The following is a 57,671-nucleotide window of genomic DNA, read 5'->3' as shown; positions in this document are numbered from 1 at the left end:
CGGCAGCTTGTTGGACTTGTTGGTGACGTTCGCCGCGAGGTAGGGGAACTTCGCGCCGGCGAAGCCGTCGCCGTCCTGGCAGCCGTCGACGGGGTGGCAGCCGCCGAACTGGATGCGCTTGAGCTCGTCGATGCCCTCGTCGAACTCGTGGTTGCCGACGGAGGAGATGTCGACGCCCATCGCGTTGAGGACCTCGATCGCCGGCTCGTCGTGGAACGCGGCGCTGACCAGCGGCGTGGCGCCGATGCTGTCACCGGCCACGACCGTGTCGCTGTTGCGCACGCCGTCGGTCTTCGCCGCGGCGCGCAGCTTCGTCAGCCAGGTGCCCAGGTACTCCGCACCGCCGGCGGGAGTGCCGTTGATGAGCCCGCCGCTGCCGGTCGGCGGGTCGATGTTGCCGTGGAAGTCGTTGAACCCGAGCAGCTGCGCGGAGGTCGTCGGACCCGTCTTCTGGGCGAACGACACGTTGGCCGGCGTGAGCGGCGTCCACTGGTCGGACTGCTCGGGCGCGCCGGACTTGGCTAAGGGCAGCAGGGCGACAACCGCGACGGCGAGCGCCGGCACCGCGAGGTGCTGGGCGATCCGCCGCGCGCGGGCGCGGGGCTGGGCCATGATCTCTCCTTTTGGAAGACATGCGTCGACGGACATCCTTCCGCAGGCGTCGATCCGGCACGAGCGTCGGCGGGATACGGCTGGATTGCATGCGGGTGAATGCGAGGGTCCGTATCCGATCGGGCCGCCAAGTGCACACGATCGTCGACGCTCCGCAGTGCTGTGCGGACGCAAGGTATCCGGTAGGTTTTTCGAAAGGAGGCAGACACATGTTGAGGCGAGCCGCGACCGTCATGGTCGTCGTCACGTCCGCGATCTGGGTGGCTCCCGCGCCGGTCCTCGCCGTCGACCAGGCCGACTGGCAGCCGGTCTTCTCCGACTCCTTCGACGATCCGGGCACGCTGCCGTCCGGCTGCGCCGCCTACGACGGCTCGTCGGAGGGCGCCCAGCCGACCTACTTCCGCCCCGAGGCGGTCACCGTCTCCGGCGGCCGCCTGCACCTCGCCCTGCACCGGCGCACCTACGGGGGCAAGCCGTTCGTCACCGGCGAGCTGCGCTGCCTCGGCGCCGCCCAGCAGTACGGGCGCTACGAGTTCCGGGCGCGCGTGCCCGTCGGCGCGGGCATCTCCTCGATCGCGATGCTGCGCCCCGTCGACCAGCAGGCGCCCCAGGACGAGTCACAGCTGGAGATCACCGCCCGGCCCGGCGCCGAGACCGCCCTGGTGCGCAACGGGTCGGGCACCGGCACCTCGGTGCGCACGCTGCCCGGGCCCTTCAGCGACTGGCACTCCTACGCGATCGAGTGGTCCCCGGCCGGCTTCAAGGTCTTCGTCGACGGCAAGGAGCGCTCCACCGACCCCGGTGCGTCGCCGGCGCAGCGCTGGTTCGGCTTCGCGGTGACGACCAGCGAATCGGGCGCCCCGGGCACATCGACGACATTGCCCGCGGAGTTCCAGGTCGATTATCTGCGGGTGTACGCGTTCGCTCCGGTCTCCTCGCTGCCGGCGGTGGCGGTGCAGCCGTCGACCGCGCAGAACGGGATGTCCGGCTCGCCGGGCGGCCACCGGTGGTCGCTGTGGCTGGCGGTCGCGGCCACGGTGATGGCGGCGGTGGCTCTCTTCACTCTGGTGGTGCACAAGACGCGCCCGCACCGGCCGCCCCCGTCGCACCGCGCGTAGCGCGCCGCGACGGCTCCCGTTCGCGTCCGGCTTCTGCCCGGCACCCGCGCGCCGCACCCGCGCGCCGGGGCCCGCGCTTCGCCCCGTGCTCACGACTGGGCTCACAGGCGGCTCACGACCGGACTCATGGCCGGGGCTTGCGGTTGCGGCTCACGCTCGTGGCGAACAGGCCTGCCGGATCGGCCCGTGGCGGCGAAGGATCGCCGGATGAGAATCCTCGTACTCGGCGGCACCGTGTTCCTCGGCCGGGCGGTCGCCCGGCAGGCCCTCGCCGCGGGCCACGACGTCACCTGCGCCGCCCGCGGCACGTCCGGCGACCCGGTGGACGGCGCGACGTTCGTCACCGTCGACCGGGAGGAGGCCGGCGGCCTGGGCGCGGTCGAGGGCACGTTCGACGCGGTCGTGGACGTCGCCCGCAAGCCCAGCCACGTCCGGCACATGGTCGCCGAGCTGGCCGGCCGGGCCGGTCACGTGACGTTCGTGTCCAGTTGCTCCGCGTACGCCGACGCCGCGACGCCCGACCAGACGTCCGACACCGCTCCGCTGCTGCCGCCCGCCGACCCCGCGAACGAGGACCCCGCCGCCGGCGCCGAGGAGTACGGCCGGTGCAAGGTCACCTGCGAGGAGTTGATCCGCGAGGGCTTCGGCGAGGTCCTCGTCAACCGGGCCGGACTGATCGTCGGGCCCGAGGACCCCACCGGCCGCTTCGACTACTGGGTGGCCCGGCACGCCCGCGGCGGCGAGATCCTCGCCCCGGGCGACCCCGGCGAGCGGGTGCAGTACGTGGACGTCCGGGACCTGGCCGACTGGATCCTGCGCTGCGCCGAGGAGGGCCGCACCGGCACCTACGACGGGATGGGCGCCCCGATGACCCGCCGCGAGTTCCACGCCGGGTTGCAGGCCGGGACCGGGGGCACCGGGACCCTCACCTGGGTGCCGCAGGACTTCCTGACCGGCCACGCGGTCGCGCCCTGGTCAGGCGCGCGGTCCCTGCCGCTGTGGCTGCCGCTGCCCGAATACGGCGGGTTCCTCACCCGGGACGTCACCCGGTCGCTCGCCGCCGGTCTGCGGACGCGCCCTCTTCCCGAAACGGCGGCCGCCACACTCGCAGCATTTAGTGACACTCGCCACATTACTGGTCTCACCGAAGAGGAAGAAGTCGAGCTGTTGCGGGAATGGCACGCTCGGTAGGGGGTGGTGTGACGAGCCAGTCAGCATTTCGACAGACCGCTGCCCGCGTCGATTCCTGCGGATACATGTGCATTTGCCTGTCATGCGGGCGACTCTTGCCGATGAACAGCGGTGACCCCGGTCCCATCGAACGTCGTTCCCAGGGAACTCACAGCGAGTTTAGGCGTCTGACGGGCAGGAATACCACGTATCACTTGTTGCAACCGAAGCGAACCGGAGCTGCTCCCGAGTCGTCTAGGTAAGTGGTGCAACTCTCACGGGTCGTCACCGGAATCGCCCGCGAGGGTGGAATTCCGCAGGCCACGTGACCGTTGTGTAGGGGGCATACCCGGGGGGCACCCGTTTTAGCAGGGTGAAACGGGGAAGGCGAAGGATGGACGGGGAGGGGCCCGAAGGTGGAGAACGTGAAAGTGGAGATGCGACCCGATACAGGTGCAGAAGAGCGTGACCTGGTTGGTGTGTACCTGCATGAGATCTCCCGCACGCCGCTGCTCGACGCCGCTTCTGAGGTCGAGCTTTCCAAGGCGGTCGAGGCTGGTCTCTATGCGGAGCACCTGCTGGACGAGGGCCGGCTGCCCGACGGTGTGAGCGCCGCCGAGCTGCAGCGCCTCGTCGACGAGGGCGAGCGGGCCAAGGACCGGTTCATCCGGGCCAACCTGCGGCTCGTCGTGTCGATCGCGCGGCGCTATGTGCGCTCCGGCATGCCGATGCTCGACCTCATCCAGGAGGGCAACACCGGCCTGGTCCGCGCCGTCGAGAAGTTCGACTACGTGCGCGGCTACAAGTTCTCGACATACGCGACATGGTGGATCCGCCAGGCGATCAGCCGGGCGATCGCGCAGCAGGAGCGCACGGTCCGGCTGCCCGTCCACCTCGTCGAAGACGTCAACCGGATGCGCAATGTCGCGCGTCAGCTGACCCGCGAGCTCGGCAACGACCCCGAGCCCGAGCAGCTCGCCACCGCCCTCGGCGTCCCCGTCGAGCGCGTCCACGAGCTGAAGCGCTGGTCCCAGGACACCGTCTCGCTCGACACGCCGGTCGGCGACGACGGTGACACCAGCCTCGGCGACCTGGTCTCCGACTCCGACGCGCCGTCGCCGGAGGACGTGGTCCTCGCCGCCCTGGAGCGCCAGCGCATCGAGGGTCTGCTCAATCACCTCGATGACCGGTCCGCGGGCATCATGCGCGCCCGCTACGGTCTGGAGGACGGCCGCGAGCACTCGCTGACCGAGGTCGCGAGCCGGTTCTCCCTCTCCCGTGAGCGCATCCGCCAGCTGGAGATCCAGGCCCTCGGCCGCCTCCGTGAGCTGGCCCGTGCCGAAGGCCTCCAGGCCGCCTAGCCCGCAGACGACCCGCAGCCCCTGACCGCCCCGGTCGGGGGCTGCTTCCACATACTGGGACACTTAGGTCTCGTTTAGGTCACCAACCATCGATCAACGCCCACGTCCCGTAGCGGTGCCGGCTCACCCTCAACATTCCGGCACGGACGCCCCAGGACCGGCCGCCGTAGCCCCGGCCCGTAACGCAGCGTCAGGAACGGGCGTGAGGAGGGTCGCAGGCGCGGATCGGGAGCTCGGCCCGGCGGTGCCCGGTTGGCGGCGCGGCACCGGGAATCGCCCGCCGGGCCCCTTCGATGACACGTCGCCCGGCTCGCCCGCCGACGTGCCCGCCAGCGGCCGTCCTCCGGGCCGACCGGCGACGCCCCGGCCCAGGCGACAGAGGCGTCCCGTCGGTGCCGTGTCCTGACCGTGCCGCGGTCCGGGTGGGCGGGGTGTTCCGGCTGGTCGGCGTGTCCGGGCCAGCCGGGCGGTGCTCCTGCCCTGCCCCGCCCTGCCCCTGGCCTGCCGTGTCCTGGCCGTGCCGTGTCTTGGCCGTGCCGTGTTCTGGCCCGTCGGTGCCGTGGCCTGGCTGTGCCGTGGTCCGGGTGGGCGGGTGTTCCGGCTGGTCGGCGGTGTCCGGGCCGGCTGGGTGGTGCTCCTGCCCTGCCCCGCCCTTGCCCCTAGCCGTGCCGTGTTCTGGCCCGTCGGTGCCGTGGCCTGGCTGTGCCGTGGTCCGGGCGGGCGAGTGTTCCGGATGGTCGGCGGTGTCCGGGCCGGCTGGGTGGTGCTCCTGCCCTGCCCCCGCCGTGCCGCGTCCTGCCCCCGCCGTGCCGTGTTCTGGCCTGCCGTGCCGTGTTCTGGCGGTGGCTGCCGCGGTCCGGGTGGCGGACGGGCTGGTTGCGGTGCCAGGGCCCGGGGTGTGGGTCGGTGGGTGGGGTCAGGGGCGCTGGGCCACGACGAAGAGGCGCGGGAAGGGCAGGATCGTGCCGAACGGCTCGCGGGGGTAGCGCTCGCGCAGCGCGGCGGCCACCCTGGCCCGGAAGTCGTCGAGCTCCGCGCCGGACAGGGCGTCGAAGTAGGGGCGCAGGCCGGTCCCGCTGAACCACTCCAGCACCGGGTCCTCGCCGGGCAGGACGTGGAAGTACGTCGTCTCCCACGCGTCCACGGTCAGGCCGAGCCCGGCGAGGGTGCGCACGTACCAGGCCGGCTCCCGCACCGGCGTCGCGCCGCGCGGTCCCAGGACGGTCGGGTCCAGGATGTCCGCGTCGAGGATCGGCCCGCCCGTCGGGACCTGGAACGCGAGCGTGCCGCCGTCGTCGAGCGCCGCGGCGAGCGTCGGCATCAGCGTGGCATGGTCGTCGACCCACTGCAGGGAGGCGTTGGCGACGATGACGTCCACGGAGCCGCGCTGCGGCCGCCACCCGGCGATGTCGCCGAGCTGGAACGACAGCTGCGGGGTGCCGAGCGCTGCCGCCTTCGCGAGCATCTCGGGGGAGGAGTCGATGCCGAGCACCGCCGCGTCCGGGTAGCGCGTCGCGAGGGTCGCGGTCAGCGTGCCCGGGCCGCACCCGAGGTCCACGACCGCGACCGGCGCGGTGGTCTGGATGCGCGCCACCAGCTCGTGGAAGGGCCGCGCCCGCTCCTCGGCGAAGCGGCCGTACTGCTCAGGATCCCAAGAGGCCATGCCCCAATCTTGCCGGGCATGGCCTCTTGGACGTGCTGTCAGGGCTTACTTGTGCGGTCTGCCGTAGCCGTACGTGTCGCTGCGGCCGTCGATCGACTGGACCTCGACATTTCGCCCCGTCGTCGGGGCGTGGATCATCTTGCCGTTGCCGATGTAGATGCCCACGTGCCCCAGGCCACGGAAGAACGCCAGGTCGCCGGGGGAGAGCGCGGACCGTGAGATGTGCGTGGTCTTGCTCCACTGCTGCGCCGCGTTGTGCGGCAGGATGACGCCGGCCGCCTTCCAGGCGCCCATGGTCAGGCCGGAGCAGTCCCAGCTGCTGGGTCCGGCGGCGCCCCACTTGTAGGGCTCGCCGAGCTGGGCGCAGGCGAAGGCCACCGCCGCGTTCGCCGGTGACGTGCACTCGGCACCGAGCGCGACCTTGACACCCGTGGAGCCGGTGCCGCCGGTGGTGGAGCGGCGGCGGAGCGCCTCGAGCTTCTTGACGTCGCCCTCGATCTTCTTCTTCTTGGTCTCGAGCTCGGTCTTCTGCGCGGTCTCCGCGGCGAGCGTCTCGTCGATCTTCTTCTTCTCTTCGTCCAGCTTCGACTTGGCCGACGTGAAGTCGGCGATCTCGTGCTGCTGGTGCTTGCCGATCTGCTGCAGCGTGGTCAGCTGGTCCATGAGCGTGTCGGACGACCGCGCGTTGAGCACGATGCTGAGGTTCTGCAGGCTGCCCGCGCCCTTGAACGCCGCGACGGCGATGACGTCCACGTTGGCGTTGGCGTTGGCCATGTTGTCGACGTAGGGCTGGAGCTTCTTCTGCAGCTCGGCGGCGGCCGCCTGGGTGGCGGCCAGATCGCCATTGATCTTGTTGTAGGCCTCGACCAGGTCTTCGAGCTCGTCGCCCGCCTTCTGGATCTGGGCGTCGATCTCGGCTGCTGTCGGATCTGCCTTGGCGACACTCGCGGGCGCCACGATCGCCAGCGACACCACGCCGGCGATGAGCGCGCGCAGCAAGGACCGTCCTGGGGACAAGGGATGACCCTTCTTCACCGACCGCCTACCGGGTTAGCTGACGGGTTCGGGCGGGAAGAGTGCGCCCTACCGCGCTGTGCGGATTCACCCCAAGGACCCTGGGTCCCCGGCTCGACAGCGCCAGAGCGGCGCTCGACTCGGCGGCGCTTGCCCGGCGCCGCCCGGGGTGGGCGACGGACTGCCGTGCAGGCCAGGACATAACTTAACGTGATCACCAACGAAGCGAAACCCGTGAGCGTTGTTGAATATCGATTACCCCAAAAGTCCGAATCACGGCGGGTTGTCGCTCCACATCGGACAGTGACGCACCACAGAAGATGGTGTTGACGGACACACAATTGGGGCTTGATTCTGCTCTGAGACCCGGTTAAATACACGTAACTTTATTCACCGTCGATGCACATAGTTCGCCCACTCCGAACACCCCCGGAGGAGCGTCACCGGATGTTGCGTGTCCAGAACCTCGAGGTCGTCTACGACGACGTGATGCTGGTGCTGCGAGGCGTCAGCCTGCAGGTCCCGCCAGGACGCATCGTCGCGCTGCTCGGCGCGAACGGTGCCGGCAAGACCACGCTGCTGCGGGCCCTGTCGGGCCTGCTCGGCGTCCACGACGGCGCCATCACCAAGGGCGCCGTCACACTCGACGAGAAGCCCATCCACCGGCTCAAGCCGGCCGCCGTGGTCCGCCGCGGCGTCTCGCAGGTGATGGAGGGGCGCAGGACCTTCGCCGAACTGACCGTCGAGGAGAACCTGCGGCTCGGCGCCCACACCCGCCCCAAGGGCCGGGCGGAGGCGATGGACCGCATGTACACCCTGTTCCCCGTACTTGCGCAGCGCCGCGGCAGCATCGCCGGCTACCTCTCCGGCGGCGAGCAGCAGATGCTGGCGATGGGGCGGGCGCTCATGTCGGACCCGGCGTACCTGCTGCTCGACGAGCCCAGCCTCGGACTCGCGCCGCGCCTGGTCGAGCAGGTCCGCGACCTGATCGTGCAGATCAACCAGGCCGGCACCGGCGTGCTGCTGGTCGAGCAGAACGCGACCATGGCGCTGTCGATCGCCGAGCACGGATACGTGCTGGAGACGGGCAAGGTCGTGCTCGACAAGCCCGCCGCCGAACTGCTCGCCGACGACGACATCCGCGAGTTCTACCTGGGACGGGCCGAGCGGTCCTTCCGCGACGTGAAGCACTACAAGCGTCGCAAGCGCTGGCTGTCATAGAAAAATCAGGAGTCGCCGTGCTGCGTTTCGAAGACGTCCGGCTCAGCTTCGCCGGCGTCAAAGCCATCGACGGGGTTTCGTTCACCGTCGCCAAGGACGAGCTCTTCGCCGTCATCGGGCCCAACGGGGCCGGGAAGACGTCGATCTTCAATGTGATCTCCGGGGTGTACCGGCCGCAGCAGGGCAAGGTGTCCCTCGACGGCGCCGACCTCACCGGACTGCGCCCGGACAAGGTCGCCAAGCTGGGCGTGGCGCGCACCTTCCAGAACGTCGAGCTGTTCCAGCACCTGACCGTGCTGGAGAACCTCATGCTCGGCCGGCACCACCACATCCGCTACGGCACGCTCGCCGCGATCGCGTGGCTCGGCCGGGCCCGGCGCGAGGAGATCGCCAACCGCGCCGTGGTCGAGGACATCGTCGACTTCCTCGAACTGGCGCAGTGGCGCCGGCTGCCGGTGGGGTTGCTGCCGTACGGCGTGCAGAAGCGCGTCGAGCTCGGCCGGGCCCTCGCGATGGAGCCGAAGCTGCTGCTGCTGGACGAGCCGGTCGCCGGGATGAACCTGGAGGAGACCGAGGACATGGCCCGCTTCATCCTCGAAGTCCGCGAGGAGCTCGGCGTCCCGATGATCCTCGTCGAGCACGACATGGGGCTCGTCATGGACCTCGCCGACCGGGTGATGGTCGTCGACTTCGGCGTGCCGGTGGCGACCGGGACCCCGGCCGAGGTGCAGAACAACCCCGACGTCCTGCGCGCCTACCTGGGGGAGGTGGAGCGAGCATGACGATCGCCGAACTGGTCAAGCAGCACGCGGAGCGCACGCCCGGCGCCGTCGCCATGCGGGAGAAGCACCGCGGCATCTGGCGCGAGATCACCTGGCGTGACTACTGGAAGACCGCGGAGACCGTCGCCCGGGCGCTCAGGTCACTCGGCGTCCAGCCCGGCGACCGGGTCGCGATCCAGTCGGAGAACCGCTCCGAGTGGCTCTTCGTCGACGTGGCGACCGTCGCGGTGCGGGCGGCGACCGTCGGGCTGTACCCGACGAACCCGCCGGACGAGGTGCGCCACATGCTCGCCGACTCCGGCGCCCGGATCCTCTTCGCCGAGGACCAGGAGCAGGTGGACAAGGCCCTGGAGGTCCTGGACGACTGCCCCGGGCTGGAGTGGATCGTCTACCTGGAGCCCAGGGGCATCCGCGGCCGGTACAAGCACCCGAAGCTCATCGCGTGGAGCGACCTCCTGGCGTCGCACGCGGACGCGGAGCCGATCGAGCTGGCCTCGGACCCCGGCGACGTGGCCACGCTGATCTACACGTCCGGCACGACCGGGCGGCCCAAGGGCGCGATGCTCACCGTCGCCAACGTGGACTTCGCGATCCGGGTCCTGGTCGAGGGCGGCGGGTTCACCGACCCGCCACCGGGGCCGCACGACCTGACCCTGTCCTACCTGCCGCTGTGCCACGTCGCGGAGCGGGTCTTCACGGTCTGGTTCAACGCCGCCGCCGGTGTCACCGTCCACTTCGGCGAGTCGATCGCGACCGTGCAGGCCGACCTGCGCGAGGTGCAGCCGACGATCCTGTTCGGGGTGCCCCGCATCTGGGAGAAGATGATGGCCGGCATCACCGTCCGGCTCGGCGGGGCGTCGCCGCTCAAGCGGGCCAACGCGCGGCTGTGGCTGCGGGTCGCGGACCGCATCGGCGCCACCCTGGAGGCCAACGGCGGGCGGCACACCGCCGGCAGCCGGCTGCGGTACGCGATCGGCTGGCTGCTGTGCTACCGGGCGCTGAAGGACCGCATCGGCGTCCGCCGGGTCCGCTACGCCGCCAGCGGCGCCGCCCCGATCGCCCCCGACGTGCTGCGGTTCTTCATGGGCATCGGGGTGCCGATGTACGAGGTGTACGGCATGACCGAGAACACCGCGATCGGCACCGCCAATCGCCCGGGCCGGATCAGGCTCGGCACGGTCGGCGAGGCGCACAGCGGCGTCGAGATCCGCATCGCCGACGACGGGGAGATCCAGACCCGGCATCCCGGCACGTTCGCCGGCTACTTCCGCAACCAGGCGGCGACCGACGAGGCGATGACGGCGGACGGCTGGCTGCGCACCGGCGACGTCGGCGAGCTGCTCGACGGTACACACCTGAAGATCACCGACCGGTCGAAGGACATCATCATCACGGCCGGTGGCAAGAACGTGGCGCCGAGCGAGATCGAGAACGCGCTGAAGGCGTCGCCCTTCGTCAAGGAGGCCGTCGTCATCGGCGACCGGCGCGCGTTCCTCACCGCCCTCATCGGCATCGAGCTCGACACCGTGGGGGAGTGGGCGCAGCGCCGCGGCATCGGCTACACCACCTACCGCGACCTGGCCGGCAAGCCCGAGGTCATCGCGCTGATCCAGGGCGTGGTCGACGCGGTCAACGCCGGCCACAACCCGGTCGAGCAGGTCAAGACGTTCCGGATGCTGCCCAAGGAGCTCGACCACGAGGACGGCGAGCTCACCGCGACGCAGAAGGTCCGCCGCGGCGCCGTCGCCACGACCTTCGCCGCGCTGGTCGATGACATGTACGGGAGCAAGGTGTGAAGGACTTCCTCGAGAGCGTCCTGCGCGGCATCGGCACGGGCAGCGTCTACGCGCTGCTCGGCCTCGGCTTCGTGATCATCTACAAGGCGACCCGGGTCATCTCCTTCGCCCAGCCCGCGTTCATGCTGGCCGGCGCGGTCCTGGTGACCTACCTCGCCGGTCCGCTCGGCTTCTTCCTCGCCCTGGCCGCGTCCGCCGTGCTCACCGGTGGCATCGCGCTCGGCGTCGAGCGGCTCGCGGTCCGCCCGATGATCGGACGGCCGGTGTTCACCGTCGCGATCATCACGCTCGGCATCGACATCGCCGTCCGGGTCGTCGTCAACGGCGCCATCGGCCTGGATGTGCGGCAGGTCGGCGACCCGTGGGGCCTGAAGGTGTGGAAGCTGCCCGGCGGCGTCCAGGTCGAGCAGCGGCACGTCGCGATGGTCCTCACCACCGCCGTGCTCATCGCCCTGCTGTTCGTGTTCTTCCGGTACACCCGGACCGGCCTGGCGATGCGGGCCGCCTCCTACGACCAGGAGGCGGCGCTCGCCCAGGGCGTCAGCGTCGGGTCGGTGTTCGCGCTGTCCTGGGCGCTCGCCGGTGCGCTCGCCGCGGTCGCCGGCACGTACGCCGCCGTCGGCGGCAGCGTCAGCGAGTCGCTGTGGCTGATCGCGCTGACGGCGCTGCCGGTGATCATCCTCGGCGGCCTCGACTCGCTGCCCGGCGCCGTCATCGGCGGTCTCGTCGTCGGCACCGTGCAGGAGCTCACCGCCACCTATCAGGGCTCGGTGCCGTGGCTCGGCGGCAACATCTCGGTCGTCACGCCCTACGTGGTGATGTTCCTGGTCCTGCTCGTACGCCCCTACGGCCTGTTCGGCACCCGGGAGGTCGAAAGGGTATGAGAAACCGTCCGCTGCTGCGCACCTCGTACAACCAGGAGCTGGCGCTGCTGGACACCACCTCGAAGAAGGTGGCGGTCGGCATCCTCCTCGCGGTCGGGGCGGCGCTGCCCTGGCTGGTCGAGGACCAGCTGCTCCAGCTGATCGGGCTCGCCTGCGTGACCGCGATCGGCGCGATCGGGCTCAACATCGTCACCGGCTACGCCGGGCAGGTGTCGCTCGGGCACGCGTTCTTCCTCGCCATCGGCGCCTACACCGCGGCCGCCATCGCCGGCGACCCGGACGCGCGGACCATCGGGTTCGGGGTCCAGGAGATCCTGATCTGGCTGCCCGCCGCCGGTCTCGTCGCCGCGGTCGCCGGTGTACTGGTGGCGCCGCTCGCCACCCGGCTGCGCGGCCTGTACCTGGCGATCGTGACGCTCGGTCTGGTCTTCATCGGCGGCCACGTCATCAACGAGTGGTCGGAGCTGACCGGCGGGCCCGGCATCGGCCGGCAGCCCCCGGCGCCGAAGCTGTTCGGCTACGACCTGAACGCCTCCGACGCGTTCCTCACGAGAGATCAGAAGCTGTACCTGCTGATGCTCGTGCTGCTCGTCCTCGCGGCTCTCGCGGCGCGCAACCTGGCGCGCTCGCGGGTGGGCCGGGCGTTCACGGCCATCCGGGACCGCGACATCGCGGCCGGCGTGATGGGCGTGAACCTGGCCAGGTACAAGACGATCGCCTTCGGGGTGTCGTCGTTCTACGCCGGCTGTGCCGGTGCGCTGCTCTACGTGGGGGTCGGCTACTTCGACCCGACGACCTTCAACCTGCTGCTGTCGGTGCAGTACATCGCCATGGTCCTCATCGGCGGTGCCGGCACGGTCAGCGGCGCGATCCTGGGCGCCTTCCTCATCACGCTGCTGCCGCGGCTGATCCGTGAGGTGCCGTCATTCCTGCCGTTCATCAGCAACTCGCCCGCGGAGTCCCCCAACGCCTACCAGCTCGAAACCGTCCTGTACGGCGTGTTGATCATCGTGTTCCTGATCTTCGAGCCGCGCGGGCTGTTCGGCATCTGGATCCGGCTCCGCACCTACTGGAAAGCCTGGCCCTTCTCGTACTGACCTCGCCGTCCCTCGCAGTAAGGAGCTCCTCAATGAAGAGGTTGGGCATGATTGCCCTCGCCGCGGTGCTGACCGTCGGCTCACTCGCCGGATGCCGCGGCGGGGACAACACGGACAACAGCAAAGGCTCGTCGGGCCCGAAGTCGGACGTCGGGATCACCAAGGAGCCCTGCCCCAAGTCGGAGCACAAGGACCGGGGCTGCATCTACCTCGGCATCATCTCCGACCTGACGGTCGGGCCGTTCCACGTCCTCGCCGTGCCGATCACCGACGCGCAGAAGGCGTTCTGGAAGCGGGTCAACGCGCAGGGCGGCATCGGCGGCTACGACATCGACGCCGAGACCTACGTGCGGGACAACAAGTACAACCCGCAGACGCACAACGAGGCGTACCAGGAGATGAAGGGCAAGGTCCTCGCCCTCGCGCAGAGCCTCGGCTCGCCGACCACCGCGGCGATCCTGCCCGACATGAAGCAGAACAACGTCATCGCCGCCCCCGCGGCGTGGACGTCGGCGTACGCGTTCGAGGACAACATCCTCGAGTCCGGCGCCAACTACTGCATCGAGTCGATGAACGCCGTCGACTACGCCAACGAGACGTTCAAGCCCAAGACGGTCATGGCGGTGCACCTCGCCGGCGACTACGGCGACGACGCCGCGGCCGGGGCGAAGATCGCCGCGGAGAAGCTCGGCATGACGTTCATCAACGTGAAGACCGACTCCGGCACCGACAAGCAGGCCGGCGCGGTCACCGCGATCGTCACGCAGAAGCCCGACCTGGTCATCCTCACCACCGGGCCGGCGGACGCGGCCGCGATCGTCGGCGGCGCCGCCCAGCGCGGCTTCAAGGGCCGGTTCATCGGCACCAGCCCGTCGTGGAACCAGGGCCTGCTGGCGACCGCCGCGGCGCCCGCGCTGAAGGCGCTCTACCTGCAGTCCTCGCCGTGGAAGTCCTGGGCCTCCGACACCCCGGGGCACAAGGCGATGCGCGAGGCGCTGCCGGGCGTCACGCCGAACGACGGCTACACGTCGGGCTGGGTCTGGTCGTACCCGCTGCTCGCCGCGCTCAAGAAGGCCCAGGCCGACGGTGACCTGACGCGGGCCGGCCTGCTCAAGGCCGCCAAGTCGCTCACCAAGGTCGATTACGAGGGCATGCTGCCCGACGGTGCCGGCAACTACGCCGGCGGCGCGGACGGCATCTTCCGCCAGTCGCTCATCTACAACCCGACCGTCGGCGCGGGCGGTCCCAACGAGATCAAGCTGGAGAAGGACTACTTCACCGGCTCGGTCGCGAAGGACTACAAGCTCGACAAGCCCTGCTACGAGAAGCTGTAGACACCCCTGCGATGACGACGACCCGTTCGGCCGGTTGGCCGAACGGGTCGTTTTTCCCGGGCCGGTGTCCGGAGTGGTCGGATTCGAGGCGAAGTCGCACGCCGCGGGTCGGCAACGCGACATTTCCTCGCCATGTAGCGATCGGTAGGCTGGCGCAATTTCCGGACTCCCGTCTCTCTGCAACCCCCATCGAGAGGACGGTTCATGTCGATGCGTCGACGTACCGTGCGCGCCTTGCTCGCCGCCCTGCTCACCGCCGGCACGCTCGTGCCGGTCGCCGGCTCGCCGCCGGCCGCCGCGTCGACGCTCCCGACCGGCTTCCAGGAGCAGGTCGTCTTCAGCGGCCTGACCAACCCGACCAACATCGAGTTCTCGCCTGATGGGCGCGTGTTCGTCGCGGAGAAGCGAGGTCTGATCAAGGTCTACGACAGCCTGTCGGACCCGACCCCCGACGTCTTCGCCGACCTGCGCACCAACGTCCACGACCAGTGGGACCGCGGCATGGTGGGCCTCGCGCTCGCGCCCGGCTTCCCGACGAACCCGTGGGTCTACGTCCTGTACTCCTACGACGCGCTGCCCGGCGGCACCGCGCCGAAGTGGAACGACGTCTGCCCCGACCCCAACAACGGCAACTGCGTCATCACCGGCCGGCTGTCGAGGCTGCAGGCCAGCGGCAACCAGATGGTCGGCACCGAGCAGGTGCTGATCACCGACTGGTGCCAGCAGTTCCCCAGCCACTCCGTCGGCGACCTGCAGTTTGGCGCCGACGGCGCGCTCTACGCCTCCTCCGGTGACGGCGCCAGCTTCAGCGCCACCGACTACGGCCAGTTCGGCAGCCCCGCCAACCCGTGCGCCGACCCGCCGTCGCCGGCCGGCACGGCGCTGAGCACGCCCACCGCCGAGGGCGGCGCGCTGCGCTCCCAGGACGTCCGCACCCTCGCCGACGCGACCCAGCTCAACGGCACGATCATCCGGATCGACCCGGTCACCGGCGCGGCACTGCCGACGAACCCCAACGCCGCCATGAGCGACGCCAACGCCCGGCGGATCGTCGCCTACGGCATGCGCAACCCCTTCCGGTTCACGTTCAAGCCCGGCACCAACGAGCTGTGGAGCGGCGAGGTCGGCTGGAACACGTACGAGGAGATCAACCGGATCGCCAACCCGGTCGCCAGCACCATCGGCAACTACGGCTGGCCGTGCATCGAGGGACCGAGCCCGCAGGGCGGCTACGACGGCGCGAACCTCAACATGTGCGAGTCGATGTACGGCGCGAACCCGGCCGTGCCGAACGTCCAGCCGTACTACTCCTGGAACCACAACGCGAAGGTCGTCGCCGGCGAGAGCTGCCCGAGCGGCGGCTCGTCGTCCTCCGGCGTGGCGTTCTACCCGGACAGCGGCCCCTACCCGGCCGCCTACCGCGGCGCGCTGTTCTTCTCCGACTACAGCCGCGACTGCATCTGGGCCATGATGCCCGGGACCGCCGGTGGCCTGCCGTCGACGTCGAACATCATCACGTTCGCCGCCGGCGCCGCCAACCCGGTCGACCTCGCCATCGGCCCCGGCAACGAGCTGTACTACGTGGACCTCGGCGGCACCGTGCGCCGGATCCGCTACTACAACGGCAACCAGCCGCCGGTCGCGGCGATCACCGCCAACCGCACCTCCGGCGGCACGCCGCTGGCCGTGACCTTCGACGGCTCGACGTCCTCCGACGCCGACCCCGCCGACCAGGGCCTGCTCACCTACCAGTGGGACTTCACCAACGACGGGACCGTCGACGCCACCGGGGTGACCGCGAGCTTCACGTACACCACCCCGGGCACCTACACGGCGAGGCTGCGCGTCACCGACACCCTCGGCGCCACCAACGACAAGACGATCACCATCACGGCCGGCAACGACGCGCCGACCGCGGTCATCGACACGCCGGCCTCCTCGTACACCTGGGCCGTCGGCGACGCGATCAGCTTCACCGGTCATGCGAGCGACCCGCAGCAGGGCACGCTGCCCGCGTCCGCGCTCAGCTGGACGACCGTGCTGCACCACTGCTCGTCGCCGGGGGTGTGCCACGAGCACCCGCTGCAGACGCTCAACGGCGTCGCCGGCGGGACGCTCACCGCGCCCGACCACGAGTACCCGTCATACCTGGAGCTCAGGATGACGGCGACCGACGCGGGCGGGCTGACCAGCACCACCACCGTCAACGTGCAGCCCAAGACGGTCGACCTGACGTTCGTCAGCAACCCGGCCGGGCTCAACCTGACGGTCGGCGCGACGAGCCAGACCGCACCCTTCACCCGCACCGTCATCCAGGGGTCGACCAACACGGTCAGCGCGCCGACGCCGCAGCTGTACAACAACGTGCCGCAGGCCTTCGGCAGCTGGTCCGACGGCGGGGCGCAGACCCACGTGATCACCGCCCCGGCGACCGCCCGCACGTACACCGCGACCTACGTGTCCTCGTGCAAGGACACCTTCGGCTACGTCTGCTCGGCGTCGCCGCGGGCGTTCGTGCCGGCCGACGGCGCCGTGCTGCCGCTGACCGGTGACGACAACATGAGCCAGGTGACGCTGCCGTTCGGCTTCAAGTTCTACGGCACGACCTACACCTCGGCCTGGATCGACACCAACGGCCGGCTGAGCTTCGCCAACCAGGGCTCCTCCACCACCGAGCACGGCGCGATCCCGTCCACGGCGACGCCGAACTCGTCGGTGTACGCCTACTGGACCGACCTCGTCGTCGACGGCTCGGCCAGCGTCCGCACCGCGGTGACCGGCTCGGCGCCCAACCGGCAGTTCATCGTCGAGTGGCGCAACGCCTACCAGTACGGGTTCACGTCCCGGCGGATCAACGCCGAGGCGATCCTGTACGAGAACGGCGACGTCGTCACCAACTACTCCGGCATCGACAACACCGCTGAGGCCGGCGCGTCGTCGACGGTCGGCATCGAGAACGCCACCGGCACCGTCGGCATCCAGTACTCCAACAACACCTCGGCGCTGCAGAACGGCATGGGCGTGCTCTTCAAGGCGCCGGGCGGCGGGGAGGACCCGCCACCCGTCACCGGCACCGTGACCGGCACGGTGACCAACCAGGGCAGCGGCACGCCGGTCGCCGGCGCGACGGTGACGCTCACCCCGGGTGGGGCGACGAAGACCACCGCCGCCAACGGCACCTACACGTTCACCGGCGTGCCGGCCGGGTCCTACACGGTGACCGCCTCCGTCGGGTCCGGCGGGCAGTGCGGCGGGGGCGGCGCCTCGGCCCCGGTGACCGTCGCGGCGGGCACCTCGACCGTCAACCTGGCCCTGACGCAGGGCGCCGACGCGTTCGGCTACGCCTGCGCCGACGGGCCGCGCGCGTTCATCGACGCCGACACGCCGCTCACCCTCACCGGTGACGACGCGATCGTCCAGCTGACCACGCCGTTCCCGGTCAAGCTGTACGGCACGTCGTACACCTCCGTCTGGGTCGACACGAACGGCAAGGCGAGCTTCGTGAACCCCGGCGCGGCGAACGCCGACCACACGACCCTGCCGACCACGGCGGCGCCGAACGCGACGGTCTACCCGTTCTGGTCGGACCTCGTCGTGGACGGCCAGTCCAGCGTCCGCACCGGGACAACGGGTGCGGCGCCGAACCGGGCGTACGTCATCGAGTGGCGCAACGTGTACCTCTACGGCAACACGTCGCGGCGCCTCACCTTCGAGGCGGTCTTCTCCGAGAACGGCGACATCGCGTTCGCGTACAAGGAGCTCGACAACGCGTTCGAGCAGGGCAGCACGGCGACGGTCGGGATCGAGAACGCGGCCGGGACCGTCGCCTACCAGTACTCCAACAACCAGCCGGTGCTGGTCAGCGGCAACGGGGTGCTCTTCCACCCGCCGGCCTGATCATCCCCTCTTGAGTTCCGCGGCGACCTGCCGCATGAGGTCGATCGAGGCCTCGTGCGGCAGGGCCTTCGCCGCCAGCCGGCGCAGCCCCTCGGCGTGCTGGGCGATCTGCTCCGGCTCCTCGATCAGCTGCCCGCCCTTGTGCAGCATGCCGTCGTCGGCGCCGAACTCGAGCACGGTGAACGCGCCGTCCCACCCGACGTGGTAGCCGGCGTTGAACGGCACGATCCGCACGTCGGTGTACTCCCGATGCGCGAACTCCACCGCGTGCTCGATCTGGTCGACGAGGACGGCCTCGTCGTCGTGCAGCGGCAGCCGGCGCAGCACCGACTCGTCGATCAGCGCCTGGAACTTGGACGGCTGGTCACGCTCGAACAGCTCGCTCTGCCGCCGCAGCCGGAACTCGACGCGCTGCTCGTGATCGCCGGCCCTCTGCTCGGCGGTCGTCGCGGTCGCGTAGCGCCGGGTCTGCATCAGCTCGGGGAACTGCATCGGCTCGAACGTGCCGACGAACACCGCCTCCGCCTCGAACCCCACATAGGTGAGCAGGGGTCCGGGCAGGGTCGCGCGGTACTCGTCCCACCACATCCGCCGTTTCGCCGCCCGAGCCAGCTCCAGCAGGTCGTCGACCAGCTGGGTGTCGTGCAGCCGGTAGTACGCCAGCAGGCTGCGCAGGTCGCTGACCGAGATGGCGACGGTGCCGTTCTCGATCCGGATCAGCTTCGACAGTGACCACTCCATTTCGGCGGCCACCAGGTCCTGGGTCAGTTCACGTTCTCTCCGGAGCCGGCGCAACTCGGCTCGAAGGCGACGCTTGCCCACGATCGGTCCACTCATGGACTGTTCCCCCAAATCGCGTCCAGATGGCAACGCGGCGTCTCTACCCGATTCGCGGCGAATGCACCTGGTGATTTCAGCCCACGTCTGCTTGTGAGGGGGCGTGCGCCGCCAGGAAGATCTCGGCCATCGCGCTGGCGGGAGCACCGGCGGCGCCGCTGGGTGAGCCGCGGCGGGCGAGGTTCAGGCCGACCAGGACGCCGGCGGCGACCGCGAGCGCGACGACCACCACGCCGACCGCGATCCACCATGCCGTGGTGCTGCTCATCCGGCCCGGTGGCGGCCCGGCCTGGGGTGTCTGGGCGGCCAGGGCTGCCAGGGCTGCCTGGGCTGCCTGGGCTGCCTGGGCGGTCTCGGCGGTCTGCGGAGCGGGTGCTCGTTCGAGCGGCTGCTGGAGCGGCTTCTGCTCCTTGGCCGGGCGCTGCATCGGTACAGCTGCCGTCGTTGCTTTTGTGGCTTTTTGTGCTTTTTCCTGGTTCTTTCTTTGTCGCACCGGCGGAGGCGGGGGCATGACCTCCGCCGGTGCGTACGTGTCCTCGTCCAGGAGCTCGTCGCCCTCGGTCGTCGCCCAGGGGGAGGGGCGGACGGTCCAGTTGGACGCCCGGGCGTAGTAGACCGGCGCCTCCGGCGGGTGCGTGTCGCCGGCCTGCCGCCTGGGTGGTGGCTGGCGGGCGGGCGGTGGCGTCCCGGGTGGAGGGGCCGGCGGGATCTCCGGCGCCTGGCGGTCCGGTGTGGTCGGTGCCCAGGGGGAGGGGGCGACCGGCCGGACCTGTGGCGTCGTCCGGGAGCGAGGCACCTCACGCGGCGGCGGGAAGTAGATCCCGTCCTCCGCATGGTCGTCGTCGCGACGTCTGTGGTGCCGGCCCTCGGTCATCGAGTTCCTTTCTCGTCGGCGAGGCCGCTACGCAGCGCAAGGATGAGGAAGCACGCTGCGGTCAACCTAGCACTGGGAACCGTCGATGTGTGACCGCCCGGCTACTCCTTGATCAAAGGTCCTTAGCGGTATCTGAGGATCGCACAATTGGGACATTTTTCTGGAACCTCTCAGATCTGGCACCGTATGGCCGAATGTCCTGCACGTTCGGGCGGGCGTTCGGTATTGGTGGTGGCTCTGTCGATGTCGGTCGATGTGCGGTCGGTGCGGTCGCATCGTGCGCTGCGCGCCGCCGTGATCCTCGCCGTGCTCAGCACCGGCTGGCTCGCCGCGCAGTGGCCGCACGCGCTCATCCACCCGGCGATCGGCTGGATCCCCGTGCCGCTCAGCGCGGGCCTCGGCGCCGCCGTGTGCTTCCGCACCGCCCGCCTCGTCGGCGAGGCCGGACGCTTCTGGCGCCACCTCGGCATCATCATGCTCATCCTGCTCGCGGGCGTCATCAGCAGCGCCGTGGACAGCTTGGCCGGCCCGGACGCCCCGACCCAGCGCTCCGGCGGCTTCACGATGGTGCTGTACCTCGGCGCGGTCCTGGTCCTCGTCTGGGCCCTGCTGCGCCTCCCCGTCCGGCGCCGCATGATCACCTTCAGCCTCGACCTCGCCGTGGTGGTCTGCGCCACCACGCTCGTCGCGTGGTTCTTCGCCGTGCAGCAGTCGCTGGAGGTCGCCCGGGTCACCGGCACCGTCTGGACCATCTTCGGCATCCTGCTCATGCTGTTCGCCGGCCTGCTCGCGGTCGCGAAGGTCGCCCTCGCCGGCACCGGCGGCCTCGACCGCACCGCGCTGTGGGTCCTCGGCGGCACCGTCCTCATGGGCGCCGGCCTCGGCGCGATCGCGCCGCTGCTGGAGTCCCGGCCGTACCTCAACGACTGCCAGCTGTCGATCCCGGTCTGCGCCGCCGGCATCGTCCTCGCGGCCCTCGTCCAGCGGCACGCGGCCCCGGCGTCCCTCGCCGCCCCGCGCAAGCCGTCGCGGCCGTTCAGCCTGCTGCCGTACCTGGCGGTCATCGCCGCCGACGGCTTCGTCCTGGCCGGCGTCGGACCAGACCAGACCCAGACCCGGATCCTCGTCGGCGGGTCGGTCCTGCTCACCCTGCTCGTCGTCGCCCGCCAGCTGGTCGCCTTCTACGAGAACAGCAGCCTGCTCGCCCGCGTCGACGCCAGCATGCTGGAGCTGCGGCGGCACGAGCGCCGGTTCCGCTCCCTCGTGCAGAACTCCAGCGACATCTTCGCCATCACGGACGCAGCCGGCCGCGTCACGTACGCCAGCCCGAGCCTCATCCGCTTCTACGGCGTCCCCGCCGACCGCTTCCTCGGCAGCATCGCCAGCGAGCGGGTCCACCCCGACGACCTGGCACCCCTGCGCCGGCAACCGGCCGTGCCCGGCGCCGCCCGCACCGCGCAGATGCGCCTGCGGCACGCCGACGGCACCTGGCGCTGGTTCGAGGTCGTCACCACCAACCTCCTGCACGACCCCAGCGTCCGCGGCATCGTCAGCAACGCCCGCGACATCACCGAGAGCCGCCGGTATCAGGACCAGCTCGCGTACCAGGCGTCCCACGACGCCCTCACCGGCCTCGCCAACCGCGCCCTCTTCAACGCCGGCACCGTCCAGGCCGTCCGCGACGCCCAGTCCTCCTCCAGCGGGCTCGCCCTCGCCCTCGTCGACCTCGACGACTTCAAGGCCATCAACGACCGCCTCGGCCACGCCGTCGGCGACGCCCTCCTCGTCGAGGTCAGCGAGCGCCTCCGCACCAGCGTCCGCCCCGGCGACACGGTCGCCCGCCTCGGCGGCGACGAGTTCGCGGTCCTGCTGCCCGACGCCACCGCCGCCGAGAGCGCCCGCATCGCGGAGGCCTTCATCGACGCGCTCGCCGTCCCCGTCCGCGCCGCCGGCTACGAGCTGCTCATCCAGGCCAGCATCGGCGTCGCCCGCCACACCGCCGACTGCGACGCCTCCGACCTCCTGCGCCGCGCCGACATGGCCATGTACGCCGCGAAGGAGCTCGGCAAGAGCCGCTGGGTCGAGTACGGCCCCGAGCTCGACGCCCACGCCGTCGAACACGCCCAGGTCGCCGCCGAGCTGAGCCAGGCGCTCGACCGCGACGAGCTCTTCGTCCTCTACCAGCCCATCGTCGGCCTCCCCAACGGCGAGGTCCGCGGCGTCGAGGCCCTCGTCCGCTGGCGCCACCCCACCCGCGGCCTGGTCTCACCGGTCACGTTCATCCCCGTCGCCGAACGCACCGGCCTCATCGTCCCCATCGGCGCCTGGATCCTGCGCTCGGCATGCGCCCAGGGCGCCCAATGGGCTTGCGACCTGGGCCCCCTGGCCCCGTGGAAGATCAGCGTCAACGCCTCCGCCCGCCAGCTGCTCGAACCCTCCTTCGTCGCCACCGTCGCCTCCACCCTCGCCGACACCGGCCTGGACCCCGCCCGCCTCACCATCGAGATCACGGAGACAGCGGTCTTCGGCGGCGGCCGAGCCCTGGACACCGTCCGCGCCCTGCACGCCCTCGGCGTGAAGATCGCCCTCGACGACTTCGGCACCGGCCACTCCTCCCTCGGCCTGCTGCGCACCTGCCCCGTGGACGTCCTCAAGGTCGACAAGTCCTTCGTCGACGGCGTCACCGGCACCGTCGAACAGGAGGCCATCGCCACCTCCATCAGCGAGATCGCCCAGGCCCTCCGCCTGGAAGCCGTAGCCGAGGGCGTCGAGACCGCCGCCCAGGCCGACCGCCTGCTGGAGCTCGGCTACCACCTGGCCCAGGGCTTCCACTTCGCCCGCCCCCTCCCCGCCGACGAGATCGCCCCCCTCTGCACCCACCCCGCCGTCCCAAACCTGACCCACTGACCTTTCGGGATCACGGAGTACACCATGGCGCGGAGACCGTAGTGCGCCGGATTCGCGCAGTGGGTGAGCTGGTCGGTTCGGGCTCCGCACGGCGGCCTCGAGCCTGACTCGGGCACCACGACACCCGAGACGCCCCGACGGGCGGACGCCACGGCTCGGCGTCGCCGGGATCTCGAGCCGGTCGGCGCCGGGGTCCCGCATGGCGGTTCCGGGCCCGGCGCCCGCGACGTGCATGCCATGGCGGGTGGATATCGCGTCACGGCCGGTCACAGCAGGTGTTCGACCAACTGAGGCCGGAGCCACGGAGCAGCCTCAGTCGCAACGGCACACCGCGACACAGAACCATGTGCAAGCGGCCAGCACCCATGATCCGGAAGACTTTGTGCAGCCAGTGACCTACGAGCGAACCCCGCCAACGCCAGGCCGCCGCGCCACGGGATGCCACGCCCCGGAGAGTTCTTTTTGCGCGGGCACGCAGAGACGGCGCAGGCGCGGCGCGAGGGTGGGACAGTGCAGGCGCGGGACGGTGGCCAGGCACGGCGCGTGCAGCACGGCTCGGGACGGGACGGTGCAGAGACGGGACAGTGCAGTCGCGGCGTGGCGGTGGGACGGCGCACGGGACGGGGATGTCATTGCGCGGGTGTGCAGGGACGGTCGCCCACGCGCTCGCCACTGTCACCGCGCGGGCTACGGCGACGCTGACCGTGGCCACCGCCGGCACCCTCGCGTCCCTGGCCGTGCGCCCCCGCGACACCGCCCCCGCGACACCGTGACGGCGTGACGGCGTGACGGCGGCAGGTGCTGAGGGGGACGGCGCAGAGACGGCGCGGCGACGGGACGGCGCAGTCGTGGCGTGGGGGTGGGACGGCGCACGGACGCGGATGTCATTGCGCGGGCACCCAGAGACGGCGCGGCGAAGGAACGGCGCGGCGAAGGAACGGCGCGGCGAAGGAACGGCGCGGCGAAGGAACGGCGCGGCGAAGGAACGGCGCGGCGAAGGAACGGCGCGGCGAAGGAACGGCGTGGGGGCGGGACGGCGCGCGGGACGACGAAAGCGCGGCAGCGGACCAGGGCACGCCTGAGGGGAGGCGCGCTCCGGTCCGCTGCCGCTGGTGAAGGAAGCGTCAGGCGGTCGTGCCCCACATCGAGGCGAACGCGGCAGCCTCGCCGGCGAGCCACCGCTCCACCTCGGCCGGCTTGACCGCCGGATCGGGGCGCAGGACGTCACCGCGGCGCAGGTCGACGAGGACGGCCGTGGCGTTGGGCAGGACCAGGTCCATGTGGCGGGTCATGAGGTGCAGGGTGGCGACCGCGGCCTCGTCCTGCGGCGGGTCCTCGTCGAAGTGCAGGCGGACCGCCTCGCCGTGACCGTCGGCATACCGCAGGCCGAAGTGCGGGTTGATCTTCACGGGGAGGCTGCCCAGCATGCCGAGGGCGTCGCGCGTCGGGGTGACCTCCACCTGCGACAGGTCGCCGATCGACTCGATGTAGCGCAGCGCGCCGGGGACGACCGACTCGTACAGTGGCCGCCACCGCGAATTGACCTGCTCGACGACCGCGTTGAGGTAGGTGCCGCCGGTGCGGAACCGGATGTCGGCCTTCAGCGCCTTGACCAACTGGCCGTGTGGGTTGAAGCCGGAGCCCGACTCTCGCTGACGGCGCAGCCCGCCCACGAAGCTCGCCTTGCGAGGGCCGGTGCGGCCGACATAGCGCGTGAAACTCAACAGCGTCGCATACGGAACGGACCCCGGGGTGACGGTGGACACGGTCACTTGCGCTCTCCTCCCAGCCAACGAAACCGGCTCAAGAACCCCAGCTCAAGAGCGACTTTCGTACACACATTCTAATCGATCGGCGCCACATTTCCCAGTCTCGGGAGACTGTCGGTGAAACACACCGGTTAAGTAGGTAAGGTGGCTGCATGACGACGTTCCACTGGTTCCTGCCGACGACCGGCGACGGTGATCAGGTCGGCGCCGCGACCGTCTCCGCCGGAGCCGCCGCACACGTCCGGACACCCACCGTCGCGTATCTGACGGAGGTCGCCCGCGCCGCCGAGAAGGCCGGGTTCGCGTCGGTGCTGACACCCGTCGGCGCCGGCTGCCTCGACCCTCTCGTCATGTGTACCGCGATCGCCCAGCACACGACCACGCTGCGGATGCTCGTCGCGTTCCGGGCCGGCTTCACCCTGCCGACCCTCCTCGCCCAGCAGGCCGAGGCGTTCCAGTGGATCTCCGGCGGCCGCCTCGCCCTCAACGTCGTCACGGGCGGTGACCAGCAGGAGCAGCGAGCGTACGGCGACTTCGTCGAACACGACGCCCGCTACGCCCGCACCGCCGAGTACCTCCAGGTGCTGCGCAACACGTGGAAGGGCGAGCGGTTCGACTTCCACGGCGACTACTACCACGTCGAGTGCGGCGGCCTCGGTACGCCACTCGCCGACGTCCCACCCATCTACTTCGGCGGTGCGTCGCCTGCCGCCGAGGACGTGGCCGCACGCCACGCGGACGTCTACCTCATGTGGGGCGAGCCGCCGGCCGCGATCGCCGAGCGCGTCGGGCGCATGCGGGCCAAGGCAGCGGCGTACGGCCGGACCCTGCGCTTCGGCCTGCGGATCCACGTCATCGTCCGCGACGACGCCGACCAGGCGTGGGCCGAGGCCGACCGGCTGCTGCGCGGCATGGACCCCGCGAGGATCGCGGCGGCGCAGGCCCGGTTCGCCAGGATGGACTCCGTCGGCCAGGCCAGGATGACCGCGCTCAACGCCGGCACCACCGAAGGCCTGGTCATCGCCCCCAACCTGTGGGCCGGCATCGGCCTCGTCCGCGAGGGCGCCGGCACCGCCCTGGTCGGCAGCCCCGAGGAGATCCGCCTGCGCCTCGCCGAGTACGAAGGCGTCGACGAGTTCATCCTCTCCGGCTGGCCCCACCTCGAGGAGGCTCACCGGGTCGCCGCAGCGGTGCTGACCCCGGTCCCGGCCTGACCCACACCTCCGCCGCCGCGAAGACCGGCGCTGCGAGTGCGGCGTCTCCCCATGTACGGCGATCGACGGCTCACTTACCACGCAGCGGACATGATCGGGGTGATCGATGCACCAGACGGGCGGTGTCGCGTTCCGCACGGCTCACCACGCTGCTTCTGGAGTCCGTGGTGAGCGCCGCGTTGCTTCTGGGGTCTGCGGTGAGCGCCGCGTTGCTTCTGGGGTCTGCGGTGAGCGCCGCGCTGCCCGTGGGATCCGCGGCGAGCGCCGCGCTCGCCGGGCGTGACGCCGCCCATCGGCCGTCGTCGTCCGCGGCCGACCGGTGCGATGCCTCACCTCGGCGCCGTGGAGCATCGCGTCGATCGCCGGCGGTGCCCGGCTGCCACGGCGCCTCTCCGCCGCCTGGCGCCGTGGTGCTCGCCGCGAACCGGCCGCCGTCGCGATGGGTCCGTCGAAGCTAGGTCGAGCGGCTGGCTGCATTCGTGGTGGAGTCGTGGGGTGGGTTGAGCCAGTCGGCTGCTGTCGCGGCGCCGGACCTGGTCCAGGGCACTCGACCCCAGACGCCGATCTGGCGCAGTGCCATCGCCGGAGCGGGTGGGTCGACTGGTCGGTTGCTATCGCGGCGGGTCGAGCTGGCCGGTTCCTCGTCGCTGGTGACGTCCAGGCCGAGGACTTCCCGCTGCCCGTCACCGTTCACGCCGGTGGCGATGAGTGCTGACGTGGTGGGTCGTCAGGGGCGATGGGCCGAGACGGTCGGTTGCTGTCGTGACGGGGTTGTCGGAATTGGATGGGTCGAGTCGGGTCGGCCTGGAGCAGGTCGGTGACGGGTAGCCGAGGTGTCAGCCCGAGAGGAGGTCCGCCACGGGGCCGAGCATGAGCCGGGTGCCGAACGCGAGCGACGCCAGCGACACGATCACGAAGAACGCGACGTACACAATCGCGGGCACGCGGGTCAGCCGGCCGATCTGGTCGGCGTCAGAGTTGGGTGCCTGGCGGCGGAATCGTGACTGCTGCAGCTCGAACACGGCCCGCACGCCGCCGAGCAGCATGAACCAGGAGAAGGCGTACGCGAACGCGCCCTGCACCTCCGGCGAGCCGAACCACGAGACCGCGAAGATGATCGCGCCGGCGACCACGACGGAGACCATGCCGTAGACGTTGCGGATCATGATGAGCATGGCGACGAGCAGGAGCAGCAGGAGCCAGAGCAGCACTGTGATCCGGCCCACGCCGAGGATCGCGGCCGCGCCGAGGCCCAGCAGCGACGGCGTGATGTACCCGGCGAGCCCGGTGACCACCATGCCGAGCCCGTTGGGCCGACCCCTCGACAGCGTCAGGCCCGACGTGTCGGAGTGCAGCCGGATCCCGGAGAGCCGCCGGCCGCTCAGCACCGCCGCCAAGGCGTGGCCGCCCTCGTGCGCGATGGTGATGAAGTTGCGCATGACCCGCCAGGCGGGCCGCAACAGGACCGCCAGCAGCGCCACGACGGCGGTGGCGATGACGACCTCACGCGGGGGCGCGGGCAACCGGCTGAATGCGTCGCTCAACACATCGAACACGAATGCAGAGCCTGCCACCTGACGTGTTGAATGAACAGCGTGGAGATCAGGCGCTTTGTCGACGACGACTGGCAGGGCCGGCACTCGGGCCTCTGGGACGTGTGGCACGAGGTCGTGTCCGCCGGAGAGAGCTACGACAACGACCCAGACTCCACCGAGCAGGACGCCAGGTCGCACTGGCTGCTGCCGCCCCCCTTCGAGGTCTGGGTGGCGGTCGAGGACGGCGACGTGCTCGGCACCTACAAGGTGGGCCCCAACAAGGGCCGCCTCGGCGACCACGTGGCGAACGCCAGCTTCATGGTGTCGACCCGCGCCCGGGGGCGAGGCCTGGGCCGCACCCTCGGCGAGCACTGCCTCGACCGGGCCCGCGAGCTCGGCTTCACGGCGATGCAGTTCAACGCGGTCGTGTCCACCAACACCGTCGCCGTGCGGCTTTGGCGCTCGCTCGGCTTCATCATCGTCGGCACGATTCCGGACGGCTTCCGCAGCACGAAGCACGGGTTGGTCGACTTCCATATCATGTATCGGAGTCTGTGAAGGTCTACGCCGCCCAAGGAGTCCCCCACATGGGGAGTATTGCCTGGTAACGGTTGTGACCTTCATCTTGCATTCTGTACGAATACCCCGATGCGTACTCCCCCCGAAGCGCGCGACGACACCGACGACGGTCTCCGGTCGCTCAGCGAGGACCTCACCGGTTATCGCATCGGTGACGCCTACCAGCTGATCGAGCCGATCGGCGGCGGTGGCACCGGGACCGTGTGGCGTGCCCGCGCGCTCCAGGGTGACGACGAGGTCGCCGTCAAGCTGCTGCGCGAAGACCTCATGGCGGAGCCGAAGGCGGTCAACCGCTTCGTCCAGGAACGCGCGATCCTCCTCATGCTCCGCCACCCGCACATCGTGCGGGTCCGTGACCTGGTCACCGTCGGCACGTCGCTCGGCCTCGTCATGGACCTCGTCGACGGCGGCAGTCTCCGCGACCACCTGCACGATCGCGGCACGCTGCCGCCGGCCGAGGCCGCGACGCTGCTCGCCCAGGTCGCCGACGCGCTCTCGGCGGCGCACCGGCGCGGCATCGTCCATCGCGACCTGAAGCCCGACAACATCCTGCTCGACCGCGACGGCGGCCAGCCGCACACCCGCCTCACCGACTTCGGCATCGCGCGGGTGCTCGACACGCCGAGCATGACGACGCCGGGCGCGCTCGTCGGCACCGCCAACTACATCGCGCCGGAGACCGTCTACGGCGGCCGCCCCGCGCCGTCGGCGGACGTCTACGCCCTCGGCGTGGTGCTCTTCGAGCTCGTCACCGGACGGCCGCCCTATGCCGGGGGCCCGGCCTGGGCGATCCTGCGTCGGCACGTGGACGAGTCGCCGCAGCGTGTGGAGGGGATGCCGGAGACCGTCTGGCGGGTCGTGGGGGCTTGCATGGACAAGCGTCCAGGCCGCCGCCCGACGGCGAAGGAACTCGCGCACACGCTGCGCGTGGTGGCGAAGCGCACCGCCGACGATCCCGCTCTGCCGCCCCAGCCAGTGATCCATGAGCTGCTGCCCTCCTTCGAGCCGCCGGTGCCGAAGCCCCGACCGCCGACATCATCGCGCTCACGTATGACAATTTTGGCCGTCGTACTGGCGGCGCTGGCGGTCGTCGCGGTCCCCGCCTGGCGGGTCGTGCACCGGCCCGGCGCGCAGACAGCGGTCCAGCGTCCGGACGCGCTGCCGCCGAGCGTCGCCGGTCAGCCCGCGATGCCGAAGCTCGGTGTCACACCGTCGGTGGGCGGTGGTCGTACATCTGGCGGCGAGAAGATCAAAGGTGGTGTCCCCACCCGGTCGGCTGGTCCTGTCGAGGCGATCGTGTGGGGTGCGTGGCAGTGCGCCGAGGAGTACACATGGGACATCGGGCATCCGGTCCTCGCGAAGCCGTGCCATCAGACCAGCTCCGCCGCGGTCCGCATGGTGGGGCACGTCTCGGCGCTCCCGGCGATCCAGGCCGACATCTCCATGTCGCTCGTCGACGCTGAGACCAGGAACGTCGTCGACGGCCCGCGCGTGTGCCGTGAGCTGATGTTCACCGACTTCGCGCCCAGCCACGACTGCGGCCCGTTCGACGTCACCCCGCAGCGCGGCCGCCGGTACTACGTGGTGGAGAAGTGGGTCTACACAAACCGGGCGATCCTGCCCGGTGGGTCGGTCCAGGGGCCCACGTTCGACTGGTAGGAAAAGCCGCTGGAATTGTCGTACCCATGTGGTGAGGTGTCGGCATGATAGCCATCGAGCCTCCCGGCCTCGACCAACTTCTCGCCGATAGCTGCGCAGACATCGCCGCACTCGCCCGCCACCTGCGGGACGTCATCGTGGAGGCCCGGCCCGAGCTGACCGAGCGCGTCTATCGGGGCTGGCACGGCTTAGGGTTCCACCATCCTGAGCGGGGCTACGTCGCGGCCATCTTCCCCGGCACCGCCTCGGTGTCGGTCGGTTTCGAGCACGGCGCCGACCTGCCCGATCCGCACGGGCTGCTGCAGGGGACGGGCAAGCGGCTGCGCTACCTGCACTTCACACCCGACATGTCCGCGCCGACCCATGAGCACCTGCTCGAGTATCTGGACCTGGCCGTCCCGAAGCCGGCCTCGTAGACGAGGCTGCAGCCAGGCGCGGGAAGCGGGTCTCGTAGACGGGCCGGAGCCAGGCGCGGGGAGCGGGTCTCGTAGACGAGCTGGAGCCAGGCGCGGGAAGCGCGCGGGGAGCGGGTGCCGTCGCGGACCTGAGAGCGGTCTGCGACCGTTTCGCCGGGGATGGTCAGGGGCTGGGGGCCACCGGCAGGCCGTCGGAGCGCATCGCGCGGCCGTCTTCGGTGACGACGGCGCACTCGTGGTTGGGGAGTTGGGCCAGCCAGTCGATGCCTGCCTCGCCCATGGCCAGGGCCGCCGTGGCGTAGGCGTCCGCCGTGCCGAGGTCCGGGCCGACCACGGTGACCGAGCGCAGGGCGGCGGCCGGCTCGCCGGTGAAGGGGTCGACGACGTGCAGGCCGCGCTCGTACGTGCCAGAGGTCGCCACCGCCATGTCGGTGACCTCCAGGACCCACGCGAGGGACATCGCCTCCCAGGGGTGGCGGATGCCGACCCGCCACGCCGGGCGGCCAGGGGCGGCGCCACGGACGAAGACGTCGCCGCCGGCGTTCAGGCAGTGGTGGGACGAGCCGAGCAGCAGCAGACGGTCGCAGGCGCGCTGGACCGCCCAGCCCTTGACGTAGCCGGAGGGGTCGAGGCGGCCGCCGGCCATGATGTCGAAGTAGCCCCGGGTCTCGTCCCAGAGCTCGGCGCACCGGTCGAGGACCTCGCCGACCAGCGGCGAGCAGTCGGAGCGGCGCAGCTCGCCGCGGCCGAGGCGGCTGATCTCACTGTCGGCCTGGTAGGTGCTGAAGGTGGTGTCGACCAGGCGCAGCCAGGCGAAGACCTCGTCGGCCAGGCGCTCCAGCTCGGGCACCGGCAGCGGGTCGGCCAGGTCGAGGCTGACCGCCATCCCCATCACGTGCTCGACCCGCACGAGCACGGGTCACGCCTGGAACGCGCGGTCGATCGCCGACTGCAGCGACAGCTTGTAGCCCGAGCTGGTGTAGGTCGCGCCGGAGACGGTGTCGATGTCCGCGCTCTGCTTCGAGAGAGCCTGGGCCTTGAGCTTCGGGAGGGCGTTGTTGTTGATCTGTACGGAGCGCGAGTGGTTGCTCGGCGAGTCCAGGACCTTGATGTCGGTGATCTTGCCGCCGGAGACGACGATCGAGAGCTCGACCGAGCCGTATTCGACGTAGACGCTGTTGCCGCCGAAGGTGCCGTCTTTCATCGTGGTGCGGGGCGGCTTCGGCGCCGCCGTCGTGGGCTTCGGCGCGCTGGTCGTCTTCGTGCCGCCGCCACCGGCCGGGGGCGCCCCGGCCGTCGTCGTGGCCGTCGTCGTGGTGGGTGCGGCGCCGTTGCCGGGCGGCATCGTGACCGCCGAGGGCGGGCCCCCGGACGCCGACGGCACGGGGCCGGTCGCGCCGGCGGCCTGCGGGTCCAGGGGGCGGTCGGTGGGGCTGCTGAAACCGGCCTTGGCACCCACCAGCAGGACGGTGCCCGCCGCGGTGCCCATCAGGGCGATCATCGCGCGTCTCACGAGGGACCAACTCTCAACAAGAAGCTAGAACTCGAAGGGGTCGAGGTGGATCTGCCGGCGCGGGACCCGCAGCCGTCGCAGCACCTGCAGTGACTGCGTGACCAGCCCGTCCGGGCCGCACAGGTAGATGTCGCGTTCGGTGATGTCGGGCACCAGCTCCCGCATCCCGGCGGGCGTGAACAGGCGCCGGGGGCCGGGGTCGCGCCGGTCGCCGACCACGAACCACAGCGTGGCGTGCCGCAGGTCGGCCAGATGCTCCAGCTCGTCGCGCAGGTGCAGGTCGTGCACGGCGGACGCCCGGTAGATGACCACCGCGCCGGGCGGCAGCTCCTCCAGCAGCGCGCGGATGGGCCCGATGCCGCTGCCCGCCGCGATGAGCACGGTCCGTGACTTGACCCGGCGGCTCGCGGTGAAGTCGCCCCACGGGCCCTCGACGAAGATCCGCACGCCGGGGCGCAGGTCGCGCATCGCCATCGTGTGGCTGCCGACGGTTTTGACGGTGAGCCGCAGCCAGCGGCCGTTCGGCGCGGCGGACAGCGAGAAGGGGTGCGCCTGCCACCACAGCCCGCGCGACAGGAAGCGCCACCTGAAGAACTGGCCGGCCTGCGCGTCCATGTCGTGCAGGCGGTTGCCGGTGATGTAGATCGACACCATGTCGGGGCCCTCGGCGACCACGTCGGCCACCTGGAGCCGGTGCCGGAGGTTGAACGTCAGCGGCGCCACGATGCGCCCCCAGACGACCGCGGCGACCATGACGACGTAGAAGGCGATCCACAGCGTCCGGCCGAGGCCCGGCTTGAAGAGCTCCTGCCCGTTGGAGAACTGGTGGGCGAAGCCGAGCAGCAGCGCCAGGTAGGCGGTCAGATGCAGGAAGTACCACAGCTCGTAGGGCAGGGCTCGGCGCAGCCCGCGGATGCTCAGCAGGCCGATGCACACCAGCATGCCGGCCGCGAGGAAGGCGGTGACCATGTCCTCGTACTCGGTCAGGATCGTGCCGAGCTCGCTGACGAAACCGACCCGGTCGGCGTACGCGTAGCCGACGGTGATCAGCGCCGCGTGGGCCAGGATCATGATCAGGACGGAGCCGCCGAGCTCGCGGTGCCACAGGCCCAGGTGGCGGGCGCCGATCCAGCGCTCCAGGACGGCCAGCCGGCTCATCAGGATCACCTGCACCAGCAGCAGGTAGCCGGCGATCAGGCCGGTGACCCGGCCGGCCGACTGGAAGATCTCCGCGCCGGTGTCGATCGAGCCGGCCTTCGTGCCGAGCCACCAGGGCAGCAGCGCCAGCGCGAGACCGCCCCAGAAGAGGGTGCGCAGCAGGAACCGTCCGGCGCTGTTGTGCTCGACGGGTCGTGCCGCCGGGGCGGCGAGGCTGCTCGCCGGGCGTTGTTGCCGGGGGACGGTCATGGTTGATCGTGTCTCATGTGGTTCCACTGCCATTGGTGGTATCAGAACCCGCTGGTCGGGGACCATGGGCTTAAGCCGGACTTCAACCTGCGCACAAGATGCTCGCACGAGTGGCCGGCGGGCAGGCGCCCCTAGAATGACGCGATGCAGCGCTTCTGGCGAATCGCCCTGATCGTCCTCGCGGTGGTCGCCGCGTTCGCTGCGACGGGCCTCGGCGTGGCATACACGCTCGGTGTCTTCACCGAAGCGGGGCGTTTCAGCGCCGCACCTGATTGCGCGGTGCTCGACGCTTCAGCGGTGGCGGCGGTGGTACCGGCGGCGAAGGTCGAGGCCGACGGCGCCAACTGCACGGCGGGGGACGGGCAGACGCAGCTCAACGTCGGCTTCACGGTCGTGCCCAAGAAGGGCACGGTCGGCGGCCCGGAGCTTGCCTCCCGCTACCTCGAAGTGACCAGCGGCACCGAGAGCGAGCCCCTCGACGGCGTCGGCGACCAGGCGGTCCGCCAGCGGGTCCGCGCCATCGGCCAGCCGCAGATCATCACGATGCGGGTCAGCAACCTGATCGTGGTGCTGTCCGTCGCCAACCTCGGCGGCGGCGAGCTCCCCGCCGCCGCGGACACGGGCCTGGTCGAGGTGGCCAAGACCCTGGCCGCCAAGCTCAACGCCTGACCCGGAGCAAGCGCCCGACAAAGCCGCGCCCACGGAAGGCGGCGACGCTGTGGACAACGGCGCGGCAGCGGAAGCGAATCTCGCCCGCCCTGCACAAAATCACAAAGAGGGCGAAAAGGACATCAGGGGAGTTGCCGCAGGAAGCGCCCCGCCGCGTCGGAGCGGTCCGAGTACCCGAGCGCCTTGTAGAACGCGTGCGCGCCCTCGCGGGTCCGCAGGCTGGTCACCTCGACGCTGTGGCAGCCGCGCATGAGGCCGAACGTCTCCGCCGCCGCGACCAGGCTGGTGCCGATCCCGCGCCCGCGCGCCGAGTCGGCGACGGCGAGCGCGACGATCCGCAGCCACGACCCGTCCTTCTCGAACGACGGGATGATGTGCGCAGCGATGACGCCCAGCAGGCGGCCCCGCTCGTCCCAGACGAACGCGCCCCCGTCGGGGTGGTCGACCCAGGAGCGCAGGCGGCCGGCGGTGTCGGTCCCCTCCTGGGGATAGCCCAACTGCTCCAGCAGCGTCGCCACCTGCTCGGTATCGTCGGTGGACAACCGGCGAACACCGCGGGCGACCTGCATACGGTAGGCGTGCAGCACGTCAGCGCTCATGCAAGCAGCGTAGAACCGGTGACGCGGTTTGTGTCGGCCTGAACGCAGTCATTCACGTCCGCGGTGCACGTGCATCACAAACCTGCCACTTGACTGTGCGCCTGTTGCCTCTACCATTCGCACCCGCAAGTGCACGTGAAGCGATCAGGACCGCAGCGCCTTCTCGAACACCTCGACGGGCTGCGCGCCGGACACGCCGATCCGCTGGTCGAAGACGAAGAACGGCACGCCGCTGATGCCGTACGCGCGGGCCTGCGCGAAGTCCTGACGGACGTCGGCCTCGAACGAGCCGTCAGCGAGGGCCTGCTTGGCCGCCACCTCGTCCAGCCCGACCGTGGCGGCGAGCCCAGCGAGCACCACCTGGTCGCCGACGTCGGCGCCCTCGGTGAAGTACGCGTGCAGGAGCCGTTCCTTCAGCTCCGCCTGCAGGCCGTGGGCCTTGGCGAAGTGCAGCAGCCGGTGCGCGTCGAAGGTGTTGGCGGTGCGGGCCCGGGCGAAGTCGTACGCCAGACCCTCGGCCGCCGCGAGCTGCGTGACGTGCTCGAACATGCCGTCGATCTGAGCCTGGGGCAGCCCCAGCTTCGCGCCCAGCGACTCGCCGACCGGCCGCGGGTCGCCCACCGGCGTCGACGGGTCCAGCTGGAAGCTGCGCCACTGCACCGAAACCGCCCCGTCGAACGTCGACAGGGCGGTTTCGAGGCGTCGTTTGCCGATGTAGCACCACGGGCAGACGATGTCGGACCAGACCTCGATCGTGATCATGCGCGCTCCTGTTCGTTGACGGTTCAACAATAGCGCGCACATCAGGCCGGAGGCGTCACCAGTCGGAGTTGCTGCCTCCCGTACCGAGGATGACCTGGTCAAACGTGTTGCCGTCGTTGTCGTCGGTGTACGCGACGCTGACCTCGCCCCACGGCGACACCGCGACGACCTGCTGCTCCTGCCGACCCGTCGCCGTCTGGCTGAGGACCTGCGAAGCGAGACGGCCCGTGCCGGTGCCGTCGGGGTTGAACCCGCGGACCCACACGTCGAGCCCGCCCACGGTCCAGCCGGCGACGGTGTTCGCCTGGTCGTCGATGCCGATCGAGGGGGCGGCGCCACCGTTCGCCGACAGGACCTCCACGTGCCGCGGCGTGCCGTCGGCGAGGAACGAGCGGGTCCACACGCCGGCGGTGCCGGTGTGGTCCGACTCGTACGCGACCGCGAAGGCACCCGAGAACGACGCCGCGATCGCCGCCCGCCGCTGCTGGCCGTCGCCGAGGCTGTTGGCGGTACGGCGGGAGAGGTTGACCGCGCCGTTGGCCTTCGCCAGGCGTACGAGACCGATGTTGTAGAACCCGTTGGCGTCGGCGTCCTCGTCCCAGACGACCAGGGCGTCACCTGACGCCGAGACCGCGACGTCGGGCTGGTGGTGCGCGCCGGTGGTCTGCGACGCGAAGACCTCGTAGGCCTTCGTCGTCGGGCCCGTGTACCCGGCGGCCTTGACCCTGTACGTGGTGCCCTGCACGTCCTCCCACACGACGCTGAACGCGACCGCCGCGGTGCTCGGCGCGCCGTCCGGGTCGACGGCCACCTTCGGCAGGATCTGGTCGCCGGCGGCGTCCGCGTTGGCCCGGCCGGACGCGGTGACCGTGCCGGTGGGGGAGACGACCCGGTAGACGATGTTGAACGCGCCGTTGCCGTCCGGGTCCTCGGCCCAGACCACGACGGCGTTGCCCTTGTCGTCGAGCCCGACGTCGGGGCTGATGTGCTTCCAGTTCGTGCCGGAAGTGCCGCCCGCCGACAGCTTGAGCTCATACTTCGCGACGCCGTCGGTGAACAGCCGCAGCCAGACGTCGGAGTGCGAGTTGTTCTCGGGCGCGGTGCTGTCCCGGTCGTCCTCCCAGACCACGGCGACCTGGCCGTTGCGGTTGGCGGCGATGGCCGGCGTGTCCTGGTCGCCGGTGGCGACGCTGTTGGCCGTCGTCCACGTCATCGACGTGGCGGCGAGGGTCGCGGCGAGCGCGACCGAGGTGATGGCTGCCATTGAAAGGTTTCTCCTACAGGGCCCGAAGGCCGGGCTGGCCGTCGAGGATCGCGAACGACTTGAGGGTGGTGGCGGCCGCGCCGTGCTCGGTGACCGAGCTGACCGCGCGGAAGTCGGCCCGCACCTGCGCGGGGCTGATCGTGGTCCGGACGTAACCGCGCAGGTTGGAGTAGAACTTCAGGTGCGGGTTCGTGCCGGCGTTGGGGATCGTGGTGGTGGTCGAGCCGTTGCCACCGGATGTGATCGACGTGCAGACCAGCTCGGTGCCGATGGTCGCGGATGAGCTGCTGGCGTAGTCGGCCTTCAGGTCGTTGCCCCACGCCGCGTGTACGTCGCCGGTGAGCACGAGCGGGTTGCGCACCGACCGGTCGATCCAGCCCTGCTGGATGCGGGACCGGGACGCGCGGTAGCCGTCCCAGGCGTCCATGTTGGCGGCGCCGCCGGCGTCGTACTGCCGGGCGAAGAACACCTGCTGGCCGAGGATGTCCCAGGTGCCGTAGTGCTGGGCGAGGCCGTCGAGCAGCCACGCCTCCTGCGCCGCGCCCGTCAGCGACCGCGACGCGGTGTCCGCGGCGGCGCACACCTTCCAGCCGTCGCCGCAGGCCTGGTCGTCGCGGAACTGCCGGGTGTCGAGCATGTGGAACGTGGCGAGCGTGCCCCAGCCGACCCGGCGGTACAGGGGGATGCTGTTGCCCGTCGGCGCCTGGCTCGGCCGCAGCGGCATGTTCTCGTAGTACGCGCGGTAGGCGGCGGTGCGCCGGGCGGTCCACTGCGCCGCCGTCAGCACCGGGCTGCTGTCGTTGCGCACCATGTTGGCGTAGTTGTTCTCGACCTCGTGGTCGTCGGGCACGACCAGCCACGGCGCGATCGCGTGCGCCGCCTGCAGGTCCGGGTCCGACTTGTACTGCGCGTAGCGGCGGCGGTAGTCGGCGAGCGAGACGATCTCGGCGCCGGCGTGCTGGCGGACGCCGCTGGAGCCCGTGCCGCCCTCGTAGATGTAGTCGCCCAGGTGCAGGATCAGGTCCGGGCGGTCCTCGGCCATGCGGCGGTAGGCCGTGAAGTAGCCCGACTCGTAGTGCGAGCACGACGCGAACGCCATCACCAGGTTGCGGCCCACGGTGCCGGGCGCGGGCGCGGTGCGGGTCCGGCCCACGGGGGACAGGTGGCCCTGCGCGCGGAAGCGGTAGTAGTACTCGGCGTCGGGCGCGAGCCCGCCCGCGACCACGTGCACGGAGTGCGCGTCCGCGTAACGTGCGGTGACCGACCCGGACGCGACGAGCGAGCTGAACGTGTCGGTCGTGGACACCTGCCAGTCGACGGTGACGTCGGCGTTGGCCATGCCGCCCTGGCCGTCGGCGTTCAGCGGCGACGGGGCGAGCCGGGTCCACAGCACGACGCTGTCTGAGGCCGGTTCGCCCGAGGCGACGCCGAGCTTGAACGGGAACGGGACGGCGGCCTGAGCGCTGGTCAACGGCAGTGCGACGGCCCCGGCGGTGGCCAGTCCACTGAGGACGAACGTGCGGCGGCTGAGCCTCTTCATGCCGCACACTTTTATCAGAGTCGATGAACGCCCGGTGTCCTTCAGCTAGCCGCGGCCTGCATTCGATGTATGGCTGGCCGCGTTCTTGCATTCACTCACGGGCTTCTTTTGGCGTCCGGCCGAACTGTTTGCGGAACGCCCGATGGAAGCTGGCCACGTTTCCGAAGCCCGCCTCCGTGGCGACGTCGATGACCCGCAGGTGCCGCATCGCGGGGTCGGCCAGGTGCCGCGCCGCGCGCTCCAGCCGCAGCCGCCGCACCGTGGCCGCGTAGGACTCCCCCTGCCCCGCTCCTGCCGCTCCCGCTCCCGCTCCCGAAAAGAGTGCGTGCACCGTCCTGACGGAGATGCCGAGGCGCCGCGCGGTCGCCGCCGGGGACAGGTCCTCGTCGGTCAGATGCCCTTCGATGTCGTCGATGCACGTCCGGTACGTCTTGGGCGACCGCACCGGTGCCAGGATCGACGGTTCGAGCGCGATCGACAGCATGCCCGCCGCGTGCGCGGCCAGCCGGTTCGCCGCCGACTCCCGCATCGGCCCCCTGGCGAGGGTCTCCATCGAGTGCCGCACCGCCGCCCCGACCCCGGTGACGGTGTCGATCGCCTTCGCCGTCCGCACCGGTCCGTTGGCTCGCAGTGTCTTCGCCGGTACGAACAGCGACAGCTGCCGGAAATCGCCGCCGAACTCGAACCGGAACGGCTCGTCGGCGTCGACCACGGCCAGGTCGCCCGGGCGGAGCGTGGCCACCCGCCCGTGCTGCGCCATCAGACTCGTGCCGCTGACCTGCAGATTCGCGTAGTAGCCGCCGATCGGGTCGCTGGCGACGGCGGCTTCCGTCCGGTACACCACCTGCCGCTGCGACTCGATCCGCGCCAGGCTGTGCTCGCCCAGCCGCCACTGCGTCACCGACCCGGCGAACCCGTCCCTCAGATCCGACTCCGGCGTCAGTGCCAGAAACGCCTCGCAGATCAGCTCCCGCCAATGCGTGAACTGCTCGGCGGGTGCGAGTGCCGATGTCGTCCAGTAGCTGCGGTTGTCCACTGCACGTCTCCTATGCCGCTCCCAGCAGCCATGCAACGCCCGCTCCCACCACCGCCGACATGGTTGCGACGCCCTTCCGACAGCGTCACCGATGCTTTCTGAAGTATTGGTTCGCCGACCCGGTGAACATCAGCGGCACGGCCGCCCAGACCGCGGCCACGTGCAACGTCCTGGCCGCCGTGATCGCCCACCAGGTCAGGTCCGCGTCGGCGGTCGCCGCGCTCAGCGAGTTACCGTCGGCCAGCCACGAGATCGGCTCGATGACCAGCGACAACGTGCCGACGATGCCCAGCACGACGGCGAGGGCGATCCGGGCCCATCGCCGCCCCGCCCGCATCCGCAGCGCGGTCAGCACCGCCGCCGCGTACACCACGCACCGGAACAGCACCCCGAACAGGGGATTCTCGCCGGCCTGGCCGGCCCCCACGACGATCACCGTCTCCACCGCGCCGAGCGCGACGGCGCCGATCCACAACCCGGTCGCGGCGCGCACCGCGACGGGTGGCCGGCGGGAGTCCAGAAGAATCATGCCCTTCACTGTCCGCCGCCGCGCCCCGCCTCACACGCCCCCTGACCACCGTCTTCGTGCTGCGGCTAACCCCCGTGTCCGCCTTCGTGTCCGCCTTCGTGGCGGCCTTCGTGGCGGCCTTCGTGGCGGCCTTCGTGGCGGCCCTCGTGTCAGCCTTCGCGGCGGCCTCCGTACCGCCCGAGCATCGCCACCGCGTCGGCCGTCATCGCCGCGATGATCTCCGCCGCCGGCCGCAGCTCGGTGACCAGCCCGACGCCCTGCCCGGCGAGCAGCGGCATCTCCTCCAGATCACCGGTGGTCAGCCCGCGCATCGGCACCAGGTTGGAGAACCGGTGCATCGTCACCGTATCCCCACCCAGCACCGTCTCCCCGATCACCGGCAGCGGCGTGTCGTCCGCCTCCGCCGGCGGCGCGTCCAGCCACTCGCGCACGACCCGGTTCCGCAGCACCCGCATCGGGTTGAAGTCCGGCATGTCCGGCCCGAACATCGACGTGCTCACCGTCTCCGTGGCATCCGAGCTCAGCAACCGGCTCTTGTACCCGTCGTGCGCCCCCGACTCCCCGCTGGCCACGAACCGCGTGCCGACCCACGCCCCGTCCGCCCCCAGCATCAGCGCCGCCGCCACGCCCCGCCCGTCCGCGATCCCACCCGACGCCAGCACCAACGCCGGCGCCACCGCGTCCACGACCAGCGGCACCAGCGCGAACACCGGCAACGTCGCCGCGTTGTGCCCGCCCGCCTCCTGCCCCTGCGCGACGACCACATCCACCCCGTCGTCAACCGCCCGCTTCGCAGCGTCAACCGAGCTGAGCTGCTCGAACACCCGCACCCCCGCCCCGTGCAGCTGCTCGATCCACCTCCGCGGCGGATGCCCCCAGTGAAACGACACCACCGCCACCCCGGCCTCACACACCGCGTCGATCTGCGCCTGCTCCGTGAACACCGTGATGAAGTTGACGTTGAACGGCCGATCCGTCTTCGCCTGTATCGCCGCCACCGTCTGCGCCAACGCGGCCGCCGGCATCAACCCCACCCCGAGCGACCCGAGCGCCCCCGCGTTGCTGACCGCCACCGGCAACTCCGGCGTCATTCCCACGAACGCCATCCCCGCCTGCGCGATCGGCGTCGTGAGCCCGAACGCCTCCGTGAACCTGGTCCTGAGTCCCATACCCCGAACCGTGCCCCACCCGCACCCCGCCGGTGTTGCCTCCCGCGCATCCCACATCGCATTCCGTGCAGACGTCACCCACCCGACACCCTGGGCGCCGCCCCCGTACCGCGCGGGCCAAGGAGCGAAACTTCACCCCATGACGATCGACGAGTACCGGCCCCTCTGGGAGTCACACGACGCCCGCTATGTCCTGTGCTGCGCGTGCCCAGCGGCCACGCAATCTTCGACGTAAAGGCCCGCGGCACAGTGATCATCGAGGACGACGACCTCTACCGCGAGGTGAAGCAGCGGATGCTGGACAACGGCGCCGCCGTCGTCGACCGCCCCCCAACCCCTTAGCCGGCACCCATCTCCCCGCCACCCGGAAGGGCACGCCCCGCAGGCGCCTCTTCGGCGTACAGCGACCGAACAGGCGCCTGAGCAGCGCTGAAAGTGGTGCGCCCGGTAGGGATCGAACCTACGACCTTGGGATTAGAAGTCCCCTGCTCTATCCGCTGAGCTACGAGCGCATGTCGTCGGACAGGCTACCGCCTACGGCGGAGGATTCGCTTGTGGGGAGCCAAATCGACGTTCTCAGGACAACATTCCTCGCCTCCTGGCACAAGCGGGTTCCCTTGTCGCGCCACTCGTTTCGCTACGGGTGGCGACAGAGTCACGCTTCGGGTCGTTCGGACCCCTCCCGAACGGTCCACCCCACAGCCTCATTACCCGCAACCACTCCAGCCAACGCATTCGCGCGCACCAACACACCGCGCCCACCGTGCCCGGGCCGGCCCCGCGCGGTGCTCAGGGCACTCCCTTCACCGTGCCCAGATCGGTCTTGCCCGTGCTTGGCCTGGTCTCGCCCGAGCCGTGCCTGGTCTTGCTTTTCGCGCTCAGCATCGTGTTCAGGCTGGTCAGGGCGCTGCGCGCGACCAGTCCCGTGTCAGGTCTGCCCACCCGCGGGTCTCACCAGCCGGTCGCTTACCCGGGGCGACGGTCCCCACCAGCCGGTCGCTTGCCCGGGGCGACGGTCCCCACCAGCCGGTCGCTTACCCGGGCGACGGTCCCACCAGCCAGCCCCTTGCTGCGTCGGCGCACGGCAGCGCGTACCTGCCAGTCGCTCGCCGGGTCGACCCGCACGGCGGTCCCCACCGACCAGTCCCTGACCGCGTCGTCCCATGCCGGTGCGCACCGGCCAGGTCGCTTGCCGCGTCCGCCTACGCAGCGCGCTCCTGACCGGTCCGCGTGGCTGTTCACGACGGTGCCGGCGGTGGGTCGTGACGCCGGATGCCTCGGTGCCGCGACCCACCGACCCGTCAGGCGGGAACCGGCACCTTGCCCCGGTTGCGCCGGCGCCGGCCGCCGCTCGACTCCTCGGGCGCGTCCGTCGGGCTCTCGTCGTCGCCGGTGGGGGACCCCTCGTCCTCCGAGTCGGAGACCGCCGGGACCTCCGCGGTGTCGGCGTCGGTCGTGAGCTCCGCCGCGTCGTCGGGCGCGGTGAAGCCCTCCATCGCGGCGAATGCCGTGCCGTCGAACGCGGCGTTGATCGCGTTGTCGAGCTCGGTCAGGACGTCCTCAGCGAACGGGTCCCGGTCGGCGTCCGCCGGCTCCACCATGGTCGTGACGAAGCCGCCGAGCTCGGCGTCGTAGTCGCGCTGCCGAGGCAGCGCGTTGATCGCCACCACCGGTGTGCTCGGCTGGCCCGCGATGTGGGCGTCCGACAACTCGTCGTCGATCGAGCTGGTCGCCGTGTTGGCCTTGACCCGGGCGAACTTCGCCCGGCCACGGGCCAGGTCGTGGCCGATGGAGGTGGCCTCCAACTCGTACGCCACCCGCTTGGCGTGGTCCTCGGTCTCCCAGTTACGGCTCGACAGCTTGCCGGTGATGATCACCGGGTCGCCGACGTGGACGCTGCGGATCACGTTCTCCGCGAGGTTGCGCCAGCAGGTGACGCGCAGCCGGAGCTGGTTGCCGTCGACCCACTGCCCCTCGCTGCGGTCGTAGCGCCGTGACGTGGCGGCGACCTTGAAGGACGCGACCAGCGCCTTGCTCTCTTCCAGCCGACGGCAGTCAGGCTCGTTGAGCACGTTGCCGACGATGGTCATCGTCGTCTCGTTCATGTCCGTCTCCCTCCCGTGTTAAGGACTCGGGAGGAGCATCGGTCAGATCGGTCCTGCCCCGCTCGCGGCCGACGCCGGATCTGTGGATAACCGACCGCTTGTGGACAGGCTCGCGTCAGCGCTGATGATCTGCTAAGCGCTGGTCGTACACCTCAGAAGGCCGCATGGGCGAGGTTCGAGGTGAACACTTCCCAGACCCCGCGGCGCCGCACCAGCAACTTGCGCGACAGCAGGTGCGGGTCACCGGCGAAGAAGACCCTGTCGATCGCGCGCCGGACCTTCGCGAGGCCGGGCGGGGACTGGGAGCCGGTCACGATCACGACGTCGCGCGCCGGCACGCCGACCACGAGCTCACCGGGCACGGCACGCTCCAGGCCTGCCCAGAACGGCTCGGCGAGCAGCAACGTCGAGGCGACCCCGTCGAACTGGAGCATCAGCGCGGGCGGCTGGCCGTGGACCTGAGCGGCGCCGAGCCGTTGGTCGAGGTTGTGCGCGGCCTGGCGGCGCAGCATCCGGCGGGGCATCTCCATGCGCTGCAGGTCGGCCCAGGTGACGAGGCGTTGCCCGAACGGCGGACCGAAGCTGTAACCGACCCCGAGGCCACCCATGAACTCGTCGACCACGGGCGCATACACATCTTCGCGACGGATGTCGCGAAGCGGCGCGAGAACGGGGAGGAGCAAGGGCTGCACGCATGCAAGGTAGGACGCTGACGGATGTGAGACAAGCTCTTGTATTCGCACTATTTGCTTGCTAACGCCCCCGACGGGCCGCCATGAAAAATTGTCGGTGGGGGTCGGTAGTGTCCCGAGCATGGCGATTCGAAGACTCCACGCCGACGCGATCGGGATGTTGCTGGGCGGTGTGCTGGACGCTGTGTTCGGCGATCCGCGCAGGTGGCACCCTGTCGCGGGGTTCGGGCGGTTCGCAGGGGCGGTCGAGCGGCGCACCTATGCCGACGACCGGGCCGCGGGAGCGCGATTCGCTCTGGTCGCCGTGGGTGCGCCTGTACTGGTGGCCGCGGCGACGGCCTGGTTGACCAGGCGAAGGCCGATCGCCCGCACCCTGGTTGTGGCCGGTGCGACCTGGGCCGCGCTGGGCGGCACGAGCCTCGCGCGGGAGGGGCGGGTGATGGCCGACCGGCTCGAGGGCGGCGACCTGGATTCCGCGCGGGCGCAGCTGCCGAATCTCTGCGGGAGGGATCCGTCCGCGCTCGGTGCGCCAGAGCTGGCCCGGGCGACGGTGGAGTCCGTCGCTGAGAACACGTCGGACGCCGTCGTCGCCCCGCTGTTCTGGGGCACGGTCGCGGGGCTGCCGGGCATCGTCGGGTATCGGGCGGTCAACACGCTGGATGCGATGGTCGGTCACCGCTCGGCTCGGTATGCGAGGTTCGGCACCGCCTCGGCGCGCCTCGACGACCTCGCCAACCTGGTGCCGTCGAGGGTGACGGCGGCGCTGACGGTCGCCGCCGCGCCGGCCGTCGGAGGGCGGCCCGGCGAGGCGCTGCGGGTGTGGCTGCGCGACGGAGGTCGGCATCCGAGCCCGAATTCGGGGCAGTGCGAGGCCGCCGCCGCGGGCGCGCTGGGGATTCGGCTGGGCGGCCGCAATGTGTACGGGTCCCGGGTCGAGCACAGGCCGCACCTCGGCGACGGCGGGCCACCCGCTCCGCGCGACGTCCGCCGGGCCGCGACCTTGTCCGTCGTCGTCGGCGCGGCCGCCTTAGGCCTCGCGTGCGCGCTCCGGGCAGGCGCCGCTCGCCGCCGCGCCAAGCCGACCGGTGTCGGGCTGCGGGGCGAGGGCGCGGCGTGAGCGGTCGGGAGCGGAAGCTGCCGTGCTCGGCCCGCGGTGGCGTCGGAGCGTGGCGGGATACGCCGGCGTGAGCGGCTCGGGGCGGAATGGAGGGCTGCGAGCGGTGAGTGCAGTGCTTGGTGCACGGTGGGGCCGGAGCGTGGCGGGAGACGCTGGCGAGAGTGGCTCGGGGCGGAGTGGAGGGCAGTGAGCGGTGAGTGCAGCGTTTGGTGCACGGTGGCGGCGGAGCGTGGCGGGAGACGCTGGCGAGAGCGGCTCCGGACGTAGCGGAGGGCTGCGAGCGGTGAACGCAGCGCTTGGTGCACGGTGGCGGCGGAGCGTGACGGGAGCTGCTGGCGTGGGTGGCTCGGGGCGAAGTGGAGGGCTGCGAGGGGTGAGTGCAGCGTTTGGTGCACGGTGGGGTCGGAGCGTGGCGGAGGTGACGGCGTGAGTGGTCCGGGGCGGAGTGGAGGGCTGCGAGCCTTGGGTGCAGTGCCTGGCCCGCGGCGGCGGCTCGGAGCGGAGGTGATGGCGTGAGCGGGCTGCTGGTTGCCGGCACGACGTCCGACGCGGGCAAGAGCATGCTCACCGCGGGGATCTGCCGCTGGTTGCGCAGGCGGGGCGTGGACGTCGCTCCGTTCAAGGCGCAGAACATGTCGAACAACTCGGCGATCGCGGTGGACGGGGGTGAGATCGGCCGGGCGCAGGCGCTGCAGGCGTATGCGTGCGGGTTGGAGCCCAGCGTCAGGTTCAACCCGGTGCTGCTCAAGCCGGGCTCCGACCGGCAGAGCCAGGTCGTCGTGCTCGGGCAGGCGACGGGGTATATCGGCGCCCGCAACTACCACGAGATCAAGGACCGGCTGCGTGGCACTGTGCTGGAGACGCTGCGCGAGCTGCGGGCCAAGCACGAGGTGGTGATCTGCGAGGGCGCCGGCAGTCCCGCCGAGATCAACCTGAGGGCCGGCGACCTGGCCAACATGGGCCTCGCCCGGGCGGCGGACCTGCCCGTCATCGTGGTCGGCGACATCGACAGGGGAGGGGTGTTCGCCGCGCTGTACGGCACGCTCGCTCTCCTCGACGCCGAGGACCAGGCGCTGATCTCGGGCTTCGTGATCAACAAGTTCCGCGGGGACTCGGGGCTGCTCCAGCCGGGCGTCGACTCGCTCACGGAGCTGACCGGCCGGCCGACGCTCGGGGTGGTGCCCTGGTCCACGGAGCTGTGGCTCGACGGCGAGGACTCGCTGGCGTACGACGGGCGGGTCCTCGGCCGGCCCGCGGCGCCGCGTGGCGGACAGTGGCTGCGGGTCGCCGTGGTCCGCCTGCCGAGGGTGTCCAACGCCACCGACGCCGAGGCGTTCGCCGCGGAGCCGGGCGTGCAGGTGCGGCTCACGGTCGAGCCCGCCGACCTCGCCGACGTGGACCTGGTCGTGCTGCCGGGCACCAAGTCCACTGTGGACGACCTGCAGTGGCTGCGGGAGCGGGGGCTGGCGGACGCGGTGCTGGCCCACGCGGCGTCCGGCCGGCCGGTGCTCGGGATCTGCGGCGGGTTCCAGATGCTGTCCGAGCGGATCTTCGACGACGTGGAGAGCCGCCGCGGCGCGGTGCCGGGGCTGGGGCTGCTGCCGGTGGAGGTCACGTTCGCGGACCGCAAGACCCTCGGACGCGTGACCGGCACCGGGCTCGGGTCGCAGCCGGTGCGGGGGTACGAGATCCACCACGGCGTGGTGAGCCGGGCGGCGGAAGGCCTTACGCCGTTGATCCGCCTGGCCGACGGCACGGGTGAGGGCGCCGTGTCCGGCAACGTGTTCGGCACGCACTGGCACGGGGCGTTCGAGACCGACGAGTTCCGGCGGGCGTTCCTGACCGAGGCCGCGCGCCTGGCCGGCCGGCACGGGTTCCAGGTCGCGCCGGACACGTCGTTCGCGGCGCTGCGGGAGCGGACCGTCGACGTGCTGGGCGACCTGGTCGAGGAGCACCTCGACACGACGGCGCTGTGGCGGCTGATCGAGGGCGGCGCACCCAGCGGCCTGCCGACCGTCGTCCCAGCGCTGAGAGCATCCGCCCCGAGCGCGCCTGGCGTCGAGCCCACATCGGCGCCATCGCCGGTGGCGGCCGGCGACGTCTCGGGGTCACCAGGTGGTGCGGCGGGACCTGCTCCGAGTGCGCCTCGTGCGGAGTCTGGGGCGGTGGTGTCCGGCAGCGTTCCGGGATCGCCGGGCGACGGGGCGGAAACCGTCCTGAGTGCGCCTCACGACGAGCGTGTGGCGGCGCCGGTGGTAGCCGGCGACCTTCCGGGGTCGCCGGGCGGTGCGGGCGGCGGGAGCGTCACGGTGGGTCGGGAGGCGTCATGAGCGCCGCGGGCGGGGGCATCGGGACGTACGGCGCGCTGGCAAAGGAGGTTCTCGGCCGGGAGGCGCGCCTGGGTGATGTGCGGCTGGTGGCGGTCGACGGGCGGGCGGGGTCGGGGAAGACCACGTTCGCGGGACGGCTGGCGCGGGCGTTGCGGCACGCCGGTGTGGACGTCGCCGAGTTGCACACCGACGACTTCCTGGACGGGTGGGCGGAGCTGGAGGCGTGGCGGCCGAGGCTGGAGCGGTGGGTGTTCGCGCCGTTCAAGGCGGGTGAGGACGCGCGGTACCGGCGGTATGACTGGGTGCGGGAGCGGCTGCGCGACGAATGGGAGCCGTTGCGGCGGCCGGACGTGCTGGTCGTCGAGGGGGTCGGCAGCGCGGGGGTGCAGGACCTGACGTTCGCCGTGTGTGTCCACGCGCCGCGGGCGCTGCGGCTGGAGCGGGGGCTGATCCGCGACGGCGAGGCGTTACGGCCGCAGTGGGAGCGGTGGATGGCCGAAGAGGACCGGTTCTTCGGTGAGGGCGCGGCGCCGCGGACGGTCGACGTGCACGTCGACGGGGCGCCGGGCGAGGAGCACGACCCGCAGAATGAGTACTTCATCCTCGCGGGCGGGTAGACGGGTGTTGCGCAGGTGCGGGACGATCCGGGAGGCGGCCGGACACGATCCGGATGCGACGGGGAGGCGGAGCGAATGACCACGAACGACGTGCAACGCCGGCGGGTGGTGCTGACCGGGATCAGTTCCCGGGCGTGGGAGCACCCGGCGGACAGAGGTGCCCTGGTGGCGCTGCGGGAGTTGCGCGGGTTCGACGACGCGCTGAAGTCGCTGCACGCCCTGTGGAATGAGCGGGCGTGGCGGCTGGAGTTCCTCGGCAACGCGATCCGCGTCGACCACCGGCAGTTCCCGCGGGTGCACCGGCTGATGGCGGAGGCCGCCGCGTCGCTCGACGTCGCGGACCTGCCCGAGCTGTACGTGCACAGCGACCGCTCGATCAACGGCATGTGCATCGGCATGTCGAAGCCGTTCATCGTGATCAACCGGGGCTGTCTGGAGCTGCTCGACGACGAGGAGCTGCGCTGCCTGCTCGGGCACGAGCTGGGGCACCTGGTGAGCGGGCACGCGGTGTACCGCACGATGGTGCTGATCCTGACGGACTGGGCGGTGCGGCTCGCGTGGCTGCCGGTCGGGTCGATGGTGCTGCGGGCGATCGTGGCCGCGCTCATGGAGTGGTGGCGCAAGGCCGAGCTGTCCGCGGACCGGGCCGGGCTGCTCGCCTGCCAGGACCCGGCGGCGTCGCTGCGGCTGTCGATGAAGCTGGCCGGCGGCGGTGACCTGTCCGAGGTCGACACGACCGCGTTCCTGGAGCAGGCCGCTGAGTTCGAGCGGGCCGGTGACCTGCGGGACAGCCTGATCAAGATCCGGATGGTGACGGCGCGGTCGCACCCGATGCCGGTGGCGCGGGCCGCCGAGGTCCGGGCGTGGATCGACCGCGGGGAGTACCAGCGCATCCTCGGCGGCGAGTATCCGCGTCGCGCCGACGACGGGGACGCGTCGGTCAGCGAGGAGATCAAGGCGGCGGCCGCGTCGTACCGGGAGGCGTTCTCACGGTCGCAGGATCCGCTGGTGTCGCTGCTGCGCAAGCTCGGCGACGGGGCGTCGGAGGTCGGCGACTGGGTCGGCGCCGGCGCGGGCAAGATGCGCGGCTGGATGCGCGGAAACGGGTCCAACGGCACAGACGACCAGTCGGCGAAGTAAGTTCCGGGTATGACAGTGCTCACCGAAGAAGAGCTCCGCGCCGCGATCCGGCGGGAGATGCCCGGGGTCCGCGCCGATCTGGAGCGGCTCGTGCGCATCCCAGGCATCGCGTTCACGGGGTTTGACCACAGCCACGTCGAGCGTTCCGCCGAAGCGGTGGCGGAGCTGCTGCGCGGCGCCGGGATTCCGGATGTGCGGCTGGTCCGGAAGGGTGGGCAGCCGGCGGTGCTGGGTCGCAGGCCCGCGCCGCCCGGAGCGCCGACGGTGCTGCTGTACGCGCACCACGACGTCCAACCGGTCGGCGACCGCTCGCAGTGGCTGAGCGACCCGTTCGAGCCCGAGGAGCGCGACGGCCGCCTGTACGGGCGCGGCACCGCCGACGACAAGGCCGGCGTCATGGCGCACATCGCGGCGCTGCGCGCGTTCGGAGACGACCTGCCGGTCGGCGTGGTGCTGTTCATCGAGGGCGAGGAGGAGTTCGGCTCCGAGTCGCTGGAGGAGCTGCTGCGCGAGCACCGCGACGAGATCGCCTCGGACGTCATCGTGATCGCGGACTCGGGCAACTGGGACGTCGGGCAGCCGGCGTTGACGACCGGGCTGCGGGGCATCGTCAACGGGTTCTTCGAGGTGCGGGTCCTCGAGCAGGCCGTGCACAGCGGCATGTTCGGCGGTGCCGTGCCCGACGCGTTGATCACCCTGTCCCGGTTGATCTCGACGCTGCACGACGACGCGGGTGACGTCGCGGTGGAAGGCCTGGTCAGCACGCAGTCGGCGCCGCTGGACTACCCCGAGGACCGGTTCCGCGAGGAGGCCGGCATGATCGACGGGGTTCAGTTCATCGGCAGCGGGCGGCTGGTCGAGCGCCTGTGGACGCGGCCGTCGATCTCGATCCTCGGCATCGACGCGCCGGCCACCGAAGGCGCACCCAACGCGTTGATCCCGGTCGCGAAGGCCAAGTTCAGCGTGCGGATCGCCCCCGGTGACTCGGCGCAGCGGGTGTACGACACGATGGTCGCCCACCTGGAGCGGCACGTTCCCTGGGGCGCGAAGGTCACGGTGACGCTCGAGCAGCTCGGTGAGCCGTGCGTGATCGACGCGACCGGCCCGGTGTACGAGGCTGCCCGCCAGGCGTTCACCGAGGCGTGGGACGGCGTGAGCCCGGTCGACATGGGCGTGGGCGGGTCGATCCCGTTCATCGCGACGTTCCAGGAGATGTTCCCCAAGGCGGCGATCCTGGTCACAGGCGTCGAGGACCCGAGCACCAGGGCACACGGGCCCAACGAGAGCCTGCACCTGGGCGAGTTCGAGCGGGTCTGCGTCGCCGAGGCCCTGCTGCTGGCGAAGGTGGCCAAGGTCGCCGACACCGCCTGACGCAAACCCGGAGCGTTCCGGCCCGGCCACTGAGCCGGGCCGGAACACCAGCCCGCCCGCCCAGCGAGGACGAACCGCCAGGCCACGAAGGGGCAGGCCGCGCCGGAGTGGGACGGATCGGGCCGCGACGGGGCGCGACGGGCCGGGACGGGTCAGGTCGGTTCGGGACGGGTCAGGTCGGGCCGGGACGGGTCAGGTCGGGCCGGGACGGGTCAGGCGGGGCCGCGACGGATCAGGCCGGGCCGGGATGGGTCGGTTCGGGACGGTCAGGTCGGTTCGGGACGGGTCAGGTCGGGCCGGGACGGGTCAGGTCGGGCCGGGACGGGTCAGGCGGGGCCGCGACGGATCAGGCCGGGCCGGGATGGGTCGGTTCGGGACGGTCAGGTCGGTTCGGGACGGGTCAGGTCGGGCCGCGACGGGTCAGGCGGGGCCGCGACGGATCAGGCCGGGCCGGGATGGGTCGGTTCGGGACGGTCAGGTCGGGCCGGGACGGGTCAGGCCGGGCCGCGGCGGGTCGGTTCGGGACACGACGCGGGCAGGATGCGACGCTCCGGGAGCGGGCAGGCTGTGACCCGAGTTGAAGCCGGCGTCGAATCCGGGCCGCGACGCTGACGGAACGGCACGCCCAAACCACCGCGCCCGAACGTCAAGATGACAAGGCCGCGGTGCTGCGGGGTCAGCGGGCCGCGGCCGGATCTGTCAGCAGGCGGGGAAGGTCAGCCGCGCGGGGGCAGCTTCACGACGCTGACGAAGAACTCGTCGATCTGGCGGACGACGGCGATGAAGCTGTCGAAGTCGACCGGCTTCGTCACGTAGGCGTTCGCGTGCAGGGAGTAGCTGCGCAGGATGTCCTCGTCGGCCTGGGAGGTGGTCAGGACGACGACGGGGATGCGGCGCAGGTCCGGGTCCTCCTTGATGGCCTGCAGGACCTGGCGGCCGTCGACGCGGGGCAGGTTGAGGTCCAGCAGGATGAGGTCGGGCCGGGGGGCGTCCGCGTGCGGGCCTTCGCGGCGCAGGTAGGCCAGGGCCTCCTCGCCGTCCTGGACGACGTTGAGCTTGTTGCGGACCTTGTGCTCCTCGAACGCCTCCTGCGTCATCAGCACGTCGCCCGGGTCGTCCTCAACCAGGAGCACCTCGATCGGCAGGGACGACTCCCTGGGTGCGGTCATTGAACGGACTCCTCAAGCGAAGACGATGACGCAGTCGAAGACGATGACGCAGACGAAAGCGCAGGGGCGGGATCAGGATCAGATACAGGTACAGGCAGCGTGAACCGGAACAGCGTACCTTCGGTCTGCGACGGGTCGATCCAGATCCTGCCGCCGTGGTATTCGACGATCTTCTTCGCGATCGCCAGGCCGATGCCGGTCCCGGGGTAGGCGTCCTTCGCGTGCAGGCGCTGGAAGATGACGAAGACCTTGTCGGCGAACTCGGGCTCGATGCCGATGCCGTTGTCCTCGACGCTGAACTCGTACTCCTCGCCGACCTGCTGGCAGTCGATGAGGATGTGCGGGGTGCGGTCGGGGTGGCGGAACTTCAGCGCGTTGCCGATGAGGTTGCTGAAGAGGGCTCCGAGCAGCGGTTCCTCCCCTCGTACGACGGGCAGGTCGACGAAGGTGATCTCCGCGCTGGTCGACTCGCGCAGCGACTCGAACTGCTCGGCGGAGTCGACGACGACCTTGTTGAGGTCGATGTCGGAGAAGCCGCTGGTGAGCCGGCCGATGCGGGAGAAGGCGAGCAGGTCGTTGATCAGCCGTTGCATGCGCTGGGCGCCGTCGACGGCGAAGGCGATGTACTGGTCCGCCCGTTCGTCCAGCTGTCTCGCGTACCGACGCTGCAACAGCTGACAGAAGGAGGCGACCTTCCGGAGGGGCTCCTGCAGGTCGTGGGAGGCGACGTAGGCGAACTGCTCGAGGTCGCGGTTGGACCGGGTCAGCTCGGCGGCCTGCTGCTCGAGCATCCGGTTGGCCTCCTCGACCAGCCGGCGCGCCTCGACGACGTCCTGCAGCTCGGTGTTGATCCGCCGGCGCATCGTGTCGACGTCGGCGGCGAGCGCGGCCAGCTCCGGGGGGCCGCCGCCGGTGATCGCGTGGTCGTAGTTGCCGCCCGCGACGATGCGCACCTCGGCGGCGAGCTCGGTCACGGGCCGCGTCACCAGTCGACGCAGGAGCAGCGCCAGCGCGACGCCCGCGAAGATGATCACGATCCCGGCGAAGGCGAGCAGCACGATCAGCACGTTGCCGGTGGACCGGACCTCGGCGCTGACGGTGTTGCGCCGGGTGTTCAGTCCGCTGCGCAACGCGTCGATCTGGCTGGAGGCCGCGGTGTAGACGGCCCGTGAGGCGGCGGTCGGCGTCGCGCGTTCGGCGCTGGGGCCGTCCGTGCGGGTCTGCGCGATCAGCGGTTCGGTGATTTCGCGTCGGAACCGTGAGGTCGCCGCCGCCACGTCGTGGACGGTGCTGAGCAGGTCGGGCTCGTCGGAGAGGAGTCGCTCGGTATCGGCGAGGATCTCCGTCTCGGACTGCTGTGCGGCCTTGTACGTGTCGAGGTCGCTCTCCCTGCCGGTCAGCAGGAACGTGCGGGCGCTCGTCTGCTGGCGCAGCAGCTGCGAGTTCAGCTGCTCGGTGTTGATGAGCGCGGGCGTGAGCCGGTCCATCACCTTCGTGGTGTCCGCCCGGTTGGCGGCCGCGGTGACGGTGGCGCTGACGGCAATGAGCCCGAGCAGGCCCGCCACGACTGCGCAGAGCGCGATGATCCGGCGCCAGAGCGACCATCTGGTCGGGTTCAACGCGAACTCCTCGGGTCCAGCAGCAGGACGGCGATGTCGTCGGACAGCGGCCCGCCGTTGTGGCCCTCGGCCTGCGCCGCGAGCCAGGCCGGCAGGTCGCGGGGGAGCGCGCGGCCGGGGTCCTTCAGCACGTCGACGATCCCCTCGATGCCGAGGCGTTCGCCGCCGGACGCGTCCGGGCCGGCGCTGCCTTCGATGAGGCCGTCGGTGTACAGCAGGAGCTGCCAGCCGGGTTCGCCCAGGCGCACCTCGGTGGCCGGGCGGGGGACGCCGGGCATCACGCCCAGCACGAGCCCTGGCCGAACGGCACACGGCTCGACCCGGTCGCCGGCGATCAGGATCGGGGGCGGGTGGCCGGCGAGCCGGATGCGGGCGGTGCCCTCGGCGAGGTTGACGGTGGCGACCGCGACCGTGGCGAACAGCTCGTCGGTGCGCCGCTCGCTCACCAGCACCTGCTCCAGCGAGTCCAGGATGTGGTCCTCCGGGACGCCGGCGAGGACCAGCGCCCGCCAGGCGACGCGCAGCGCCACCCCGAGCGGCGCCTCGTCGACGCCGTGCCCGCAGACGTCGCCGATGAGCAGGTGCAGGTGGGTGCCGTCGACGCCGATCGCGTCGAAGAAGTCGCCACCGAGCAGGCCCCGGTCGCGGCCGGGCCGGTAGATGGACCACAGGTCCGCCTGTACACCCGCCATGATCGGTTTGGGCAGCAGGCCGCGCTCGAGCCGGGCCGACTCCGCCTGCCGCAGCTCCGATTCGCGCAGCAGCCGGGCCTGCTCGTCGGCCCGCTTGCGTTCGACGGCGTAGCGGACGGCCCGCGACAGACCGGTACCGTCGACGGCGCCCTTGACGAGATAGTCCTGTGCGCCTTCGGCGACCGCCGCGGTGCCCAGGTGCTCGTCCTCCAGGCCGGTGAGCACGCACACCGCGACCCGGCCGGCGTCGTGCAGCACCTGCCGCAGCCCGTCCAGGCCGCTCGCGTCGGGCAGCCCGAGGTCGAGCAGCACGCAGTGCGCCTCGCGCAGCAGCGGCCGGGCCTCCCGCATCGTCTGCGCGACCCTGACGTCGAACGGCGCGTCGGCCTCGGCGAGCAGCTCCTGGACCAGGAACGCGTCGCCGGGATCGTCCTCGACGAGCAGCACCCGGATGCGTTCGCCCGTGTGCAGGCCGAGGCGCCGGTTGCGCAGGTCGGCCGTCGTGCCGACGTCAGGCATGCGCACACCCTCCCGGCGGGTGCGGTAGTTGTCGCGCGGCACACATGGGGACGATCCTTCCCTACCTGACGACTTCGTGCATGTGCGGGTGCAGTGTCTCAGCCGGAGTGGCCGCCGTCACCACACGTCCGTTGCGTCCTACCGGTGGATAGGCTTCCCGCGTGCACGGGCTCGAGAACATCGTCGGACTGATCGCCGTCGTCGTCGCCACCTCCGTGGTGGCCCGGCGGATCGGTGTGTTGTCACCCATCCTGCTGGTGCTGGTCGGGATCGGGATCTCCTTCATTCCCGGCGTGCTGGAGATCGAGCTGGACCCGGAGATGGTGCTGCTCGGGATCCTGCCGCCCATCTTGTACGTCGCGGCGCTGGAGACCTCGGTTCCCGCGTTCCGCTTCAATCTCCGGCCGATCCTGCTGCTCGCCGTCGGACTGGTCCTGTTCACCGCCGCGGCCGTCGGCTTCACGCTCCACGCGCTCCTGCCGCAGGTGCCCCTGGCCATGTGTTTCGCGCTCGGTGCGGTCGTCGCGCCGCCCGACGCGGTCGCGGCCACCGCCGTCGCCCGCCGCATCGGCCTGCCGCGGCGGATCGTCACCGTGCTGGAGGGCGAGAGCCTCATCAACGACGCGACCGCCCTCGTCACGCTGCGGGTGGCGGTCGCCGCCGCGGTCGGCGAGGCCGTCGACACCTGGTCGATCACCCAGACGGCGTCGCTCGCCGTGCTCGGCGGTGTCGGCATCGGCATCGTCGGCGGCATCGTCCTCGGGTACGTGCACAAGAAGGTCGAGAACCCGCTCATCGACAACGCGATCTCGCTGCTCACGCCGTGGGTGGTGTTCCTGCCGGCGGAGAGCATCCACGCCTCCGGGGTCGTCGCGGTCGTCGTCACCGGTCTCGCCCTCGGGCACAGGATGCCGACGCTCATGTCCGCCGCGTCCCGGCTGCAGATGGACGCTTTCTGGCGGATGGTGAAGTTCCTCCTCGAAGGGGCGGTATTCCTCCTCGTCGGCCTGCAGTTGCGCGCGCTCATCGAGCAGGTCGAGCGGTCGTTCTGGTTCACGCTCGGCTGCCTCGCCGCCGTCGTCGGGGTCGTGGTCGTCGCCCGGATCGTGTGGCTGTTCCCGACCGTGTACCTCGCCCGGCTGATCCCACGGGTCCGCCGCCGCGACCCGTCGCCGACGTTCGCGGCGCCCGCGGTCATCTCCTGGGCCGGCATGCGGGGCGCGGTGACCCTCGCCGCGGCGCTCTCGCTGCCGTCACCGCAGCAGGCCGGCGCCTATCCGCGCGGACTCTTCGTGATCCTGGCCTTCGGGGTGATCGTGGCGACGCTGGTGCTGCAGGGCGCGACACTGCCGACCGTGGCCCGCTGGCTGAAGGTCCCCGGCGACGACGAGAAGGAGGACGCGCTCGCCGAGGCGTCGGTGCAGCACGAGGCGAGCCGGGCCGGCAAGGCCCGCCTGGAGGAGGTCGCCGACGACGCGCCCGACGGGGTCGTCGAACGGCTGCGGCAGGTCGCGCTCAGCCGCTCCAACCTCGCCTGGGAGCGTCTCGGCCGATCCGACCGGGAAACGCCGTCGGCCGCGTACGCTCGCCTGCGGCGCGAGATGCTGAACGCCGAACGCGAGGTCTTCCGACGCGCCCGCGACACCGGCAAGATCCCCGAGGAGACGCTGCGCCAGGCGCAGCGCGACATGGACCTGGAAGAGTCACTGCTGGAGCGAGGAGATCTGTGACCTGCCCGCACATCGAAGCCGCGGAGAAGCTGGACATCCCGGAGGTCGAGGGATGTCCGGAATGTATCGAGATGGGCTTCACTGACTGGGTCCACCTGCGCCAGTGCCTCACCTGCGGGCACGTCGCGTGCTGCGACTCCTCCCCGCGCCGGCACGCCACGCAGCACTTCCTCACCACCCATCACCCCGTCATGCGCTCGATCGAGCCCGGCGAGTACTGGCGCTGGTGTTACCTGGACGAGACCATCGGCTAGCTTTCCCGCCCTTCCTACCTGCGGGTATGCGTTTCTCAGCGGTTTCTAAGGAGACGCCGGACACAATCATCACCAGTTGGGCATGGAATGGGGTGCATTCGTGTTGCCATGGTCAACGGGGAATGGTCGACTGACGACGGGGTAGGGGGCGGACCATGGTGAGCGGGACATGGTAGACGCGGTCATGGACCTGGTGGCAGCTCCCGGTGTCCTGTACGCAACGATTCTCGTCCTCCTCACCATCGACGCGTTCGTCCCGGTCGTCCCGGCCCAGGCCCTGATGATCGGCGGCGGCATCCTGTCCACCACCGGCCACGTCCAGCTGCTGCTGCTCGTCGCCGCGGGTGCCCTCGGCGCGGTCTCCGGCGACCTCCTGGCGTTCCTGCTCGGCCGCCGCCTGGCCCGCCGCGACGCCGGCACCCCGGACCGCCTGGCCCGGCGCAAGCCCAGGGCGATCACCCTGCGCCTCAACGAAGCCATGCGCAAGCACATCTTCCTGGCCGTCCTCCTGTGCCGCTTCGTTCCCGCCGGCCGCATGATCACCGCCATCTACGCCGGCCGCAACGGCGTGTCGACCCGCCGTTTCGCCTCGTACGACGTTCTGGCCGCCACCCTCTGGGCCACCTACGGCGCGCTCCTCGGCCACTTCGGCGGCGAGGCGATCGCGGACTCGTCCTGGCTCCCGCTGGTCCTGGTGGCCGCCGCCGCTCTGCTTTTCCTCGCCGGCGCCCCGCTGCTCAGCTTCATCGGCCGCCTCCGCCGCCGCTCCACGCCGGCCCCGGCGCTCGCGCTCGCTTCCTCCGGTTTCGCGGTAGCGGGGGTTCCGGCCGGCGCGGACCCGGACCCGCAGCCCTCGGCCGCGGGCGTCGCCAGGCCTCGCCGCTCCTTCCGGGGCGCGGGCCTGGCCGCGAAGGTCGGCTTCGTCACGCGCGCCGTCCGCGCCGCCGGCGGCATGCCTGTCGTCGCCGCCGCCCCTCAGCCCGTACGCCGCCGCTGCCGCCGCTCGGCCGTCGAGACCCTCGCCGCCGCCGAGCCCTTGGCCGCCATCGAGGTCCTGGTCGCCGCCGAGGCCGTCGCCGCCGCCGAGTCGGTCGTGGTCCAGGTCAACGGTTTACAGAACGCCAGCTGACCACTCCGAGCGGATCGGCTCGGCCGCGGTGAGGCGCGCGCCGCCCTGCTCATGAACCAACGACGACGAGCGCGTCGCGCCGGCGGTCGGCGGGATGCGGATGGGTTGTGAGCGCCAACTACGGCGCTGGACCACGTGAGGACGGCGGCCGGGGAACAGCACCGCGACCACTGCACGGACGGTGCCCACGCCACCCGATGTTCAGCCGGACGGAAGGAACCCACCTCCGCGCTGGCCCGTCCTGCGACCAGACGGATCGGCGAACCCGCACGCGGACAGCAACGCAACGTCAGCCGGCCCCGAACCCCTCAAACCACCACCATGATCAAAGGACAATCCCGGCCGTCCGGACGACCATCGTTCGGTGGTTCACGCCGTCGGTGGCTTCGCGACCAGTCCGCGGCCCAGTGGCCGGCGATGGTGTGCTTGCAGGGAAAAGGCAGGGGCGCGGTGCCAGTGGATGGCGCCGCGCCCCTGCCTGATGGTCCTGCCTGAATTACATGCCGATCTGCTGGCCGTTGTCGTTCCAGGTGTTGTTGCTCCACTGGGGGAGCTGGGACGCCTGGAAGGCCTGGGTGCCGTAGTAGCCGCCCTTGGGCCAGAAGCCGCCGCCGGACTGGCGCATGAACTTGTTGTTCGTGATCTTGCCGTTGGTGATCTTGTAGTTGGCGTCGTACCAGTAGAAGGAGTAGCCGCCGCCGTTCATGAGGTTGCTGTCGACCACGACGTCGTTGATGGAGCCGATGTCGGCCTTCAGCAGGATGCACGACGTCTGGGTGTGCTGGTTCTCCAGGCGGTTGTGCAGGATGCGGATGTAGATGGCGTTCGTCGACTGGATGACGTCGTTGTGCTGGGCGGAGCCGGTGCCGCCCGGGTCGTGCAGCCAGGAGTCCTGGACCGTGCCGCGGCCGTCGATGCGCAGGATGTCGCCGGAGCCGTGGGCGTTGACCCGCAGGAGGG

General features: G+C 71.0%; 47 protein-coding genes, 1 tRNA gene, 1 pseudogene and 1 riboswitch (1 of these 50 running past the window's edge). Of the genes and pseudogenes, 25 read left to right on the top strand and 24 right to left on the bottom strand.

Annotated elements, in window-relative coordinates; translation table 11 throughout:
* On the bottom strand, positions 1–612 hold the beginning of the coding sequence (locus AB0I21_RS11060; protein ID WP_360560201.1) for a bifunctional metallophosphatase/5'-nucleotidase. The gene continues 1,239 nt to the left of window position 1, outside the view; the window shows 612 of its 1,851 coding nt (coding positions 1–612); its start codon is at positions 610–612; its stop codon lies beyond the left edge, outside the window.
* Between the two features lie 209 nt (positions 613–821).
* Here AB0I21_RS11060 and AB0I21_RS11055 point away from each other — a divergent pair, with 209 nt between their 5' ends.
* From AB0I21_RS11055 to AB0I21_RS11045, 3 genes are all read left to right on the top strand, one after another.
* Positions 822–1,730: a glycoside hydrolase family 16 protein gene (locus AB0I21_RS11055; RefSeq protein WP_360560199.1), complete on the top strand. Its 909-nt coding sequence runs from the start codon at positions 822–824 to the stop codon at positions 1,728–1,730.
* 207 nt (positions 1,731–1,937) lie between these two features.
* Complete coding sequence (locus AB0I21_RS11050) at positions 1,938–2,921, top strand: NAD-dependent epimerase/dehydratase family protein (RefSeq protein WP_360560197.1); 984 nt, start codon at positions 1,938–1,940, stop codon at positions 2,919–2,921.
* 416 nt (positions 2,922–3,337) lie between these two features.
* On the top strand, positions 3,338–4,261 hold the full coding sequence (locus AB0I21_RS11045) for a sigma-70 family RNA polymerase sigma factor (RefSeq protein WP_344513770.1): 924 nt from the start codon (positions 3,338–3,340) through the stop codon (positions 4,259–4,261).
* A 916-nt stretch (positions 4,262–5,177) separates the two neighbouring features.
* Here AB0I21_RS11045 and AB0I21_RS11040 read toward each other — a convergent pair.
* Entirely contained in the window at positions 5,178–5,924 is a 747-nt protein-coding gene (locus AB0I21_RS11040) for a methyltransferase domain-containing protein (protein ID WP_360560195.1), read from the bottom strand.
* Between the two features lie 45 nt (positions 5,925–5,969).
* On the bottom strand, positions 5,970–6,923 hold the full coding sequence (locus tag AB0I21_RS11035) for an NlpC/P60 family protein (RefSeq protein WP_360560194.1): 954 nt from the start codon (positions 6,921–6,923) through the stop codon (positions 5,970–5,972).
* Between the two features lie 26 nt (positions 6,924–6,949).
* Positions 6,950–7,094: riboswitch (cyclic di-AMP (ydaO/yuaA leader) on the bottom strand.
* Positions 7,095–7,385: 291 nt separating this feature from the next.
* Here AB0I21_RS11035 and AB0I21_RS11030 point away from each other — a divergent pair.
* From AB0I21_RS11030 to AB0I21_RS11000, 7 genes are all read left to right on the top strand, one after another.
* Positions 7,386–8,159: an ABC transporter ATP-binding protein gene (locus AB0I21_RS11030; protein ID WP_360560192.1), complete on the top strand. Its 774-nt coding sequence runs from the start codon at positions 7,386–7,388 to the stop codon at positions 8,157–8,159.
* A gap of 17 nt (positions 8,160–8,176) precedes the next feature.
* Positions 8,177–8,941, top strand: a complete 765-nt coding sequence (locus AB0I21_RS11025; RefSeq protein WP_360560190.1) for an ABC transporter ATP-binding protein — start codon at positions 8,177–8,179, stop codon at positions 8,939–8,941.
* Complete coding sequence (locus AB0I21_RS11020; protein ID WP_360560188.1) at positions 8,938–10,737, top strand: AMP-binding protein; 1,800 nt, start codon at positions 8,938–8,940, stop codon at positions 10,735–10,737. The genes AB0I21_RS11025 and AB0I21_RS11020 overlap by 4 nt, the downstream gene beginning before the upstream one ends.
* Positions 10,734–11,621, top strand: a complete 888-nt coding sequence (locus tag AB0I21_RS11015) for a branched-chain amino acid ABC transporter permease (protein WP_344513697.1) — start codon at positions 10,734–10,736, stop codon at positions 11,619–11,621. The genes AB0I21_RS11020 and AB0I21_RS11015 overlap by 4 nt, the downstream gene beginning before the upstream one ends.
* On the top strand, positions 11,618–12,718 hold the full coding sequence (locus AB0I21_RS11010) for a branched-chain amino acid ABC transporter permease (protein WP_360560186.1): 1,101 nt from the start codon (positions 11,618–11,620) through the stop codon (positions 12,716–12,718). The genes AB0I21_RS11015 and AB0I21_RS11010 overlap by 4 nt, the downstream gene beginning before the upstream one ends.
* A 32-nt stretch (positions 12,719–12,750) precedes the next feature.
* Positions 12,751–14,052, top strand: coding sequence for an ABC transporter substrate-binding protein (locus AB0I21_RS11005; protein WP_360560184.1), 1,302 nt, complete (start codon positions 12,751–12,753; stop codon positions 14,050–14,052).
* Positions 14,053–14,262: 210 nt separating this feature from the next.
* On the top strand, positions 14,263–17,949 hold the full coding sequence (locus AB0I21_RS11000; RefSeq protein ID WP_360560182.1) for a PQQ-dependent sugar dehydrogenase: 3,687 nt from the start codon (positions 14,263–14,265) through the stop codon (positions 17,947–17,949).
* Here the strand turns inward: AB0I21_RS11000 and AB0I21_RS10995 are convergent, their stop codons facing one another.
* Positions 17,950–18,786 (bottom strand): DUF5753 domain-containing protein, encoded by an 837-nt coding sequence (locus tag AB0I21_RS10995; RefSeq protein ID WP_360560180.1) that lies wholly within the window; start codon positions 18,784–18,786, stop codon positions 17,950–17,952.
* 76 nt (positions 18,787–18,862) lie between these two features.
* Positions 18,863–19,660 (bottom strand): hypothetical protein, encoded by a 798-nt coding sequence (locus tag AB0I21_RS10990; RefSeq protein ID WP_360560178.1) that lies wholly within the window; start codon positions 19,658–19,660, stop codon positions 18,863–18,865.
* A 264-nt stretch (positions 19,661–19,924) separates the two neighbouring features.
* On the opposite strand from AB0I21_RS10990, the gene AB0I21_RS10985 reads away from it, so the two are divergent.
* Positions 19,925–22,567: an EAL domain-containing protein gene (locus AB0I21_RS10985; RefSeq protein ID WP_360560177.1), complete on the top strand. Its 2,643-nt coding sequence runs from the start codon at positions 19,925–19,927 to the stop codon at positions 22,565–22,567.
* 1,124 nt (positions 22,568–23,691) lie between these two features.
* Here the strand turns inward: AB0I21_RS10985 and AB0I21_RS10980 are convergent.
* Positions 23,692–24,339 (bottom strand): hypothetical protein, encoded by a 648-nt coding sequence (locus tag AB0I21_RS10980; RefSeq protein WP_360560175.1) that lies wholly within the window; start codon positions 24,337–24,339, stop codon positions 23,692–23,694.
* Between the two features lie 149 nt (positions 24,340–24,488).
* Between AB0I21_RS10980 and AB0I21_RS10975 the strand changes: the two genes are divergently transcribed.
* Complete coding sequence (locus AB0I21_RS10975; RefSeq protein WP_360560173.1) at positions 24,489–25,550, top strand: LLM class flavin-dependent oxidoreductase; 1,062 nt, start codon at positions 24,489–24,491, stop codon at positions 25,548–25,550.
* Between the two features lie 836 nt (positions 25,551–26,386).
* Here the strand turns inward: AB0I21_RS10975 and AB0I21_RS10970 are convergent.
* Entirely contained in the window at positions 26,387–27,106 is a 720-nt protein-coding gene (locus AB0I21_RS10970) for a M50 family metallopeptidase (RefSeq protein WP_360560172.1), read from the bottom strand.
* Between the two features lie 30 nt (positions 27,107–27,136).
* On the opposite strand from AB0I21_RS10970, the gene AB0I21_RS10965 reads away from it, so the two are divergent.
* From AB0I21_RS10965 to AB0I21_RS10955, 3 genes are all read left to right on the top strand, one after another.
* Positions 27,137–27,643: a GNAT family N-acetyltransferase gene (locus AB0I21_RS10965; protein ID WP_360560170.1), complete on the top strand. Its 507-nt coding sequence runs from the start codon at positions 27,137–27,139 to the stop codon at positions 27,641–27,643.
* Positions 27,644–27,733: 90 nt separating this feature from the next.
* Complete coding sequence (locus AB0I21_RS10960) at positions 27,734–29,323, top strand: serine/threonine-protein kinase (protein ID WP_360560169.1); 1,590 nt, start codon at positions 27,734–27,736, stop codon at positions 29,321–29,323.
* A 44-nt stretch (positions 29,324–29,367) separates the two neighbouring features.
* The gene (locus tag AB0I21_RS10955) at positions 29,368–29,739 is read left to right on the top strand and encodes a DUF1801 domain-containing protein (RefSeq protein ID WP_360560167.1); all 372 of its coding nucleotides are present in this window, start codon (positions 29,368–29,370) and stop codon (positions 29,737–29,739) included.
* 163 nt (positions 29,740–29,902) lie between these two features.
* Here the strand turns inward: AB0I21_RS10955 and AB0I21_RS10950 are convergent, their stop codons facing one another.
* From AB0I21_RS10950 to AB0I21_RS10940, 3 genes are read right to left on the bottom strand one after another with little or no spacing between them, the layout of a single operon-like run.
* Positions 29,903–30,631, bottom strand: coding sequence for an FAD:protein FMN transferase (locus AB0I21_RS10950; protein WP_360560301.1), 729 nt, complete (start codon positions 30,629–30,631; stop codon positions 29,903–29,905).
* A 27-nt stretch (positions 30,632–30,658) separates the two neighbouring features.
* On the bottom strand, positions 30,659–31,228 hold the full coding sequence (locus tag AB0I21_RS10945) for an FMN-binding protein (protein WP_360560165.1): 570 nt from the start codon (positions 31,226–31,228) through the stop codon (positions 30,659–30,661).
* Positions 31,229–31,276: 48 nt separating this feature from the next.
* The gene (locus AB0I21_RS10940) at positions 31,277–32,659 is read right to left on the bottom strand and encodes a ferredoxin reductase family protein (RefSeq protein WP_360560164.1); all 1,383 of its coding nucleotides are present in this window, start codon (positions 32,657–32,659) and stop codon (positions 31,277–31,279) included.
* A 144-nt stretch (positions 32,660–32,803) separates the two neighbouring features.
* Between AB0I21_RS10940 and AB0I21_RS10935 the strand changes: the two genes are divergently transcribed.
* Complete coding sequence (locus AB0I21_RS10935; RefSeq protein WP_344513728.1) at positions 32,804–33,328, top strand: hypothetical protein; 525 nt, start codon at positions 32,804–32,806, stop codon at positions 33,326–33,328.
* 122 nt (positions 33,329–33,450) lie between these two features.
* On the opposite strand, the gene AB0I21_RS10930 is transcribed toward AB0I21_RS10935, so the two are convergent.
* From AB0I21_RS10930 to AB0I21_RS10900, 7 genes are all read right to left on the bottom strand, one after another.
* Positions 33,451–33,927, bottom strand: a complete 477-nt coding sequence (locus AB0I21_RS10930) for a GNAT family N-acetyltransferase (RefSeq protein WP_344513730.1) — start codon at positions 33,925–33,927, stop codon at positions 33,451–33,453.
* A gap of 144 nt (positions 33,928–34,071) precedes the next feature.
* Positions 34,072–34,689 carry a DsbA family oxidoreductase gene (locus tag AB0I21_RS10925; RefSeq protein WP_344513732.1) on the bottom strand — a complete coding sequence of 206 codons (618 nt, stop codon included), beginning with the start codon at positions 34,687–34,689 and terminating at the stop codon, positions 34,072–34,074.
* A gap of 55 nt (positions 34,690–34,744) precedes the next feature.
* A complete protein-coding gene (locus AB0I21_RS10920; protein WP_360560161.1) occupies positions 34,745–35,953 on the bottom strand; it encodes a hypothetical protein in 1,209 nt (402 codons plus the stop codon).
* A gap of 13 nt (positions 35,954–35,966) precedes the next feature.
* Positions 35,967–37,493: an alkaline phosphatase D family protein gene (locus AB0I21_RS10915; protein WP_360560159.1), complete on the bottom strand. Its 1,527-nt coding sequence runs from the start codon at positions 37,491–37,493 to the stop codon at positions 35,967–35,969.
* A 91-nt stretch (positions 37,494–37,584) separates the two neighbouring features.
* The gene (locus AB0I21_RS10910; protein WP_360560158.1) at positions 37,585–38,529 is read right to left on the bottom strand and encodes a helix-turn-helix domain-containing protein; all 945 of its coding nucleotides are present in this window, start codon (positions 38,527–38,529) and stop codon (positions 37,585–37,587) included.
* 85 nt (positions 38,530–38,614) lie between these two features.
* A complete protein-coding gene (locus tag AB0I21_RS10905) occupies positions 38,615–39,058 on the bottom strand; it encodes a hypothetical protein (protein ID WP_360560156.1) in 444 nt (147 codons plus the stop codon).
* Between the two features lie 149 nt (positions 39,059–39,207).
* Entirely contained in the window at positions 39,208–40,227 is a 1,020-nt protein-coding gene (locus tag AB0I21_RS10900) for a nitronate monooxygenase family protein (protein WP_360560154.1), read from the bottom strand.
* A 204-nt stretch (positions 40,228–40,431) separates the two neighbouring features.
* Here AB0I21_RS10900 and AB0I21_RS10895 point away from each other — a divergent pair, with 204 nt between their 5' ends.
* Positions 40,432–40,569: a hypothetical protein gene (locus AB0I21_RS10895; protein WP_360560152.1), complete on the top strand. Its 138-nt coding sequence runs from the start codon at positions 40,432–40,434 to the stop codon at positions 40,567–40,569.
* Positions 40,570–40,663: 94 nt separating this feature from the next.
* Here the strand turns inward: AB0I21_RS10895 and AB0I21_RS10890 are convergent.
* The 3 genes from AB0I21_RS10890 to AB0I21_RS10880 all read right to left on the bottom strand — a co-directional run bounded on the left by AB0I21_RS10890 (position 40,664) and on the right by AB0I21_RS10880 (position 43,024).
* A tRNA-Arg gene (locus tag AB0I21_RS10890) sits at positions 40,664–40,739 on the bottom strand.
* 789 nt (positions 40,740–41,528) lie between these two features.
* A complete protein-coding gene (gene ssb, locus AB0I21_RS10885) occupies positions 41,529–42,332 on the bottom strand; it encodes a single-stranded DNA-binding protein (protein ID WP_360560150.1) in 804 nt (267 codons plus the stop codon).
* Between the two features lie 152 nt (positions 42,333–42,484).
* Entirely contained in the window at positions 42,485–43,024 is a 540-nt protein-coding gene (locus tag AB0I21_RS10880; protein ID WP_360560148.1) for a hypothetical protein, read from the bottom strand.
* Between the two features lie 121 nt (positions 43,025–43,145).
* On the opposite strand from AB0I21_RS10880, the gene AB0I21_RS10875 reads away from it, so the two are divergent.
* The 5 genes and pseudogenes from AB0I21_RS10875 (at position 43,146) to AB0I21_RS10855 (ending at position 49,599) form a co-directional block, all read left to right on the top strand.
* A complete protein-coding gene (locus AB0I21_RS10875; protein ID WP_360560146.1) occupies positions 43,146–44,141 on the top strand; it encodes a cobalamin biosynthesis protein in 996 nt (331 codons plus the stop codon).
* 512 nt (positions 44,142–44,653) lie between these two features.
* Positions 44,654–46,165 (top strand): annotated as a pseudogene (locus tag AB0I21_RS10870) (cobyric acid synthase); the annotation flags it as partial.
* A gap of 302 nt (positions 46,166–46,467) precedes the next feature.
* Positions 46,468–47,088: a hypothetical protein gene (locus AB0I21_RS10865; RefSeq protein WP_360560144.1), complete on the top strand. Its 621-nt coding sequence runs from the start codon at positions 46,468–46,470 to the stop codon at positions 47,086–47,088.
* A gap of 75 nt (positions 47,089–47,163) precedes the next feature.
* A complete protein-coding gene (locus AB0I21_RS10860; RefSeq protein ID WP_344513754.1) occupies positions 47,164–48,228 on the top strand; it encodes a M48 family metallopeptidase in 1,065 nt (354 codons plus the stop codon).
* A gap of 9 nt (positions 48,229–48,237) precedes the next feature.
* Positions 48,238–49,599: a dipeptidase gene (locus tag AB0I21_RS10855; protein WP_360560142.1), complete on the top strand. Its 1,362-nt coding sequence runs from the start codon at positions 48,238–48,240 to the stop codon at positions 49,597–49,599.
* A gap of 716 nt (positions 49,600–50,315) precedes the next feature.
* Here the strand turns inward: AB0I21_RS10855 and AB0I21_RS10850 are convergent.
* From AB0I21_RS10850 to AB0I21_RS10840, 3 genes are read right to left on the bottom strand one after another with little or no spacing between them, the layout of a single operon-like run.
* The gene (locus tag AB0I21_RS10850) at positions 50,316–50,768 is read right to left on the bottom strand and encodes a response regulator (RefSeq protein ID WP_203847877.1); all 453 of its coding nucleotides are present in this window, start codon (positions 50,766–50,768) and stop codon (positions 50,316–50,318) included.
* Positions 50,765–52,387, bottom strand: coding sequence for an ATP-binding protein (locus AB0I21_RS10845; RefSeq protein WP_360560140.1), 1,623 nt, complete (start codon positions 52,385–52,387; stop codon positions 50,765–50,767). The genes AB0I21_RS10850 and AB0I21_RS10845 overlap by 4 nt, the downstream gene beginning before the upstream one ends.
* The gene (locus AB0I21_RS10840) at positions 52,384–53,598 is read right to left on the bottom strand and encodes a fused response regulator/phosphatase (protein WP_360560139.1); all 1,215 of its coding nucleotides are present in this window, start codon (positions 53,596–53,598) and stop codon (positions 52,384–52,386) included. Before AB0I21_RS10840 ends, AB0I21_RS10845 begins: the two co-directional genes overlap by 4 nt.
* Positions 53,599–53,759: 161 nt before the next feature.
* On the opposite strand from AB0I21_RS10840, the gene AB0I21_RS10835 reads away from it, so the two are divergent.
* The 3 genes from AB0I21_RS10835 (at position 53,760) to AB0I21_RS10825 (ending at position 56,711) form a co-directional block, all read left to right on the top strand.
* Positions 53,760–55,328: a Na+/H+ antiporter gene (locus tag AB0I21_RS10835; protein WP_360560137.1), complete on the top strand. Its 1,569-nt coding sequence runs from the start codon at positions 53,760–53,762 to the stop codon at positions 55,326–55,328.
* A gap of 71 nt (positions 55,329–55,399) precedes the next feature.
* Entirely contained in the window at positions 55,400–55,582 is a 183-nt protein-coding gene (locus AB0I21_RS10830) for a UBP-type zinc finger domain-containing protein (protein WP_344513766.1), read from the top strand.
* Between the two features lie 169 nt (positions 55,583–55,751).
* Positions 55,752–56,711, top strand: coding sequence for a VTT domain-containing protein (locus tag AB0I21_RS10825; RefSeq protein ID WP_360560135.1), 960 nt, complete (start codon positions 55,752–55,754; stop codon positions 56,709–56,711).
* Between the two features lie 496 nt (positions 56,712–57,207).
* Here AB0I21_RS10825 and AB0I21_RS10820 read toward each other — a convergent pair.
* Positions 57,208–57,671, bottom strand: a 464-nt coding sequence (locus AB0I21_RS10820) for a hypothetical protein (RefSeq protein ID WP_360560133.1), incomplete at its 5' end; no start/stop codon positions are given.

The sequence above is a fragment of the Dactylosporangium sp. NPDC050588 genome (assembly GCF_040654975.1).
GTDB classification, from domain to species: Bacteria; Actinomycetota; Actinomycetes; order Mycobacteriales; family Micromonosporaceae; genus Dactylosporangium; species Dactylosporangium maewongense.
Note: the sequence above shows the minus strand (reverse complement) of the source record. Positions and strands in the feature narration are given on the sequence as shown.

Coding starts and splice junctions, on each gene's coding strand:
- AB0I21_RS11055 (WP_360560199.1), top strand. CDS start 822: ATGTTGAGGCGAGCCGCGACCGTCATGGTCGTCGTCACGTCCGCGATC.
- AB0I21_RS11050 (WP_360560197.1), top strand. CDS start 1,938: ATGAGAATCCTCGTACTCGGCGGCACCGTGTTCCTCGGCCGGGCGGTC.
- AB0I21_RS11045 (WP_344513770.1), top strand. CDS start 3,338: ATGCGACCCGATACAGGTGCAGAAGAGCGTGACCTGGTTGGTGTGTAC.
- AB0I21_RS11040 (WP_360560195.1), bottom strand. CDS start 5,924: ATGGCCTCTTGGGATCCTGAGCAGTACGGCCGCTTCGCCGAGGAGCGG.
- AB0I21_RS11030 (WP_360560192.1), top strand. CDS start 7,386: ATGTTGCGTGTCCAGAACCTCGAGGTCGTCTACGACGACGTGATGCTG.
- AB0I21_RS11020 (WP_360560188.1), top strand. CDS start 8,938: ATGACGATCGCCGAACTGGTCAAGCAGCACGCGGAGCGCACGCCCGGC.
- AB0I21_RS11010 (WP_360560186.1), top strand. CDS start 11,618: ATGAGAAACCGTCCGCTGCTGCGCACCTCGTACAACCAGGAGCTGGCG.
- AB0I21_RS11005 (WP_360560184.1), top strand. CDS start 12,751: ATGAAGAGGTTGGGCATGATTGCCCTCGCCGCGGTGCTGACCGTCGGC.
- AB0I21_RS11000 (WP_360560182.1), top strand. CDS start 14,263: ATGCGTCGACGTACCGTGCGCGCCTTGCTCGCCGCCCTGCTCACCGCC.
- AB0I21_RS10995 (WP_360560180.1), bottom strand. CDS start 18,786: ATGAGTGGACCGATCGTGGGCAAGCGTCGCCTTCGAGCCGAGTTGCGC.
- AB0I21_RS10990 (WP_360560178.1), bottom strand. CDS start 19,660: ATGACCGAGGGCCGGCACCACAGACGTCGCGACGACGACCATGCGGAG.
- AB0I21_RS10975 (WP_360560173.1), top strand. CDS start 24,489: ATGACGACGTTCCACTGGTTCCTGCCGACGACCGGCGACGGTGATCAG.
- AB0I21_RS10965 (WP_360560170.1), top strand. CDS start 27,137: ATGAACAGCGTGGAGATCAGGCGCTTTGTCGACGACGACTGGCAGGGC.
- AB0I21_RS10960 (WP_360560169.1), top strand. CDS start 27,734: ATGCGTACTCCCCCCGAAGCGCGCGACGACACCGACGACGGTCTCCGG.
- AB0I21_RS10955 (WP_360560167.1), top strand. CDS start 29,368: ATGATAGCCATCGAGCCTCCCGGCCTCGACCAACTTCTCGCCGATAGC.
- AB0I21_RS10950 (WP_360560301.1), bottom strand. CDS start 30,631: ATGGGGATGGCGGTCAGCCTCGACCTGGCCGACCCGCTGCCGGTGCCC.
- AB0I21_RS10945 (WP_360560165.1), bottom strand. CDS start 31,228: ATGGGCACCGCGGCGGGCACCGTCCTGCTGGTGGGTGCCAAGGCCGGT.
- AB0I21_RS10940 (WP_360560164.1), bottom strand. CDS start 32,659: ATGACCGTCCCCCGGCAACAACGCCCGGCGAGCAGCCTCGCCGCCCCG.
- AB0I21_RS10935 (WP_344513728.1), top strand. CDS start 32,804: ATGCAGCGCTTCTGGCGAATCGCCCTGATCGTCCTCGCGGTGGTCGCC.
- AB0I21_RS10930 (WP_344513730.1), bottom strand. CDS start 33,927: ATGAGCGCTGACGTGCTGCACGCCTACCGTATGCAGGTCGCCCGCGGT.
- AB0I21_RS10925 (WP_344513732.1), bottom strand. CDS start 34,689: ATGATCACGATCGAGGTCTGGTCCGACATCGTCTGCCCGTGGTGCTAC.
- AB0I21_RS10920 (WP_360560161.1), bottom strand. CDS start 35,953: ATGGCAGCCATCACCTCGGTCGCGCTCGCCGCGACCCTCGCCGCCACG.
- AB0I21_RS10915 (WP_360560159.1), bottom strand. CDS start 37,493: ATGAAGAGGCTCAGCCGCCGCACGTTCGTCCTCAGTGGACTGGCCACC.
- AB0I21_RS10905 (WP_360560156.1), bottom strand. CDS start 39,058: ATGATTCTTCTGGACTCCCGCCGGCCACCCGTCGCGGTGCGCGCCGCG.
- AB0I21_RS10900 (WP_360560154.1), bottom strand. CDS start 40,227: ATGGGACTCAGGACCAGGTTCACGGAGGCGTTCGGGCTCACGACGCCG.
- ssb (WP_360560150.1), bottom strand. CDS start 42,332: ATGAACGAGACGACGATGACCATCGTCGGCAACGTGCTCAACGAGCCT.
- AB0I21_RS10875 (WP_360560146.1), top strand. CDS start 43,146: ATGGCGATTCGAAGACTCCACGCCGACGCGATCGGGATGTTGCTGGGC.
- AB0I21_RS10865 (WP_360560144.1), top strand. CDS start 46,468: ATGAGCGCCGCGGGCGGGGGCATCGGGACGTACGGCGCGCTGGCAAAG.
- AB0I21_RS10860 (WP_344513754.1), top strand. CDS start 47,164: ATGACCACGAACGACGTGCAACGCCGGCGGGTGGTGCTGACCGGGATC.
- AB0I21_RS10855 (WP_360560142.1), top strand. CDS start 48,238: ATGACAGTGCTCACCGAAGAAGAGCTCCGCGCCGCGATCCGGCGGGAG.
- AB0I21_RS10850 (WP_203847877.1), bottom strand. CDS start 50,768: ATGACCGCACCCAGGGAGTCGTCCCTGCCGATCGAGGTGCTCCTGGTT.
- AB0I21_RS10840 (WP_360560139.1), bottom strand. CDS start 53,598: ATGCCTGACGTCGGCACGACGGCCGACCTGCGCAACCGGCGCCTCGGC.
- AB0I21_RS10830 (WP_344513766.1), top strand. CDS start 55,400: ATGGGCTTCACTGACTGGGTCCACCTGCGCCAGTGCCTCACCTGCGGG.
- AB0I21_RS10825 (WP_360560135.1), top strand. CDS start 55,752: ATGGTAGACGCGGTCATGGACCTGGTGGCAGCTCCCGGTGTCCTGTAC.